49 protein-coding genes (2 of these 49 cut by a window edge) are annotated in these 57671 nt (G+C 70.2%); 29 read left to right on the forward strand and 20 right to left on the reverse strand.

The annotated features are described in order from the left end of the window. Positions 1–1004, reverse strand: partial view of a long-chain-fatty-acid--CoA ligase gene (locus G5B46_RS12885; protein WP_165259176.1) — the 5' end (the start) only. The gene continues 1897 nt to the left of window position 1, outside the view; the window shows 1004 of its 2901 coding nt (coding positions 1–1004); the start codon lies at positions 1002–1004; its stop codon lies beyond the left edge, outside the window. A gap of 262 nt (positions 1005–1266) precedes the next feature. Here G5B46_RS12885 and G5B46_RS12890 point away from each other — a divergent pair, with 262 nt between their 5' ends. After that, the gene (locus G5B46_RS12890) at positions 1267–3021 is read left to right on the forward strand and encodes a response regulator (RefSeq protein ID WP_165259178.1); all 1755 of its coding nucleotides are present in this window, start codon (positions 1267–1269) and stop codon (positions 3019–3021) included. 118 nt (positions 3022–3139) lie between these two features. On the opposite strand, the gene G5B46_RS12895 is transcribed toward G5B46_RS12890, so the two are convergent. Continuing rightward, the gene (locus G5B46_RS12895; RefSeq protein WP_165259180.1) at positions 3140–4639 is read right to left on the reverse strand and encodes a bifunctional aminoglycoside phosphotransferase/ATP-binding protein; all 1500 of its coding nucleotides are present in this window, start codon (positions 4637–4639) and stop codon (positions 3140–3142) included. Positions 4640–4787: 148 nt separating this feature from the next. On the opposite strand from G5B46_RS12895, the gene G5B46_RS12900 reads away from it, so the two are divergent. The 3 genes from G5B46_RS12900 to G5B46_RS12910 all read left to right on the forward strand — a co-directional run bounded on the left by G5B46_RS12900 (position 4788) and on the right by G5B46_RS12910 (position 7149). Continuing rightward, positions 4788–5408: a TetR/AcrR family transcriptional regulator gene (locus G5B46_RS12900; RefSeq protein ID WP_165259182.1), complete on the forward strand. Its 621-nt coding sequence runs from the start codon at positions 4788–4790 to the stop codon at positions 5406–5408. Between the two features lie 106 nt (positions 5409–5514). Then, complete coding sequence (locus G5B46_RS12905; RefSeq protein WP_165259184.1) at positions 5515–6012, forward strand: BTAD domain-containing putative transcriptional regulator; 498 nt, start codon at positions 5515–5517, stop codon at positions 6010–6012. Between the two features lie 24 nt (positions 6013–6036). Next, positions 6037–7149, forward strand: a complete 1113-nt coding sequence (locus G5B46_RS12910) for a lysozyme inhibitor LprI family protein (RefSeq protein ID WP_165259186.1) — start codon at positions 6037–6039, stop codon at positions 7147–7149. A 7-nt stretch (positions 7150–7156) separates the two neighbouring features. Here G5B46_RS12910 and pdxH read toward each other — a convergent pair whose 3' ends face one another. Next, positions 7157–7825: a pyridoxamine 5'-phosphate oxidase gene (pdxH, locus tag G5B46_RS12915; RefSeq protein WP_165259187.1), complete on the reverse strand. Its 669-nt coding sequence runs from the start codon at positions 7823–7825 to the stop codon at positions 7157–7159. A gap of 139 nt (positions 7826–7964) precedes the next feature. Here pdxH and G5B46_RS12920 point away from each other — a divergent pair, with 139 nt between their 5' ends. Continuing rightward, complete coding sequence (locus G5B46_RS12920) at positions 7965–8672, forward strand: DnaJ domain-containing protein (protein WP_165259189.1); 708 nt, start codon at positions 7965–7967, stop codon at positions 8670–8672. 4 nt (positions 8673–8676) lie between these two features. Here G5B46_RS12920 and G5B46_RS12925 read toward each other — a convergent pair whose 3' ends face one another. The 5 genes from G5B46_RS12925 to G5B46_RS24850 all read right to left on the reverse strand — a co-directional run bounded on the left by G5B46_RS12925 (position 8677) and on the right by G5B46_RS24850 (position 11798). Next, positions 8677–9114 carry a hypothetical protein gene (locus G5B46_RS12925; RefSeq protein WP_165259191.1) on the reverse strand — a complete coding sequence of 146 codons (438 nt, stop codon included), beginning with the start codon at positions 9112–9114 and terminating at the stop codon, positions 8677–8679. Then, complete coding sequence (locus tag G5B46_RS12930) at positions 9114–9929, reverse strand: TIGR02587 family membrane protein (protein ID WP_165259192.1); 816 nt, start codon at positions 9927–9929, stop codon at positions 9114–9116. The genes G5B46_RS12925 and G5B46_RS12930 overlap by 1 nt, the downstream gene beginning before the upstream one ends. Positions 9930–9985: 56 nt before the next feature. Then, complete coding sequence (locus G5B46_RS12935; RefSeq protein WP_165259193.1) at positions 9986–10456, reverse strand: hypothetical protein; 471 nt, start codon at positions 10454–10456, stop codon at positions 9986–9988. After that, positions 10457–10810: a DUF6152 family protein gene (locus G5B46_RS12940; RefSeq protein ID WP_165259195.1), complete on the reverse strand. Its 354-nt coding sequence runs from the start codon at positions 10808–10810 to the stop codon at positions 10457–10459. Positions 10811–10883: 73 nt separating this feature from the next. Continuing rightward, a complete protein-coding gene (locus G5B46_RS24850) occupies positions 10884–11798 on the reverse strand; it encodes a DUF2268 domain-containing putative Zn-dependent protease (RefSeq protein WP_165259196.1) in 915 nt (304 codons plus the stop codon). 196 nt (positions 11799–11994) lie between these two features. On the opposite strand from G5B46_RS24850, the gene G5B46_RS12950 reads away from it, so the two are divergent. Continuing rightward, the gene (locus tag G5B46_RS12950) at positions 11995–12411 is read left to right on the forward strand and encodes an organic hydroperoxide resistance protein (RefSeq protein ID WP_165259197.1); all 417 of its coding nucleotides are present in this window, start codon (positions 11995–11997) and stop codon (positions 12409–12411) included. Continuing rightward, a complete protein-coding gene (locus G5B46_RS12955) occupies positions 12408–12857 on the forward strand; it encodes a MarR family transcriptional regulator (RefSeq protein WP_165259199.1) in 450 nt (149 codons plus the stop codon). The genes G5B46_RS12950 and G5B46_RS12955 overlap by 4 nt, the downstream gene beginning before the upstream one ends. 220 nt (positions 12858–13077) lie before the next feature. Here G5B46_RS12955 and G5B46_RS12960 read toward each other — a convergent pair whose 3' ends face one another. After that, positions 13078–13359, reverse strand: coding sequence for a hypothetical protein (locus G5B46_RS12960; RefSeq protein ID WP_165259200.1), 282 nt, complete (start codon positions 13357–13359; stop codon positions 13078–13080). A gap of 608 nt (positions 13360–13967) precedes the next feature. On the opposite strand from G5B46_RS12960, the gene G5B46_RS12965 reads away from it, so the two are divergent. Together G5B46_RS12965 and G5B46_RS12970 are read left to right on the forward strand one after the other, a co-directional pair. Continuing rightward, positions 13968–15608, forward strand: a complete 1641-nt coding sequence (locus tag G5B46_RS12965) for an NAD(P)/FAD-dependent oxidoreductase (RefSeq protein WP_165259201.1) — start codon at positions 13968–13970, stop codon at positions 15606–15608. Positions 15609–15809: 201 nt separating this feature from the next. Further along, complete coding sequence (locus G5B46_RS12970; protein ID WP_165259202.1) at positions 15810–17357, forward strand: ATP-binding protein; 1548 nt, start codon at positions 15810–15812, stop codon at positions 17355–17357. Positions 17358–17404: 47 nt separating this feature from the next. Here the strand turns inward: G5B46_RS12970 and ahpF are convergent, their stop codons facing one another. The 3 genes from ahpF to G5B46_RS12985 form a co-directional block, all read right to left on the reverse strand. Further along, on the reverse strand, positions 17405–18985 hold the full coding sequence (gene ahpF / locus G5B46_RS12975; RefSeq protein ID WP_165259203.1) for an alkyl hydroperoxide reductase subunit F: 1581 nt from the start codon (positions 18983–18985) through the stop codon (positions 17405–17407). A gap of 140 nt (positions 18986–19125) precedes the next feature. After that, positions 19126–19689, reverse strand: coding sequence for an alkyl hydroperoxide reductase subunit C (ahpC, locus tag G5B46_RS12980; protein ID WP_101718084.1), 564 nt, complete (start codon positions 19687–19689; stop codon positions 19126–19128). Between the two features lie 102 nt (positions 19690–19791). After that, positions 19792–19971 (reverse strand): hypothetical protein, encoded by a 180-nt coding sequence (locus G5B46_RS12985; protein ID WP_165259204.1) that lies wholly within the window; start codon positions 19969–19971, stop codon positions 19792–19794. 184 nt (positions 19972–20155) lie between these two features. On the opposite strand from G5B46_RS12985, the gene G5B46_RS12990 reads away from it, so the two are divergent. Further along, positions 20156–20716 (forward strand): hypothetical protein, encoded by a 561-nt coding sequence (locus G5B46_RS12990; RefSeq protein WP_165259205.1) that lies wholly within the window; start codon positions 20156–20158, stop codon positions 20714–20716. 14 nt (positions 20717–20730) lie between these two features. Here the strand turns inward: G5B46_RS12990 and G5B46_RS12995 are convergent, their stop codons facing one another. Then, positions 20731–22677, reverse strand: a complete 1947-nt coding sequence (locus tag G5B46_RS12995) for a sialate O-acetylesterase (RefSeq protein ID WP_346764915.1) — start codon at positions 22675–22677, stop codon at positions 20731–20733. A 198-nt stretch (positions 22678–22875) separates the two neighbouring features. Next, positions 22876–25332 carry a glycoside hydrolase family 3 protein gene (locus G5B46_RS13000; protein WP_165259207.1) on the reverse strand — a complete coding sequence of 819 codons (2457 nt, stop codon included), beginning with the start codon at positions 25330–25332 and terminating at the stop codon, positions 22876–22878. A gap of 137 nt (positions 25333–25469) precedes the next feature. Between G5B46_RS13000 and G5B46_RS13005 the strand changes: the two genes are divergently transcribed. Genes G5B46_RS13005 through G5B46_RS13015 form a run of 3 tightly spaced genes read left to right on the forward strand, consistent with a single transcriptional unit; the run spans position 25470 to position 29870 of the window. After that, a complete protein-coding gene (locus tag G5B46_RS13005) occupies positions 25470–27437 on the forward strand; it encodes a glycoside hydrolase family 97 protein (RefSeq protein ID WP_165259208.1) in 1968 nt (655 codons plus the stop codon). Between the two features lie 14 nt (positions 27438–27451). Further along, a complete protein-coding gene (locus tag G5B46_RS13010) occupies positions 27452–29065 on the forward strand; it encodes an alpha-L-fucosidase (protein WP_165259209.1) in 1614 nt (537 codons plus the stop codon). Between the two features lie 49 nt (positions 29066–29114). Next, the gene (locus G5B46_RS13015) at positions 29115–29870 is read left to right on the forward strand and encodes an SDR family oxidoreductase (RefSeq protein ID WP_165259211.1); all 756 of its coding nucleotides are present in this window, start codon (positions 29115–29117) and stop codon (positions 29868–29870) included. A 185-nt stretch (positions 29871–30055) separates the two neighbouring features. Here the strand turns inward: G5B46_RS13015 and G5B46_RS13020 are convergent, their stop codons facing one another. From G5B46_RS13020 to G5B46_RS13035, 4 genes are all read right to left on the reverse strand, one after another. After that, complete coding sequence (locus G5B46_RS13020; protein WP_205691665.1) at positions 30056–32302, reverse strand: TonB-dependent receptor; 2247 nt, start codon at positions 32300–32302, stop codon at positions 30056–30058. 188 nt (positions 32303–32490) lie between these two features. Further along, positions 32491–33570, reverse strand: coding sequence for a DUF3667 domain-containing protein (locus G5B46_RS24190; RefSeq protein ID WP_346764916.1), 1080 nt, complete (start codon positions 33568–33570; stop codon positions 32491–32493). A gap of 135 nt (positions 33571–33705) precedes the next feature. Then, complete coding sequence (hutC, locus tag G5B46_RS13030) at positions 33706–34413, reverse strand: histidine utilization repressor (RefSeq protein WP_165259214.1); 708 nt, start codon at positions 34411–34413, stop codon at positions 33706–33708. After that, the gene (locus tag G5B46_RS13035) at positions 34410–35759 is read right to left on the reverse strand and encodes a formimidoylglutamate deiminase (RefSeq protein WP_346764923.1); all 1350 of its coding nucleotides are present in this window, start codon (positions 35757–35759) and stop codon (positions 34410–34412) included. Before G5B46_RS13035 ends, hutC begins: the two co-directional genes overlap by 4 nt. Before the next feature lie 220 nt (positions 35760–35979). On the opposite strand from G5B46_RS13035, the gene hutI reads away from it, so the two are divergent. The 14 genes from hutI to G5B46_RS13105 all read left to right on the forward strand — a co-directional run bounded on the left by hutI (position 35980) and on the right by G5B46_RS13105 (position 53607). Continuing rightward, on the forward strand, positions 35980–37188 hold the full coding sequence (gene hutI / locus G5B46_RS13040) for an imidazolonepropionase (RefSeq protein WP_165259217.1): 1209 nt from the start codon (positions 35980–35982) through the stop codon (positions 37186–37188). After that, complete coding sequence (hutH, locus tag G5B46_RS13045; RefSeq protein WP_165259219.1) at positions 37185–38720, forward strand: histidine ammonia-lyase; 1536 nt, start codon at positions 37185–37187, stop codon at positions 38718–38720. Before hutI ends, hutH begins: the two co-directional genes overlap by 4 nt. Beyond that, complete coding sequence (gene hutG / locus G5B46_RS13050) at positions 38717–39547, forward strand: N-formylglutamate deformylase (RefSeq protein ID WP_165259220.1); 831 nt, start codon at positions 38717–38719, stop codon at positions 39545–39547. Before hutH ends, hutG begins: the two co-directional genes overlap by 4 nt. 159 nt (positions 39548–39706) lie before the next feature. Next, positions 39707–41371, forward strand: a complete 1665-nt coding sequence (gene hutU / locus G5B46_RS13055) for a urocanate hydratase (RefSeq protein WP_165259221.1) — start codon at positions 39707–39709, stop codon at positions 41369–41371. Then, positions 41371–41913, forward strand: a complete 543-nt coding sequence (locus G5B46_RS13060; RefSeq protein ID WP_165259222.1) for a HutD family protein — start codon at positions 41371–41373, stop codon at positions 41911–41913. The genes hutU and G5B46_RS13060 overlap by 1 nt, the downstream gene beginning before the upstream one ends. Positions 41914–41953: 40 nt before the next feature. After that, on the forward strand, positions 41954–42454 hold the full coding sequence (locus G5B46_RS13065) for a chemotaxis protein CheW (protein ID WP_165259223.1): 501 nt from the start codon (positions 41954–41956) through the stop codon (positions 42452–42454). After that, positions 42451–43893 (forward strand): CheR family methyltransferase, encoded by a 1443-nt coding sequence (locus tag G5B46_RS13070; protein ID WP_346764917.1) that lies wholly within the window; start codon positions 42451–42453, stop codon positions 43891–43893. Before G5B46_RS13065 ends, G5B46_RS13070 begins: the two co-directional genes overlap by 4 nt. 52 nt (positions 43894–43945) lie before the next feature. After that, the gene (locus tag G5B46_RS13075) at positions 43946–44473 is read left to right on the forward strand and encodes a chemotaxis protein CheW (protein ID WP_165259224.1); all 528 of its coding nucleotides are present in this window, start codon (positions 43946–43948) and stop codon (positions 44471–44473) included. After that, positions 44473–46143 carry a methyl-accepting chemotaxis protein gene (locus G5B46_RS24855; protein WP_165259225.1) on the forward strand — a complete coding sequence of 557 codons (1671 nt, stop codon included), beginning with the start codon at positions 44473–44475 and terminating at the stop codon, positions 46141–46143. Before G5B46_RS13075 ends, G5B46_RS24855 begins: the two co-directional genes overlap by 1 nt. A 7-nt stretch (positions 46144–46150) precedes the next feature. Further along, positions 46151–48241 carry a response regulator gene (locus G5B46_RS13085; protein WP_165259226.1) on the forward strand — a complete coding sequence of 697 codons (2091 nt, stop codon included), beginning with the start codon at positions 46151–46153 and terminating at the stop codon, positions 48239–48241. Next, a complete protein-coding gene (gene cheB, locus G5B46_RS13090; RefSeq protein WP_346764918.1) occupies positions 48238–49311 on the forward strand; it encodes a chemotaxis-specific protein-glutamate methyltransferase CheB in 1074 nt (357 codons plus the stop codon). Before G5B46_RS13085 ends, cheB begins: the two co-directional genes overlap by 4 nt. After that, complete coding sequence (locus G5B46_RS13095; protein WP_165259227.1) at positions 49308–50957, forward strand: response regulator; 1650 nt, start codon at positions 49308–49310, stop codon at positions 50955–50957. Before cheB ends, G5B46_RS13095 begins: the two co-directional genes overlap by 4 nt. Continuing rightward, positions 50954–52768 carry a response regulator gene (locus tag G5B46_RS13100; RefSeq protein WP_165259228.1) on the forward strand — a complete coding sequence of 605 codons (1815 nt, stop codon included), beginning with the start codon at positions 50954–50956 and terminating at the stop codon, positions 52766–52768. The genes G5B46_RS13095 and G5B46_RS13100 overlap by 4 nt, the downstream gene beginning before the upstream one ends. A gap of 176 nt (positions 52769–52944) precedes the next feature. Then, a complete protein-coding gene (locus G5B46_RS13105) occupies positions 52945–53607 on the forward strand; it encodes a M23 family metallopeptidase (RefSeq protein WP_165259229.1) in 663 nt (220 codons plus the stop codon). A gap of 122 nt (positions 53608–53729) precedes the next feature. Here G5B46_RS13105 and G5B46_RS13110 read toward each other — a convergent pair whose 3' ends face one another. Beyond that, positions 53730–54713: an isoaspartyl peptidase/L-asparaginase gene (locus G5B46_RS13110; RefSeq protein WP_165259231.1), complete on the reverse strand. Its 984-nt coding sequence runs from the start codon at positions 54711–54713 to the stop codon at positions 53730–53732. 91 nt (positions 54714–54804) lie between these two features. On the opposite strand from G5B46_RS13110, the gene G5B46_RS13115 reads away from it, so the two are divergent. Continuing rightward, positions 54805–55506: a hypothetical protein gene (locus tag G5B46_RS13115; RefSeq protein WP_165259232.1), complete on the forward strand. Its 702-nt coding sequence runs from the start codon at positions 54805–54807 to the stop codon at positions 55504–55506. A 47-nt stretch (positions 55507–55553) separates the two neighbouring features. Continuing rightward, positions 55554–56255 carry a hypothetical protein gene (locus tag G5B46_RS13120; RefSeq protein WP_165259234.1) on the forward strand — a complete coding sequence of 234 codons (702 nt, stop codon included), beginning with the start codon at positions 55554–55556 and terminating at the stop codon, positions 56253–56255. 55 nt (positions 56256–56310) lie between these two features. Here G5B46_RS13120 and G5B46_RS13125 read toward each other — a convergent pair whose 3' ends face one another. Further along, positions 56311–57671, reverse strand: partial view of a TIM-barrel domain-containing protein gene (locus G5B46_RS13125; protein ID WP_240903461.1) — the 3' portion only. 1486 nt of this gene lie beyond the right edge of the window; the window shows 1361 of its 2847 coding nt (coding positions 1487–2847); its start codon lies beyond the right edge, outside the window — the gene reads right to left on this strand; its stop codon occupies positions 56311–56313.

A 57671-nucleotide genomic window follows, 5' to 3' on the forward strand; every position in this document is an offset into this window, starting at 1 on the left:
CCCCAGGCATGGACCACCTCGACGCCGTACTTCTCGTGGAAGGCGCGGATGATGCTTTCCGGGCAGGCCGCGCCGCCGATCACCACTTTCTTCAGCGTGGTGATCTTCGAGCCGGTGCTCTCAAGGTGCTGCAGCAGCATCTGCCAGACGGTGGGCACGGCGGCCGAGAAGGTGACGCCCTCGGTCTCGAGCAGCTCGTGGATCGAGGCGCCGTCCATCTTGGCGCCCGGCATGACGATCTTGGCGCCGGTGGCCGGGGCCGAGAACGCCACGCCCCAGGCATTGGCGTGGAACATCGGCACCACCGGCAGGATCACGTCGCGCTGCGACAGGCCCATCACGTCGGGCTGCATGGTGATGAAGGTGTGCAGGAAGTTCGAGCGGTGCGAGTACATCACCCCCTTGGGGTCGCCCGTCGTGCCCGAGGTGTAGCAGAGGCCGGCGGCCGTGCCCTCGTCGAAACCGCCCCAGACGCAGTCGGCCGACTGCTCGGCGACCAGGTCCTCGTAGCACAGCAGGCCCTTGAAGTGCGGCGCCTCGCCGGCGAGGTGGAAGTCCTTGGGCATGTGGTCGCGGTCGGTGAAGACCACCACGTGCTCGACATTGGGCAGGCGGGGAACGATCCCCGCGATGATCGGCAGGAACGTCAGGTCGGTGAAGATCACGCGGTCGCCGCCGTGGTCGGCGATCCAGGCGATCTGCTCGGGGAACAGGCGCGGGTTCAGGGTGTGGCACACCGCGCCGATGCCCATGATCCCGTACCAGGTCTCGATGTGGCGGGCGGTGTTCCAGGCCAGGGTGCCGACCCGGTCGCCCGGCTTGATCCCCAGCGCCAGCAGGAGGTTGGAGACGCGCTTGGCCCGATTGTGGATCTCGGCGTAGGTCGTGCGGACGATGGGGCCTTCGACCGACCGGGTGACCACCTCGCGGCCGCCGTGCCACTGGGCGGCGTGATCGATGATCTTGTCGAGCGTCAGAGCGCCATGCTGCATCAGACCTTGCATCGAAACCGCTCTCCCGCGTCCTGCTTATCGTTGTTCAGGAGAGGCTAGCGGCGCCCGCCCGGCGGCGCAACGCATGGCTCGCCCCAGGCGAGCATGGCGAACGCGCCGACTTTGCGCGCGTCTGCACGGAGGCGTAGAGTATCGAGGCTTCCACACGGCCGCGCTGATCGGCCGCATGGCCCGTTCACTCCCAGAACGCCGTTTTGCGGTTAGCTTCAGCGCGACCTGGTTCGCTCCAGGTTGCGGGACGGGGTGCACGGCCATGCGATGGCTCGATGCTCTAGGCGCCGACGAACGGCTCGACGAAGTGGCGAACGACACACGCCGCCTGACGATGTCGCGTCTGGTGTCCGCCGCCCTGGTGGCCATGGTCGTCGGGATCGCTCTGGGTCCAGCCATGGCCGCCGGCTGGTTCGGCGCCCTGGCGGCGGGGGAAGCCCTGGCCTCCCTGGTCATCCGCCGGTTCACCGGCCAAACCACCGACCGCCTGCGGGCGCTGTTCGTGCTGGCCTCGATCCCGATCAACGTGGTGTGGTCGTGGCTGGCCGTGGCGCTGTGGATGTTCCCGCACCAGGACCTGCGGCTGGCCGCCCTGGGCGTGTGCGCCGGCCAGATCATCTTCACCCAGAACTTCCGGCACCAGCCGATCAGCCTGCTGGCGATCACCACCGCCCCGCCGCTGGTTTGCCTTGTCGCCTTCCCGTTCCTGACCAACGCGCCGCACGGCATAGGGTCGCTGACCAACCGCTGGGCGATCCTGATGCTGGTGGCGACCACCATCAACGCCATGCTGCTGAACCGCGCCGCCGCCCGCAAGATGGACGAGCTGACGCGCGGCCTGCGGCTGGAAAAGGAACGCGCCCTGGCCGCCTCGCGGGTCAAGTCGGTGTTCGTGGCCACCATGAGCCACGAGATGCGCACGCCGATGAACGGTCTGCTGGGCCTGGCCCACGCGCTGAAGGCCACCGACCTGGACGAGCGCCAGCGCGACTATGTCGAGCTGATGATCCATTCGGGCGACAGCCTGATGCAGCTGCTCAACGACGTGCTCGACATCGCCCGCCTCGATGCCGGCGACGCCGAGCTGACGCCCTGCGACTTCGACCTGCACGACCTGATCCACGCGGTGGCCGACACCTGGCGCGACATGGCCATGGTCCGCGGGCTGGCCGTGGACGTGCGCATCGATCCGTCCGCGCCCGACCGCCTGCACGCCGATCCCGCCCGGATCCGGCAGGTGCTGAGCGGCCTGCTGTCGAACGCCCTGAAGTTCACGCGCGTGGGCGGGGTGACCATCGAGGTCTCGGGCCAGGGCGCCGCGCCCGACGGGCGCGAGACCGTGGCCGTGCGCATCACCGACACCGGCCCCGGCATCGACCCGGCCTTCGCCGAGCGGATCTTCGAAAGCTTCACCCAGGCCGACGAGAGCGTGTCGCGCGCCTATGGCGGCATGGGGCTGGGCCTGACCATCGCCCGGGCGCTGGCCCGCCGGATGGGCGGCGATCTCAGCCTGGAGCCGGCCGAGCGCGGCGCGCGGTTCCTGTTCCTGATCCAGGCCCCCCGCCCCGAAACCCCGCCCCTGCCCGCGCCGACGTCGGAGGCGGCCGAGGACGATGGCGCGACGCCGCGCGTGCTGATGGCCGAGGACAATCCGATGAACCAGATGGTCGTGCGGCTGATGCTGGAGGCCGCCGGCGTCGACCTGACGGTGGTGGAGGACGGCCGCCAGGCGCTCGACGCGCTGAAGGCCTCGCACTTCGACTGCGTGCTGATGGACATCAACATGCCGGTGATGGACGGGGTGACGGCTCTGTCGGAGATCCGCTCGGGCGCGGCCGGGGCGGCGAACACGCCGGTGATCGCCCTGACCGCCTCGGCCATGGCCGGCGATCGCGAGCGCTTTCTGAAGCTGGGCTTCGACGAACACCTGGGCAAGCCGGTCAAGCCGCTGGACCTGATCTCGGCCATCGCCATGGCGGTGGACCGCACGCCGCCGCCGGCCGCGGCGGTGGGGTAGCGCCTGCGGCGCGCCCCCTCCGGCCCTCCGGGGCCACCTCCCCCAGAGGGGGAGGATCTGCGCCGCTAGATGCTCCCCTTCTGGGGGAGCTGTCGGCGAAGCCGACTGAGGGGGTTTGTCACCCCATCTGCTCGGCCAGGGCCCTGGCCTCGTCCTCGAAGGCGCTGACGGTGTCGACGCGGCGCCAGTCGATGTCGCCGGTGTCGCGGGTCAGCTGGCTTTCCAGCACGGCGACGTCGGCGTCGGAGGCGTCGTTGACGCGGGCGGCGACGCGGCCGCGCAGGACGTCGGCGGGGGCTTCCAGCCAGACGCCCTGGAAGGCCACGTCGAGCTTCCTGGCGAGCGCTTCGGCGCGGGCGCGCTGCTCGGGCTTGATGAACACGGCGTCGACGACGACCGAGCGGCCGGCCTTGAGCACGAGTTCGGCGTCGCGGAACAGCTCGTCATAGACCTTGTCGCTGACTTCGGCGGTATAGGCCTCCTTGGGCAGGCGCTGCAGCGAGGGCACGTTCCACAGGCGCTTGCGGATCTCGTCCGTGCGCAGGACCACCGCGCCCGGCGCCGCGCCCAGGCCCGGCGCGCAGACGCGGGCGAAGGTCGACTTGCCAGAGCCCGACAGGCCGCCGGTGGCCACCAGGCTGACCGGCTTGGGGGCCAGGTGCTCGATGGCCGTGGCCAGGTAGGCGCGGGCGGCCTCGTCGTCGCCGGTATAGGCCCAGACGTGGGTGCGCACGGCGGCGCGGACGCTGAGCATCAGCGGCAGGGCGGCCAGGCCCGTCCACAGGCCTTCTCCGAAGGTGCGGGCGGCCTCGTCGAGATAGGCGTTGAGCACCCGGCCGGCGGCGTCGCGACGACGGCGGAAATCCAGGTCCATCAGCAGGAAGGCCAGGTCGTACTGCACGTCGATGTCCGACAGGGCGTCGTTGAACTCGATGCAGTCGAAGAGGATCGGCTTGCCGTCCTCGATCAGGATGTTCCCCAGGTGCAGGTCGCCATGGCAGTGGCGGGCGAAGCCCTCGGCCGCGCGGGCGTCGAGCTGCGGACCCAGGCGCTTGAGCGCCAGATCGGTCTCCTCGACCAGCCGCTCGACGGCCTGGGCGCCCAGGCGCGGGGCGAGGCCCCGCAGCAGGTTGGCGTTGGAGGCGATGGTGTAGCCGAGCGCCGAGACGCCGCCGCCCTGCGGGCGCAGCGCTGCGCCGGCGTGGAACTGGGCGATGGTGCGGCCCAGCGACTCCTCAAGCGCGTCGTCGATGGCCCAGGGCTGGGAGGCCAGCACCGACTCGCCGTCGAACCGGCGCATCTCCAGCAGGTACTCGACCACCTCGCCGGCCCCGTCGATCTCGATGCCGCCATCGGCGGTCCGGGTCAGCTGGCGCACGGCGCGATAGATGTCGGGCGCGGCGGCGCGGTTGAAGGAAAGCTCGCGCTGCAGCGACCAGCGGCGCAACTCCAGGGTCGAATAGTCCAAGAAACCGAAGTCGACCGGGCGTTTCACCTTGAAGGCGGACTCGCCCACCAGGAACACCCGAGCGCAGGAGGTCTCGATGGTCTGATCGGCCTTTTGGCCAAGCCAAGCCGCCACTTCCTGTTCGCGCGCCGCTTCCGCGTCCTTGATCACGCCGTCCAACCTTCGTCTTCGCCCGCCCGATCGGCGGCGCCCGGGCGTCCCATAGCGCAAAGTTCGGTGCAAGTCCTCGCGGACGCTTGCGCGATCTACTTACGCGATAGTAGCGTTTAACCATCACAGTCTGATGTTGAGGAATCCCATGCTCATCGGCGCCGGACTGAAGCGGTCCGAGCACAAGAAGGCGGAGATCCTGGCCGCGGCTCGCGACATCTTCCTCAAGGAAGGCTACGCGGACGCCGGCATGGAGGCGGTGGCCCGCGCGGCGGGCGTCTCGACCGCCACCTTGTATGCCTACTTCCCCAGCAAGGCCGAGCTGTTCCGAACCGTCGTGGTCGACAGCGTACGGACGATGGCCGAGCCGGTGCGCGAGAGCGCCAAGACCGGCGGCGACGCCCGCGCCCGCCTGACCGCCCTCTCCCGGGCCTATGCCGAGTTCTTCGCCACGCCGGCCACGCGGGCGATGTTCCGGATGGTCACCGCCGAGCGGCGGCGCTTCGAGGGGGTGGCCGACCACTTCCTGGGGGCGGCGCGCGAGTCCCTTGGCGGGGCGGCGATCCAGGTGGTCAAGGAACTGAACGCGAGCGGCGAACTGAAGGTCGAAAAGCCCTCTTGGGCCGCGGGCCAGCTGATGGGCATGCTCGACCACGCCACCCTGGTGCTGGGCCTCTCGGCCGGCGACGAGGTGCAGCCCGACCGGCCGGTGAACAAGATCGCCGAGGACGCGGTGGAGACCTTCCTGGCGCGCTACGGCACGGGGTGAGCGCGCTCGACGATTAAGGTCGAGCGTTGCGCCGGCACAACTTACGCGGATCGTCGGTGGTGCTAGTCTGACGCTCGCCGATCCCGGCATTCCCGCAAGGACGCCCATGCGCCGCGTTGTCCTCGCCGCCCTGCTCGCCGCCGCCGCGAGCGCGCCCGCCGTCACGGCCCTGGCCGGACCGGACGCCGATCTCTTCCGCCAGCGCGAAGCCAGCGGGCCCGACACCCGATATCGCGCCGCCATCGACAGGGGTTACGAGGCCCTCGCCGCCGGACGCCAGGCCGACGCGCTCGCGGCCTTGCGGGCCGCCGACGGCCTGCCGCTGAACGAGGCGGCCAACTACGCCCTGCTGCCGCAGATCGCCTGGCTGCAGGCGCGCGCGGGCCGGCTCGACGAGGCCAGGCGCACCGCGCTCGAAGCGCGGCTGGCGCTGGACCTGGAGTCGGGCGCGGCCCGTTGCACCGACACGACCCTGGACGCAAAGGCCTACGCGGCTGAGGTTCGGACGGCCGCCGCCCGGCGCTATTGCAACGCCTTCGGCGACCCGCGCCCCGACGCGCTGTACAAGCGCAAGCTGGCGGCGGTGGAGGCGCAGCTGCGCTAGGCTCGCGGTCTCTGGGGGAAGACCATGAAGACGACATTTCGCGCCGCCGGCGCCGTGGCGCTGGCCGCGCTGGCCCTGTGCGGGTTCGCGGGCCAGGACGGCTATTTCGGCGATCCGGACGGGCGCAGCTATGGCGATCCGCAGTTCGCCGCCAGCCAGGCCCTGTGCCGCGCGGTGCGCGATCGCGCCCCGCCGCCGGAAGATCTGCCCGACGCGGCGACAGCCAAGGCCCTGGAGGGCTGCTCGTCCGAGGCGCTCTACTATGGGATCGGCATGACCGCCGATCCGGTGCGCGCCCGGCAATGCGCGATCCTGGAGATGAAGAACCAGAACAAGCCGTACGAGGCGTTCGCCGGCGCGGGCATGCTGATGACCATCTACGCCAACGGCCGGGGCGCGAAGAAGGACCTGGACCTGGCCGTCCGCATGGCCTGCGCCGTCTGGGGCGCGCCGGTCGACAACGACAACCTGGTGCAGGCGCTGGACGTGCGTCGGCGGGGCGGGTCGGCGAGCGAGCCCTTCGACTACTGCTCCGATGTGATGATCGGCGCATCGAACGTCTCTGGACCGATGTGCCTGGCGCACGAGGCGCAGGTGGCCGAACCTGTCCGCGCCGCCCGGCTGGCGGTGCTCACGCGCGACTTCTCGCCGGCGGCCCGCCAGGCCTATGAGGCGCTGAACGCGGCCGAAGCGCGGTTCATCCAGGTTCGCCAGGACAACGAGTCCCCGCCGGGCGCGCAGAACCGGGGCGTTCCGCTTCGGATCTCCGAAGACGCCCGCGACGTCCATGTCGAGCAGCTGGAGCAGCTGTCGGGTTCGGCCCGCGTCACGGGCGCGGGCGAACACCGGTCCTATGACCGGACCCTGAACCAGGTCTACCGCGTCGCCCTGGGCGAACTGCCGCCTCGGCAGGAGGCGCAGGCCGGCGACATCACCCGCGAGGGCGTGCGCGAGACCGAGCGGGCCTGGATCGCCTATCGCGACGCCTGGCTGGCCTTCGCCCCGCTCGCCTGGCCCAGGGCCTCGACCGAGGCGCTGGCGGCGCGGCTGACGCGCGATCGCGTCGGCCAACTGGCCTGCATCCTGGCCGACTTCGAGATCGACCCGAGCTACGCCCAGCGCTGCTCGGGGTACTGAGGCCTTCTCAGGGGAACAGGCGGCTGGTCGTCCAGGCGCCGTCGACACGCTCGTAGACCAGGCGTTCGTGCAGGCGGAACGGCCGGTCGCGCCAGAACTCGATGACCTGCGGAACGATGCGGAAACCCGACCAGTGCGGCGGGCGCGGCACCTTGCCGATCAGGCCGTACTTCAGGCCCATCTCGGCCACGCGGCGCTCCAGCGCCAGGCGGTCGGGCAGCGGCCGCGACTGGTCGCTGGCCCAGGCGCCCAGCTGGCTGTGGCGGGCGCGGCTGGCGAAATAGGCGTCGGCCTCGGCCTCGCTGACCGGTTCGACGATCCCGCGCACCCGCACTTGGCGGCGCAGCGACTTCCAGTGGAACAGCAGGGCCGCCTTAGGATTGGCGGCCAGTTCCCGGCCCTTGGCGCTTTCCAGGTTGGTGTAGAAGACGAAGCCGCGGCTATCGACGTCCTTGAGCAGCACCATCCGCGAATCCGGCATGCCGCTTTCGTCGACCGTCGAGACGGTCATAGCGTTGGGGTCGTTGGGCTCGGACTTGCCGGCCTCGGCCAGCCACTCGCCGAACAGGTGGATCGGATCACCCTCGGGCAGCAGCGGCGGCGGGGTGGCCGAGGCCACCTGGGCGACATAGTCGTCCTCGCTGGGCGAGGCAGGGATCAGCGGCGCGTCGGTCATGCCCTGGATATAGGCCCGTGCGCGGCCTGGGGCCATGCTTGACCGGACACGTAAGAGACGGCCGCCGCCGATCGCCGCATCCCGCGCCCGAAGAAGTTAACTTAACGCCCCGTTGACCAAGTCGGCGCAGGGTCGCGGCATGACCGCCGCCTCGGCCCCTTCCCTGTCCCTTTCCGCCGCCCGCGCGATCCTGGGCGTCGCGCCCGGCGCCGACGAGCGCGAGCTGCGCGCGGCCTATCGCGAAGCCGCCAAGCGCGCCCACCCGGACCGTCCCGGCGGCGATGCGGCCCTGTTCCGCGACGTGCTGACCGCCTATCGCCTGCTGCAGGGGATCGAGCCCCCGGCCGGCCTGGGCTTTCCCCCCGCCACCGTGCAGACCCCGGCCATGCCGAGCCAGGCGGTGCTGGAGATCGAGCCGGCCTTCGCCTTTTCCGGCGGCGCGCTGGAAGCCGAGATCGGCGGCCGCCGCCTGCGCCTGACCCTTCCCGCCGGCCTGCGCCACGGCGACACGGTGCGGGTGGGCGAAACCCTGCTGACCGCGCGCATCAAGGCCGATCCGGCCGCCCTGGTGCGCGGCCACGACCTGTGGCTGACGGTGCGCCTCGACGCCAAGGTGCTGGCCGAGGGCGGGCGCGTGGAGTTGGACACCGTCATCGGCCCGCGGACCGTATGGATCTCGACCAAGGCCGCCGAGCGGGGCCTGGTGCGCCTGAACGGCCAGGGCCTGCCGGCCCGCGCCGCCCATACCGCCGGCGACCTCTTCCTGCGCCTGGAGCGCACCGGCGCCGTGCACGAAAGCGCCGCCCGCTCGCAGCTGAAGCGCTTCGCGGCCGCCTGGGCGGCCTGATCGCTCACGACGCGTCGGCGAAGCCCTTGGCGCGCAGCGTCAGGCGGCCCGCGCGCGGGTCGTGCTCGAACACCAGCCCGCCGCTCACCCGCGATCTCTGCGGAATGTAGTCCAGGGTGGCCTGCGCCGTTTCCGGCCCGCCCTGCCCGCTCAGCACGCCCTCGATCGCCACCTGGGCGGCCGAGGATCCGCCGTGGTTGACCGCCTCGACCTGCGCCACGAAGCCATGCGGCGTCGGCGTGACCTCGACCAGCCGCACCTCGATGGCCGGCGGCGAGCGCTCGCCCAGCACCGCGTCCCAGGCGACGAAGCCGATGGCGGTCAGGGCGCAGGCCAGGCCGATCGCCGCCGAGATCCATTCCAGCAGCGGCGGCGCGTTCGGCGACGACGGCTTGGCGGGCGCGGGCTTGCGCCTGGCCGGTGCGCGCTTGGCCGTCGCCATCAGACCACCAGCCGCGCGGTGGCCGCGCCCAGCGCGGCGGGAAAGGCCAGGACGATGGTCATGGTGGCGATCTCGTGCGGGGCGACGCCGTCGGTGCGCCCGAAGGTCCAGAGCAGATAGAGGCTGACGACCAGCGCCACGCCGTAGCCGGGCGCGGTGAAGCCGACGAAGGTGCGCAAAGCCCCGCCCGCCTCGCGCCGCCGGCTCTCGCCGGGAAAGCCCAGCCGGTAGACGAAGACGTGCAGCAGCAGCACCGACAGCGCCATCAGCAGCAGGGCCTGCAAGGGGCCCATCTGGTAGGCGATCAGGATCATCTCCTCCGTCGGGGCGACGGTGAAGGCGAGAAACAGCGCGCCGACCGCCATCAGGAAGATCTCGCCCAGCGTGCCGGCCCGCTCCTTTTCGTGCGTGCTGGGAGCGCCCTCGCCCAGCTGCTTGCCGGCCACCAAGGCGCCGATCGCGCCTGGAACCGCGCAGAGCGCGACCTTGCCGAGATCGGCCTGCAAGGACAGCCCCTGCCGGAAGAGCACGCCGAACACCGCCAGCAGCACCCCGGCCAGCAGGAAGCCGACGCCGAAGGCGGCCAGCGCGTCCAGCACCTCGTCCCTCAGGCGGAAGGTCGGCTCGAACCCGGCGTAGTAGGAAAGCCCCAGCAGCATGGGCAGCGACAGCAGCAGAAAGGCCAGCAGCCGCGTCCGCTCGACCGCCATGCCCAGCGACCACATCTCCATGGTCATCAGCAGCGGAAACGAGAACAGCAGCGCCCCGCCGAACGCGCGGGCCAGGGCCCGACCATAGGCGGCGTTTGCGTCCAAGGCGGCTCCTCCCGTCACCGCCCCTGCAACGGCCAGGCTTGGCGGCGGGTTCCGCTTCAGGCGTAGGCGATCAGGCGTCCCAGAACCCCGACCGCGACCCACAGCCCGAGCGAGGCCAGCGCCATGAGCCGGGCCGCCGGCGGCGCGGCGGCGTCCCAGGCCGACAGGCGAGCGCTCCACAGCAGGCGGAAGGCGACGGCGTTGGCCAGGGCGACGACGATCAGCACGAGCTTGCAGCGGAACACGGCAGAGCCGGCCAGGGCCTCGGCGTCGGCCGCGAACAGGACAAGGCCCGTGGGCGCCATCAGCGCCAGCCCGGCCGCGGCCATCGGCGTCAGCACCCGCGACAGGGCCGCGACCGGCAGCGCCCGAAAGGCGCCCGCCAGCCGCAGGTCGAGCAGGCCAACGCCCCCGACCAGCAGGACAAGGCCCGCCAGGTGCAGCAGGTTGGCCAGCGGATAGGCGTAGGCCGAGCCCCGCGCCCAGGCCCCGAACGCGGAGTCCTGCAGCGCCGAGACCAGCTCCACCTAACGCAGCTCGACCGTCTTGCCGTCGACCGTGACGCGCTCGATGCGCATCTCGGCCACGCCGTCCTTGCGCGGATAACCCTCGAGCGTGACCGCCTTGCCCGAGGTCAGCATCTCGCGCGACAGGCCCCGCGCCTCCATGCGGGCGACCGGGGCCAGCACCACGTCCCAGTCCTTGCCCGCGTGGCGCACCTTGGCCGCGCCGTGGGGATTGCCCCAGCTGACGTCGGTCAGCGGCGCGGTGATCTTGAGGGTCTTGTCGGCGTCGTAGGCGCTCCAGCCGTGGTGGGCCAGGGCGGCGGCGGGAACGACGAGCACGACGGCGGCCACCGAGAGCGGCATGAGCCTGAACATGGGTCTTCACCTCTTCACGTCCCGACGAGCGAAGTGGGACACGAAGCGACGGCGGGGGCAAGCGCCCCCATGGTCACTCCAGCGTCATCCCCGGCGTCCAGCCGCTGGCGGCGAGGAAGGCGCGGGCGTCGGACACGGTGAGGATGTCGCGCAGGGCCGCGCGCTTGTCGCGGGCCCTGGCGTAGTAGGCCTTGGCGATGCGGTAGCCGGTCCAGTAGCCGAGATCGGCGGGCTTCTCGGGCGTGGAGTTGTAGAACCAGGCCGACAGATCGGTCTTGTCGAGGTCGGCGGCGAAGGCGGTCTCGATCTCGCGCTCGCGGCCCTTGGTCAGGGGCTCGAAATAGACGTAGGCGGGCCGGCCGATCAGCAGCTCGGTGACGAACTCGGCGCCGCCTTCGAGCAGGGCCGTCTCCAGCACGGTGGGATTTTCCTTCTCGGTCAGCAGCGGGTTCTGCTGGGCATGGGCGTACTCGTGCAGCAGCACGCCGACGAAGCGGCTCTCGGTGTCGGGGTTCATGAACTCGGTGGCGCACAGGGCCTCGAGCCCGACCTGGACGCCGGTGACCGGACTGCCGATCGCCACCGGCTTGCCGCGGCCGACCGCCACGGTGACCGTGGGCACGCGCGCCTGCGGATAGAGCGCGGTGAACTTGCCCAGAGCCGTATCCACCCGCCCCTTCACCTTGGGCAGCACATCGGCGCAGGCGCGAGCCTTCCGGTACAGTTCAGGCCGTGCGGCGATGGCCTCGGCCAGCCGGGTCGCGGTCGTGCGGCGAGCATCGAAGAAGGTGCGCAGGCCCGGCGAGCCCGCGTCGATATAGCCGGCCTGAAGCTGTTCGGCGCTGGGGCGGCCGCCTGCCTGATCGTAGAGCCGGTAGAACAGGTCGACGTCGGCGGTGTCGAGGCTGGACGCGGCCCCTTTCGTCCAGGCCGGACCAGCCAGAACCATCGCCGCCGCCAGGCCGGTCGTCAGAATCCAGGATCGCACGGCCCCTCCCCCTTTTCTTATCGCGCGGCGAAACTGGCCTGCCGAAGCCGCGAAGATCAAGGGCCAGGCCACCGCGCCCGTCCCAGGCGTGTCAGCATCTTCCAGGCCGCCGCGAAAAAAATCGCGACGCCGCCCTTGAAGTTATATCGCGCACGATTAAATCGCTCTCACCAATTCAGTCGCAGGAGCGAACCCGATGAGCACTCTCTACCAAACCCGCGCCACGGCCACCGGCGGCCGCGAAGGCGGCGTCCGCAGCAACGACGGCCTGCTGGACGTGCGCCTGGCCATGCCCAAGGCCCTGGGCGGCAAGGAAGACGGCACCAATCCCGAGCAGCTGTTCGCGGCCGGCTACGCTGCCTGCTTCCAGAGCGCCATGGCCTTCGTGGCCCGCCAGAAGAAGATCCCGCTGACCAGCTCGACCGTCACCGGCGTCGTGGGCCTCGCCGCGCAAGAGGTCGGCTTCAAGCTGGAAGTGGCGCTGGAAGTCGAAACCCAGGGCCTTTCGCAGGAAGAGGCCGAAGCCCTGGTTGCCACGGCGCACCAGGTCTGCCCCTATTCCAACGCCACCCGCGGCAACATCGATGTCGCCCTCAACGTAAAGGCTGCATGACCTCGGACGCCGACATAGCCCTGGACAAAGCGGTCGAGGTGTTGCGCCTCGACCGCCAGCTCTGCTTTGCGCTCTACAGCGCGGCCAACCGGGTCACGCGCCTGTACCGGCCGCTGCTGGACGCCCTGGGCCTGACCTATCCGCAGTACCTGGCCATGCTGGTGCTGTGGGAGCACAGCCCGCGCACCGTCGGCGAGATGGGCCAGGCGCTGGACCTTGAGTCCAGCACCCTGACCCCCCTGCTGAAACGGCTGGAGGGCGCCGGCCTGATCGTGCGCAGCCGCGATCCCGACGACGAGCGGCGGGTGATCATCTCGCTGACCGACGCCGGTGACGCCATGCGCGAGCAGGCCCTGGGCGTGGCCGAGCAGTTCTTCTGCCGACTCGACACGCCGATGCCCGAACTGGTGGACCTGCGCGAGCGGCTGAAGCGGCTGGCGGTGTAGGGTCTGTACTCAATTGGACGAGGGCAATGAGTTATCTGTTTCAATAACTTATAGTAGTTGTCATCCCGGCCGTAGCGCAGCGGAGCGCCGGGATCTCCCACAGTTCAGAACCTGCCAACGTGGGAGATCCCGGCTCTACGGATCGCTGACGCGCTCCTCCGGCCGGGAAGACACGTTTCTTTGCACGCCAATTGAGGCCAGACCCTAGGCGCGACCGCGCTCAATAAAGGGCGCGGTCGTCTTCCAGGTATCGCGCGACGAACTCGGCGAAGCTGTCGGCGACGAACCGCTCTCCGTCCGACACCAGGAAGACACGTCCGAAGTCGGGCCCCTCCTTGCAGCAGACGCCCCAGGCCGAACACCAGATCAGCGTGTCGGCGAAAAGCAGCGCACTGGCGGCCGACGTTACGGCCACAGCATCATCCGCTTTCGGCGCGCCGCACTCCTCGACCAGGGACCGGATCCGTTCGAGGCCCCACCAGGCGTTGCCGAACTCGTCCATGACCCCGCCGTCGTCGACGGGTCGAGCAGGCGTGGATCAGGTAGTCGCGAAAATCGTCGGGAAGACGCACGCCATAGTGCGCGGCCAGCGATGCGACCTCGGCAGCGCCATGCGCGACGTGGCGGCGATAGCCCTGCCCCCGCTTCGCCCACAGGGCCAGCAGCCGGTCATGGGGCGCGGCTCCGGCGGCGGAACCTGCGGCAGGCGGAGCCCCTTCCCCCACCGGACTCGGCAGCCTGAAACTCACCTGGCCTGATCCGGTGAAGTAGCCATCCTGGGCTCTCGGCGAGACCTCGACGTCGACCTCGCCGTCCCACTCGGCCCTGCGCTGAGAGAGATAGACGGCCCGGCCGTCAAACGCGTGCCCCGGCTCATCGACCACGCCCGCCCAGACGTGCGAGATCGCGGCGTCGAGCCTCACCTTGAAGGGCTTGGGCAGCGGCGGTTCATGGCCGAACTCCCGCGACCGCCAGAGCCCGCTCGGAGAGACGAGAATATCCTGTTGGGACGCCATGCGTTGAAGCTAGGTCGGGGCGGCCCCGCCAGCAACGCCGATGTCGCGGCCGCTCCCCATGGCGCGAAGGGCCGCGACCCGCTAAACCCGCGCCATGCTGCGTCTTTCCGAACTGAAGCTGCCCCTGGACCATCCGCCGGAGGCCATGGCTCCGGCCATTTGCGCGCGCCTTGGCGTCGACCCGGCCGACCTCCTGGAGGTCAAGCTCTGGCGGCGGGCGCACGACGCCCGCAAGAAGTCCGCGATCCTGATGGTCTACACGGTGGACGTGGCCCTGCGCGACGAGGCCGCCGTGCTGGAGCGCTTCAAGGGCGACCACCAGATCCGCCCGACGCCCGACACCGCCTATCGCTTCACCGCCCGCGCGCCGGAAGGCTTCGACGGCCCGCGTCCGGTGGTGATCGGCGCCGGTCCCTGCGGCCTGTTCGCCGGGCTGGTGCTGGCCCAGATGGGCTTCAAGCCGATCATCCTGGACCGCGGCAAGGTGGTGCGCGAACGGACCAAGGACACCTGGGCCCTGTGGCGCAAGAGCGAGCTGAACCCGGAGTCGAACGTGCAGTTCGGCGAAGGGGGCGCTGGCACCTTCTCGGACGGCAAGCTCTACAGCCAGATCAAGGATCCGCGCTTCCTGGGCCGCAAGGTGCTGGAGGAGTTCGTCGCCGCCGGCGCGCCCGAGGAGATCCTGACCGAGGCCCATCCGCACATCGGCACCTTCCGCCTGGTGCACATGGTCGAGAACATCCGCGCCCTGATCGAGGGCCTGGGCGGCGAGTACCGCTGGCAGCACCGCGTGACCGACTTCGAGATCGAGGCGGACGAAGACGGCCAGCGCAAGCTCAAGGGCCTGCATCTTTCGACCGGCGAGTACCTGGAGACCGAGCACGTGGTGCTGGCCGTCGGCCACTCCTCGCGCGACACCTTCCAGACCCTGCACGACCGCGGCGTCCACATCGAGGCCAAGCCGTTCTCGATCGGCGTGCGCATCGAGCACCCGCAGTCGTGGATGGACAAGGCCCGCTTCGGCGCCTGCGCCGGCCACCCGGACCTGGGGGCTGCCGACTACAGCCTGTCGCACCACTGCTCCAACGGCCGCACGGTCTACAGCTTCTGCATGTGCCCGGGCGGCACGGTGGTGGCGGCGACCTCGGAGCCGAACCGGGTGGTGACCAACGGCATGAGCCAGTATTCGCGCAACGAGCGCAACGCCAATTCCGGCTTCGTCGTGGCCATCGATCCCGAGCGCGACTATCCGGGTCACCCGCTGGCCGGCATCGAGTTCCAGCGCAAGTGGGAGTCCCTCGCCTTCACCGCCGGCGGCGGCGACTACAAGGCCCCGGCCCAGAAGGTCGGCGACTTCCTGGCCGGCCGCCCGTCCGAGGCGCTGGGCGAGGTCTCGCCTTCCTACAAGCCGGGCATCAAGATGACAGATCTGGCCGAATGTCTGCCGCCGTTCGTGCTGGAGGCCATGCGCGAGGCCCTGCCGGTGTTCGGCCGCCAGATCGCCGGCTACGACCATCCCGACGTGCTGATGACGGGCGTCGAGACCCGCACCTCCTCGCCGATCCGCATCACGCGCGGCAAGGACCTGCAGAGCCTCAACACCGCCGGCCTGTTCCCGGCCGGCGAAGGCGCGGGCTATGCCGGCGGGATCCTGTCGGCGGGCGTCGACGGCATCAAGATCGCCGAGGCGGTGGCGGCGGCCTATGTGGCCAAGGGTTGGGCGGAGCCGGTCTAGAAGACCCCCTCCGCCTTTCCGGCGCCTCTCAAGGCGCCAAACAGTTCTCCGAATACCGAAACTCAATTCAGCTATCGCCAAAAGAGCATTCCGAAATCAGGACCCATTCGCGCGACTAAATATGCAATGGATTGCGGATATTGGAATTTAACCTTGATGCGCTAGGCTGAACTCTAGTCGGCGTTTCGGGGACTTCGATAAATGGCGGAAGCATCGGCTCGCGACGCCCTGCTGGTGGACGCCAGCACCTTCTTCGAGGTCTCGCTGGACCTGCTGATCATCCGCGATCTGGAAGGCACCGTGCTGAAGGCCAGCCGATCCTGGCAGACCAAGCTGGGTCATCGTCCCGAGGACATGGAAGGCCAGCCCCTGCTGCGGCTCGTCCATCCCGACGACATGCCCGGCACGCGCGACAGCGTCGTCGAGGTCGAGAACCGCAAGGAAGGCGATCCGGTCCGGGGCTTCATCAACCGCTATCGCCACGCCGACGGCCACTACCGCACCCTGGAATGGCGGGCCCAGCGCGCGGGCGACCGCATCTATGGCGTGGCCCGCGACGTCACCGACCGGGTGGCGGCAGAGCGCCAGCTGATCGAGGCCAAGGCGGCGGCCGAGGCGGCCAGCCGGGCCAAGTCCGACTTCCTGGCCAATATCAGCCACGAGATCCGCACGCCGCTGAACGGCGTCATCGGCATTGTCGACGCCCTGTCGCGCACCGCCCTCACGCCCGAACAGGCCGAGATGATCGCCCTGGTCCGCGACTCGGGCGCGACGCTGGAACGGCTGGTGTCGGACTTCCTGGACGTCTCCAAGATCGAGGCCGGCCAGCTGCAGTTGGAGAAGCGGTCGTTCAACCTCGACCAGGCCCTGCGTCCCGGCGTCGAGGTTATGCGCCGGCGCGCGCAGGAGAAGGGCCTGACCTTCGCCATCGAGCGGCCGCCCATCACCGGCGGCCGCCACCTGGGCGACGGCATGCGCCTGAGCCAGGTGATCGGCAACCTGCTGTCGAACGCCATCAAGTTCACCGACCAGGGCGGGATCGTCCTGCGCGTCGCGGCGACCGAGGCCCACGGCGAGACCCACCTGACCTTCGAGATCGAGGACACGGGCATCGGCTTCGACGCCGACCAGGCCGCGGGACTGTTCACCCGCTTCAGCCAGGCCGACGAGTCGATCAGCCGCCGCTTCGGCGGCACGGGCCTTGGGCTTTCGATCTGCCGCTCGCTGGTCGAGATGATGGGCGGCGAGATCTCGGCGACCTCGCGCCCCGGGATCGGCAGCCGCTTCACCTTCTCGCTGAGCCTTCCGCGCCTGCAGGAAGCCGTCGAGGTCAGCGCCGAGCCGCCGCCGCCCGAGCCGATCGCCCTGCCCGACCACCCGCTTCGCGTGCTGCTGGTCGAGGATCATCCCACCAACCAGCGGGTGGCCCAGCTGATCCTGGCGACCCAGGGCGCCGACGTGGTCACCGTGGGCGACGGCTTCGAGGCCGTCGCCGCCTTCGGGGACGGCCGTTTCGACATCGTGCTGATGGACATGCAGATGCCGCGCATGGACGGCCTGACGGCGACGCGCGCCATCCGCGCTCTGGAGGTCGAGCGCGGGGCGGTGCGCACGCCGATCATCATGCTCAGCGCCAACGCCCTGATGAAGCACCGCAACGAGGCCCTGACCGCCGGCGCCGACCTGCACGTGGCCAAGCCGATCACCGCGGCCAACCTGCTGGCGGGCATCCAGGCGGCGGTGGCGTAAAGCGCCTAAATCCCTCTCTCAAAGAGAGAGGGAAAGGGTAGATCCGATCAGGCGGCTTCGGCCTGCTCCGCAGGGAGGCGGATCAGGTAGTCGAAGGCCGACAGCGAGGCCTTGGCGCCCTCGCCCATGGCGATGATGATCTGCTTGTACGGCGTGGTGGTCGCATCGCCGGCCGCGAAGACGCCCGGCATGGTCGTCTCGCCGCGGTAGTCGACTTCGATCTCGCCGCGGTTGGACAGAGCCACGCCCGAGTCCTTCAGCCACTCGGTGTTGGGCACCAGGCCGATCTGCACGAACACGCCTTCCAGATCGACGCGGTGGGCCGTGTCGTGGTTGCGGTCCTTGTAGGACAGGCCGTTGACCTTGGCGCCGTCGCCGTGAATCTCGGTGGTCATGGCCGAGGTGACGATCTTGACGTTCGGCAGGCTGGCGAGCTTGCGCTGCAGAACGGCGTCGGCGCGCAGCTGGCTGTCGTACTCGATCAGGGTGACGTGGGCGACGATGCCGGCCAGGTCGATGGCCGCCTCGACGCCGCTGTTGCCGCCGCCGATCACCGCCACGCGCTTGCCCTTGAACAGCGGACCGTCGCAGTGCGGGCAGTAGGCCACGCCCTTGTTCTTGTACTGCGCCTCGCCGGGCACGTTGACGTTCCGCCAGCGGGCGCCGGTGGACAGGATCACGGTGCGCGACTTCAGGCTGGCGCCGTTCTCGAGCTTGACCTCGATCAGGCCGCCCTCGGTCTTGGGGCCGACCAGGCCGACGGCCTTCTGCAGGTTCATCACGTCGACGTCGTACTGCTTGACGTGCTGTTCCAGCGCCGTGGCCAGCTTGGGGCCTTCGGTGTGCTGCACCGAGATGAAGTTCTCGATGGCCATGGTGTCGAGCACCTGGCCGCCGAAGCGCTCGGCGGCGACCCCGGTGCGAATGCCCTTGCGGGCGGCGTAGACGGCCGCGGCCGCGCCGGCGGGACCGCCGCCGATGACCAGCACCTCGAAGGCGTCCTTGGTCTTGATCTTCTCGGCGGCGCGGGCTTCGGCGCCGGTGTCGAGCTTGGCCAGGATCTGCTCGACCTCCATGCGGCCCTGGCCGAACGGCTGGCCGTTCAGCAGGATGGTCGGCACGGCCATGACCTGGCGCTCTTCAACTTCAGCCTGGAAGAGAGCGCCGTCGATGGCGACGTGGCGGATGCGCGGGTTCAGCGCGCTCATGGTGTTGAGCGCCTGCACGACGTCGGGGCAGTTCTGGCAGGACTGCGAGAAGTAGGTCTCGAAGCTGTAGTCGCCGTCCAGGCCCTTGATGCGCTCGATCACCTCGGCGTCGAGGCGCGGCGGGTGGCCGCCGACGTGCAGCAGCGCCAGCACCAGCGAGGTGAACTCGTGGCCGAGCGGCAGGCCGGCGAAGCGGACATCTGCATCGCCCGCAGCGCGGGTGATGGCGAACGAGGGCTTGCGGGCGTCGTCGCCCGAGAGGTTGAGGCTGACCTTGTCGGACGTCGCGACGACGTCTTCCAGCAGGGCCAGCATGTCCTTGGAGCCCTTGTCCTCGCCCAGCGAGGCGACCAGTTCGATCGGCTGGCGCAGGTTCTGCAGATAGGTGCTCAGTTGGGTCTTCAGACCAGCGTCCAGCATGACGGGCTCCCAGAAAACTAGGGGGAGGAGGAAGTGCGTTCGATTTTCGGGGGAGGATCGAACGCGGCGAACGATCGAGGGGTGCGCCGCCGCTCCAGAAGGAGCGAAGCGGCGGCGCGGGTAGTCAGTACAGGGTCGTCTTAGATCTTGCCGACGAGGTCGAGCGACGGGGCCAGGGTCTTTTCACCCTCTTCCCACTTGGCCGGGCAGACTTCGCCCGGGTGCGAGGCGACGTACTGGGCGGCCTTGATCTTGCGGAGCAGTTCGATGGCGTTGCGGCCGATGCCTTCGGCGGTGACTTCCATGAACTGGATCACGCCTTCCGGGTCGACCAGGAAGGTGCCGCGGTCGGCCAGGCCGACGCCCGGACGCATGATCTCGAAGTTGTTGGTGATCGCGCCCGAGGGGTCGCCGACCATGTGGTACTTGATCTTGCCGATGGCCGGCGAGCTGTCGTGCCAGGCCTTGTGCGAGAAGTGGGTGTCGGTCGACACGGCGTAGATCTCGACGCCCAGGCGGGTGAAGACGTCGTAGTTGTCGGCCAGGTCTTCCAGTTCGGTCGGGCACACGAAGGTGAAGTCGGCCGGGTAGAAGAAGAAGACCGACCACTTGCCCTTGGTGTCGGCGTCGCTGACCGTGACGAACTTGCCGTCCTTGTACGACTGGGCGGTGAAGGATTTGATCGTGGTGTTGATCAGCGACATGGGACGCTCCGTTGGAAAAGGATGCGTCGTAGGTATCGCGATGCAGCAAATAGGTCCAATCGATAAAATCAGTTCCGAAGATAGATCCTGCCTATCCCCGCCTCAGGACGCCTCGCGATCAAGCTGAGCCATGGGAGCAGCTTGTGGAGCATAGGGTTCGGCGGCCGGCAGACAGCGCACCAAGACCTCTACGGTGAGCTCACGGTCGGTGATGATCGGCGGCGCCTCACCGAACACCGCTCGCCAAAGTTCGGCCAGTTCTTCGCAGGTGCGATCAGTCAAGCGGCGGGCCTCCTTTCGAAGAGGGAAAGCCTTATGCCGCAAGGGGTTGCTGGTTAACGAGCTGGGCTGGAGCCCATTTTCGGCGAACGCGCGCTCGCGATCGCGTGGCGCAGGCGTCAACTTCGGGTGGATCGGCGCGAGACGCGCCCCTAGGCTCACGGCCTGGTTGGTGTTTGGGGGACGAATGCGGATCTGGATTCTGGCCGCGGTCGCCGCGGCGGCTCTCGGCGCCTGTGACGGCGGCGCCAAGCCAAAGGCGCCGCTGCCGGCGACGCCGGTGAAGGACGCCCCAGCCGCCGGCGCGAGCACGCCCTCCCCCGAGCTGGGCCCCGAGCCGGGCGCCGAGCCCGACAGCGGCTATCGCTGGAACACGGCCATGCCCGGCCAGAGCGTGCAGTACGGCCTGCCCGAAAGCGACGACCGCCTGCTTCGCATCGATTGCGACGAGCATGGGCGCATCGAGATCGGCGGCCCTGCCGGCGTCGACGGCCAGGAGGGCGAGCGGGTGACCGTCACCTTCGGCGAAGGCGACGCGGCCCGCACCCTGCCGGCGCTGCTGGCCATGGCCGGCGACGGCATGAACTTCTACGCCCAGGTCGCCTCGGACGATCCGGCCCTGCGAACCCTGCTGGCCGGCCGCCCGCTGAAGGTGACGCAAGGCGACGACAGCTGGGAGGTCCCCGGCCTGGGCGCCGCGGCCGAACTGGAGCCGTTCCTTCAGGCCTGCCGGGCGTCGGCCGGATAGGCGAGCGCTCTCCCCTACTTCACCACCAGTTCGAACGGCGTCGCGGGCAGGCGGTTCTGGCCATAGAGGTTCAGCACCGGACTGTCGGCCCAGGCGAAGCGGACCTTCACCGCCGCATAGCCGGCGGGAACGCTCAGGCGGATCTTGTCGCCCTCCACCGCGGCGTCGACGAAGCGGCATGACTCCGGCGCGTCGCACAGTTCGAACCCGGCCGGGCGTCCCGAGCCGTAGACCACCGCCGGCTGGTCGAGCGTGACGACGATGTCGCCGCCGTCGCGCACGGCCGTGACCGGCGCGGGGCCCGAAGCGTTCAGGGCCTCGCCATAGGCCAGCTTGCGGGCCAGACCGCCAAGGCGCAGGCCGACCTGCAGCTTGTCGGCCGGGTGAATGTCGTAGGGCGAGCCCAGGTCGACGGCCGAGGCCAGGCCCGTCGTCGGATCGGCCGCGACCGTGCGACGCTGGACATCGCGCAGTTCGGCCCAGCGCGAGACGCCCGGCTTGTCGACCTGCGGACCGAAGGCGGCCAGTTGCACCATCAGGAACGGCGCGTCGGGCGCGGCGAAGGCCCGCCGCCAGTCGGCGATCAGGGCCGGCATCAGGCGGGCGTATTCCTTGGCCTCGGTGACGTTCGACTCGCCTTGGTACCAGGCGAAGCCCTTGACGCCGTAAGGGACCAGCGGCGCGATCATGCCGTTGTGCAGGGTCGACAGGCCCGACGCGCCCAGCCACGGCGCGTGCGGCGGCAGGCCGGTGTCGGAGAGCCTGGTCGAGACCTTGTAGCGCCAGGTTCCGCCCATCGGGACGAACGAGCCGTCGGCCAGCTTCAGGCCCTTGTCCTTGGCGGGCCCCCAGGCGCCGCCGCCGCCGCCCGTGTCGACGGCGCGGATGGCGACGACGTTGCGGCCGGCCTTCAGGGTTCCGGCCGGCAGGGCGTAGGCGCGCTTGAAGTCCCACCCTTCCTGCGAGCCGACCTGGCGGCCGTTGACGAAGGTGGTGTCCATGTCGTCGATGGGCCCGAGCACCAGGGTCGAGCCCCCCTTGGCTTGGGCAGCGGCCTGGGCCTTGGTCAGGGTGATCTCGGCGCGCAGCCAGATCGTGCCGTCGAAGGTTTCCAGGCCCGGATTGGTCTCCCAGAATTGCTCGGCAGGCATGGTCGCCCAGGCGCGGTCGTCGAAGTCGGGCTTGGCCCAGTCCGCCGCGTGCGGCTCGACCTTGGCGGCCCAGCGGTCGAGCATCGCGCCCCAGCGGGCCATGCCCTTGGCGGGGTCGCTGGCGTAGTCGGCCAGCACCGACAGGCCCTCGTCATAGCCGCCCAGCGCCTTGAGGCCCGGACCGCTGATCCAGTCCTGGATGATCGAGCCGCCCCAGGTGGCGTCGATCAAGCCGATCGGAGCATGGGTGCTCTTGCGGATGTCGCGGCCCATGAAATAGCAGGCGGCCGAGAAGTTGTTGGCGCTGTCGTAGCTGGAGGTCTTCCAGACAGCCTGGGCAGGCAGCGTATCGGTGGGGTTGGGCAGGCTGGTGCGGCCGGTCTGCAGCAGGCGCACGTGCGGGTCAGTGGCCGCCGCGGCCTCGACCTCGCCGTTGAGGGCGCGGCGCAGCGGGTACTCCATATTCGACTGGCCCGAGCACAGCCAGACGTCGCCCATCAGGAGGTCGGAGATCGTCTGGACCTCGGCGCCCGCCTTGACCGTCAAGGTCAGGGGCTGGCCGGTCGCCGGACGGGCCGGCAGTTGCGCGCTCCAGCGGCCGCTCGCATCAGCCGTGGCGGCCACGGACTGGCCGGAGAGATCGATGGAGACGGCGGCGTTCGGCGCGGCGACGCCCCAGACCGCGATCGGGTGGTCCCGCTGGAGCACGGCGTGGTCGGTGAACACCGAGGCCAGCAGCGGGGCCGCAGCGGCGGGCGATACGATAGCCAGGGCGGCGGCCCCGGCGAGCAGGTGACGGGTCAGACGCACGCGAGGTCTCCGCTTGATCACAACTAAAATCGTCATCCCGGGCGAAGGCGCCTGGCGCCGCAGACCCGGGACCCAGGCGACTGGGCTCGGCGGATGGATCCCCCGCCCGGCGGCGGCCGACGCAGTGCGCCGGCCCCTAGGTCCCGGATAAGCCCTTCGGGCTTTCCGGGATGACGCCCTCTATTTCCGCAAAGTCGATCAGTCCGCCTTGGCCGGGCAGGTCGTGCCGGTCGGGTCGGTGGTCAGCTTCACGCCGCTGATCGAGACGGCCAGGCTCCCGGCCGTGGCCAGCGAGAACGGGGCCTCGACCTTGGTCACGTCCGTGCCGGCGGCCTGGAAGCACTTCAGCGGCACCTTCAGGCTGGTCCACTCGCCGACCTTGGCGCCCGACAGCACCGAGGTGACGTCGAGCTTGCCCGCGCCGATGCCCAGCGTCGTCTTGGCCGACGGAGCGGCGTCGACGCGCCAGTTCACCTGCAGGGCGATCTCGGCGTTGGTCTGGAAGGTCAGGTCGAAGGCCTTGTCGCCCGCGATCTCGGCCGCGGCGGGCACGCCGCCGGCAAAGGTCAGCTGGCGGCCGGCTTCCTGCACGTTGCCGGCGTCGACCGGCTTGATGTGCACCGAGGTGGTCGGCAGCAGGCGGAACTCGAACGGCGCCGGGGTCTTGCCGCCGACGAAGTAGTTGCTGTCATTGGCCGCGACGGCGGTGACGCCCGAGACTTCCGACAGCTTGGGCACGGTCCGGCCGGCCTTGTAGGTCAGGCCGTAGCCGTAGGCGAACAGCGGCGCGTAGGCCTTGTCGCCCTTGTTCAGCGAGAACTGCGCGGCGGTCTTGGGCCAGCTGAACGACAGCTTGCCGTTGAAGTCGCGGCGCGGCTTGCCGGCGGCGTCGCCGACCAGCACGTCGGCGATGCCGCCGCCTTCCGAGCCCGGCAGCCAGGCGGCCACGAAGGCGTCCGAGGCGTTGATCTCGGGGTTCACCCACAGCGGACGGCCCGACAGGAACACGGCGACCACCGGCACGCCCTGGGCCTTCAGCTTCTTGAGCAACGCCAGGTCGGTCTTGTCGCCTTGCTGGTACTCGAGCGACTTCAGGTCGCCCACGCCCTCGGCGTAGGGCTGCTCGCCGAACACCACGACGGCGACATCGGGCTTGTCGGTGAAGCTGCCGTCGACGCTGAGCGTCGCGCTGCCGCCCGAGGCCTCGACCGCGTCCTTGAAGCCCGAATAGATCGACTGGGCGTTGGGGAAGTCGCTGTTCTTGTTGTCGGTGCCCTGCCACGACAGGGTCCAGCCGCCCGACTGCTGGCCGATGTCGTCGGCGCCCGAGCCGGCCACCAGCACCTTGGCCGACGACTTGATCGGCAGCACGCCGCCGTTGTTCTTCAGCAGCACCAGCGACTTGGCCACAGCCTCGCGGGCGATGGCGCGGTGGTCGGCGTTGCCGAGCACGCCCTCGCGGCCTTCCCACGGACGGTCGGCGCGGAAGAGGCCAAGCTTGGCCTTCACGCGCAGGATGCGGCGCACGGCGTCGTCGATGCGCGCCATCGGCACTTCGCCCGACTTCGCCTGGGCCAGCAGGTTGTCATAGAGGCCCTTCCAGCTGTCGGGGGCCATGTACATGTCCAGGCCCGCATTGGCGGCCTGGGCGCAGTTGGTCGGCGTGCAGCCCTCGACCTGGCCGTGGCCGTTCCAGTCGCCGACGATGAAGCCGTCGAAGCCCATGCGGCCCTTCAGCACGTCGGTCAGCAGCGACTTGTTGCCGTGCATCTTCTGGCCGTTCCAGCTGTTGAACGAGGCCATGATGGTCATGGTCCCGGCGTTGATGGCCGGAACGTAGCCCTGGGCGTGCAGGCGGATCAGGTCCTGCTCGGAGACCTGCGTGTCGCCCTGGTCCTTGCCGTTGGTGGTGCCGCCGTCGCCCAGGAAGTGCTTGGCGCTGGCCGCCACGTGGCCCTTCTGCAGGGCCTGGCCCTCGCTGACGGCGCCCTGCAGGCCCAGGATCATCTCGCGGGCGTACTGGCGGACGATCGCGGGGTCTTCCGAATAGCCCTCGTAGGTGCGGCCCCAGCGGTCGTCGCGCGGCACGGCCAGGGTCGGACCGAAGGCCCAGTCGAAGCCTGACACCGCTGTCTCCTGGCCCGTGGCGGCGCCGATCTTGCGGATCAGTTCAGGATCGTGGGCGGCGCCCAGGGCGATGTTGTGCGGAAACAGCGTGGCGCCGACGAGGTTGTTGTTGCCGTGCACGGCGTCGATGCCGAACATCAGCGGGATGTTGGTCCCGCCGCGCTGGGCGGCGGCGTCGCGGAAAGCCTTGACGGTGTCGACCCAGGGGCCGACCGGCGAGCGGTCGGGCGCGCCCAGGGGCGGCGAGCTGCCGCCGGCCAGGATCGAACCCAGCGGATAGGTCTTGAGATCCTCGGCCTTGATCGAGGCGGTGTCGGCCTGGATCATCTGGCCGACCTTCTCCTCCAGCGTCATCTTGGCCAGCAGGCCGTCGACGAAGGCTTCGGTGGCCGGGTCGACCAGGCCCTGGCTCTTGGCCGCGGGCCACAGCGCCGGATGGGCGGTGCTCTTGGGACTGTCGGCGGCGAAGGCCGGAGCCGACAGAAGGGTGGTCGCCATCAGGGCGATGGTCAGGGTCCTGGTGTTCATGCTCCCCCGCTCTTCCTTGCTTTGGGCGGTCTGCGAGCCGCCTGGATGTTACCGGTATCGAAAGCTCGACGCCGATGCATACACGGTCTAATTAATACGACAAACACTGAGACAACGAATTTTAGGGAGACGTTGCAATGGGGGTGGTTCGGAACGCGCTGCTGGCGGGCGCTGCATTGACAGCGCTGTATGGCGCAAACGTCTCGGCCGAAACCCGCACCCTTTCCTCCCCCGACGGCGCCGTCTCGATCCAAGTCTCCGACGAGTCGGGACAGGCGCGCTACGCCGTCGCCTACAAGGGCAAGACCCTGATCGCGCCCTCGGGCCTGGGCCTGGAGCTCTCGAAGGGCGGCCGCTTTTCCTATGGCGCCAAGATCGTCGGCGCGGAGAGCGGCAGCGGCGAGGACGCCTACGACCTGCCCGCCGCCAAGGTCAGCCGCGTCGTCCAGAAGCACAACGAACTGGCCGTCGACTTCCAGGAGGAAGGCGGCCGCCGCTTGCGGGTGATCTTCCGCGCCTACGACCAGGGCGCGGCCTTCCGCTATGTGCTGCCCCAGCAGGAGGCGACCGCGGCGACCAACGTCAACGACGAGGTGACCGGCTTTTCCTTCCCCAAGGACTACGGCTGCTTCGGCCTGAACCTCGGCAAGTTCGGCACCAGCCACGAGGGCGAGTTCGACCCGGTCCAGGCCTCGCGGTTCCGCGAGCACAACCTGTTCGACGCGCCGCTGGTCTGCCAGGGCGACAACGCCGCCTTCGCCATCGCCGAGGCCGACCTGAAGGACTGGGCGGGGATGTACCTGACAGGCCGGGGCGATGGTCGGCTGGGCGTGTCGGTCAAGCTGTCGCCGCGGCTCGACGGTTCTGGCACGGCGGTGAAGACCCGCCTGGGCGCCGACGTCGTCTCGCCCTGGCGGGTGATCATGATCGCCCCCAAGGCCGGCCAACTGGTCGAGAACACCCTGCTGACGACGCTGAGCGCGTCCTCCGTCGTCGCCGACACCAGCTGGATCAAGCCGGGCAAGGCCGCCTGGGACTGGTGGAACGGCCCGACGCTGAAGGCCGTGCCGAACGCCGGCATGAACCCGCAGACCATCAAGGCCTATATCGACTTCGCCGCCACCAACGGCCTGGAATACATGCTGATCGACGAAGGCTGGAACGTCGGGGCCGGCGGCGCCTCGGTGGTGCGGCCGGGCGTCGACGTCACCCGCCCCAAGCCCGAACTCGACCTGCCGGGCCTGATCGCCTACGGCGCCGACAGGAAGGTCGGTGTCTGGCTGTGGCTGAACTGGAAGGCCCTGGACGCCCAGATGGACGAGGCCCTGGCCCTCTACGAGCAGTGGGGGATCAAGGGGATCAAGGTCGACTTCATGGACCGCGACGACCAACAGATGGTCGACTTCTACCACCGCCTGCTGAAGAAGGCCGCCCAGCACCACCTGATGGTCGACCTGCACGGCGCCTATCACCCGACGGGCCTGATCCGCACCTATCCGCACTACCTGACCCAGGAAGGCGTGCTGGGGGCCGAGTACAACAAGTGGAGCGCGCGGATCACCGCGAGCCACAATGTCATGCTGGCCTATACGCGCCTCTTGCTAGGGCCGATGGACTACACCCCCGGCGGCTTCCGCAATGTCGAGCCCGCCGCGTTCGAGCCCCGCGACCGCCTGCCCTTCGTGCAGACCACGCGTGGCCAGGCGCTGGCGATGTTCGTGGTCTACGACAGCCCCTTCACCATCGTCGCCGACAGCCCCGACACCTATGCCGAAAGCCCCGCGGGTCTCGATTTCGCCGCCGCCGTGCCGACGGCGTGGGACGAGGTGCGCTACGTGACCGGCGAGATCGGCCAGTCGATCGTCGTCGCCCGCCGCAAGGGCGACGAATGGTGGATCGGCGCGCTGAACAACGAGACCGCGCGGACGGTGAAGGTCCCGCTCGGCTTCCTGGGCAAGGGATCCTGGAAGGCCGACGTCCGCCAGGACGGCGCGACCCCCACCAGTATCGAGGGTTCGGCTCCCTCCGTCTCCGCCGCCTCGACCCTGACCCTGAAACTCGCCGCCAGCGGCGGCGCGGCCGTGCGCCTGACGCCGGTCCAGTAAAAGTGAGCCAGTCCATGCCCTTCACCCGCCGCGCCCTGCTGGGCGCGACCGCCGGCCTCGCCGCCTCGCCCGCCCTCGCCGCGTCACGCGGTCCCTTCAAGGCTTCGTGGGAGTCGCTGGCGGCCGGCTACAAGACGCCGGACTGGTTCCGCGACGCCAAGCTCGGCATCTGGTCGCACTGGGGCCCGCAATGCGTGCCCGAGTTCGGCGACTGGTACGGCCGCCAGATGTACCAGCAGGGCAACCCGTTCTACGAACACCACGTCAAGACCTACGGCCACCCGACGCAGTTCGGCTTCATGGAGTTCATCCCGCGCTGGAAGGCCGACGCCTGGGATCCCGAAGCCCTGATGAAGACCTACGTCGCCGCCGGCGCGAAGTTCTTCATGTCGATGGCCAACCACCACGACAATCTCGACCTGTTCGACAGCCGCCACCACGCCTGGAACTCGACCCGCGTCGGCCCCAAGCGCGACATCGTCGGGACCTGGGAGAAGGTCGCCCGCCGCCACGGCATGAAGTTCGCCGTCTCCAACCACGCCGCCCACGCCTGGCACTGGTGGCAGACCGCCTACGGCTACGACGCCGAGGGCCCGCTGAAGGGCCAGCGGTACGACGCGTTCCGCCTGAAGAAGGCCGACGGCAAGGGCAAGTGGTGGGAGGGCCTGGACCCGCAGGAGCTCTACACCGGCCCCAACATGGTGATCCCCGACGGGATCAATTCCATCGCCGAAGCCAACGCCTGGCACGACAAGCACGACGGCGAGTGGATCGAGACCCCGCCGGCCAACAATCCCGCCTTCGTGCATCAGTGGCTGCTGCGCCAGAACGACCTGGTCGATCGCTACAAGCCCGACATGGTCTATTTCGACAACTACGCCCTGCCCCTGGGCTGGGCCGGGCTGGAGGCGACCGCGCATTTCTACAACCAGGCCGTCCGCCGCACCGGCAGGACCGACGTGGTGGTCACCGGCAAGAAGCTGACCGCCTTCCAGCGCAAGGCCATCGTCGAGGATGTCGAGCGCGGCTTCTCCGACCGGCTGCGCGACGAGCCCTGGCAGACCGACACCTGCATCGGCAACTGGCACTACGACCGCGGGCTCTATGAGCGCGACGGCTACAAGACCGCCAAGGACGTGATCCAGCGCCTGACCGACGTGGTCAGCAAGAACGGCACGCTGATGCTGTCGATCCCCCAGCGCGGCGACGGCTCGATCGACGACAAGGAGGCCAAGGTGTTGGCCGACATGGCCGGCTGGATCGCCGTCAACGGCGAGGCCATCTACTCGACCCGCCCGTGGAAGATCTACGGCGAGGGCCCCACGCGCCTGGTCGAAGGCATGCAGAACGAGGGCGACGCCAAGCCGTTCGAAGCCCGCGACATCCGCTTCACCACCAAGGCCGGCGCCATCTATGCGCTGCCGCTGGTCGAGCCGGGCCGCGAGATGGTCATCGAAAGCCTGGCGACCGGCGCCCCGCATGCCGGCGGCGAGGTGCGCAAGGTCTCGCTGCTGGGCGGCGATCCCCTGCCCTTCACCCGCGACGGCAAGGGCCTGAAGATCGCCCTGCCCGAGCGCCGTCCAAGCTTCGCCTCGGTGGTGAAGATCGAAGGCCCGGGGCTGGCCTAAGCCTTTCAAACGACCGTATGCTCCCTCGAAACCCGAGGGAGCATACGCGATGACCGACCTTTCCGGCCGCACCGTCCTGATCACCGGCGCCTCGTCGGGCATCGGCGCCAACCTGGCCCTGGCCGCCGCCAAGGCCGGCGCGCGGGTGGCGGTGGCGGCGCGGCGGGCCGACCGGCTGGCGGCCCTGGTCGGCGAGATCGAGGCGGCCGGCGGCGCGGCCCTGGCGGTCTCGATGGACGTCGAGGACGAAGCCTCGGTGATCGCCGCCTACGACGCGCTGGAAACCGCCTGGGGCCCGGCCAACTCGGTGATCGCCAACGCCGGGATCAACGTCCGGGCCTCGGCGCTGGATATCGCCATCGAGGACTTCGACAAGATCCTGGGGGTCAACACCCGGGGCGTGTTCCTGACCGCCCGCGAAGGCGCGCGGCGGATGATCAAGGCCGGCGTCGAGGCGCGCGGCCGGGTGGTGCTGGTCGCCTCGATCGGGGCCCACAAGGTGCTGCCGGGCATCACCGCCTACTGCGCGTCCAAGGCCGCCACGGCCCACATGGGCAAGAGCCTGGCCCGCGAGTGGGCCAGCAAGGGCATCAACGTCAACGTGCTGTGCCCCGGCTACATCCGCACCGAGCTCAACGACGCCTGGTTCGACAGCGAAGGCGGGCAGAAGCTCGTCGCCGGCTTCCCGCGCCGGCGACTGATGGACACCGGCGACCTGGAAGCCACCGCGCTGTACCTGGCCTCGGACGCTTCGCGGGCGGTGACGGGGTCGGTGTTCACGGTGGACGACGGGCAGTCGCTGTAGCGCGCCTGCGGCGAGCTCCCCCTCCGGCCCTTCGGCCCACCTCCCCCAGAGGGGGAGGATCTTGGAAGCACAGATGCTCCCCCTCTGGGGGAGCTGTCGCGAAGCGACTGAGGGGGTCTTCTCCCGAACGAAAAACGCCCCCCGAGCCAGGCTCGGAGGGCGCTCTTTCAGGTCAGGCGGTCAGATCAGCGCAGCTTGGCGCTGACCGAGACGCCGACGATGCGGGGCTCGTTGAAGACCGAGGCCATGTAGTTCTCGATCACGCCCTTGAGGTTCTTCTCGTTGGTGATGTTGCGGCCGAACAGGGCCACTTCGTAGGCGCCGCCCGGAGCGGTGTAGCCGAGCTTCAACCCGCCCTCGAAGTTGCCCTCGGAGTAGAACTCGCGGGTCTTGTAGAGGACGTAGTTGGTGTAGCCCTGCACGTTCCAGTCGGTGGCCGCGAACAGCGCGCCGCCGTTGGCCAGCGGGTGCTCGTAGCGGGCGGTGAAGTCGACGTTGTACTCCGGCGCGTTCGGCAGAGGCTGGCCGTCGATCTGGGCGAAGACGTTCGAACCGACCTGGATGGTCGGGTTCTGCACGGTGCAGACCACCACGCCGTTGAGGGCGCAGACCTGGGCGTAGACGCGCTTGTCCTTGATCTCGCTGTGCAGCAGCGAGAGGCCGGCGGTCAGGGTCAGGTTGGCGATCGGGCGCCACTGGGCCTCGGCTTCCATGCCGTAGGCCTCGGCCTTGTCGGCGTTGAACAGGACGCCGTTGCCGTTGCTGTCGTTGCCGTTCAGCTGAATGTCCTCGACCTTGTAGGTGAAGGCCGAAGCGTTCAGGCGCAGGGTGTTGTTCAGCAGCTGGCTCTTGAAGCCGGCTTCCCACGACAGGATCGTCTCGGAGTCCGCGGTGGTGAAGTCGGCGTTGAACACGGCCGAACGGCCCTGGATGGTCGGACCGCGGAAGCCGCGGGCGACGCGGGCGTAGACGCTGACGTCGCCGGTCACCTTGTAGAGCGCCGACAGGTCCCAGCTGGGCTGGCTGTCGGACAGCTTCACGTAGCGGCGGCCGGTATAGGTGACCGCGCCCGTGGCCGTGTCGGCCGACTTCAGCAGGCGGGTCTTCTTGGTGTCGTCGGTCTGGCGGGCGCCGGCCGTGATCGTCAGGTTCGGCGTGACGTCATAGCTGACCTGGCCGAAGACGGCCCACGAGGTGTTGATGTTCTCCAGCGACACCCAGTTGTTGGGGTTGGTGCGGACGAAGAACGCGCGCTGGTAGAAGTTGGTGATGTCGCGGCTGTCGAAATAGAAGCCGCCGACCTGCCACTTCAGCGCGCCGTCGGTGGTGCTGGCCAGGCGGATTTCCTGGCTGATCTGGTCGAGATCCTTCACCGCGCCCTGCGATTGGCCAAAGCCGTTGGGCGCGCCGCCGACCGGGAAGTTGGCGGCCGCGCCGCCGTCGGTGTCGCCGCGGCTGTAGCCGTCGGTGGTCTCATAGGCGCTGATCGAGGTCAGCTTCACGCCGCCCAGGTCGTAGTCGATCTTCAGCGAGGCGCCGGCCGTGTCGTAGGCCTGCGGGTTGTTGGCCGCCTCGTCGTAGGCGACCTGGTCGCGCTCGGCGAAGTCGGTGCTGTTGGAGCCCTTCTTCAGGCCGTTACGGTGGAACAGGGTCGAGGTGCCCTCGTACTGGCGCACGTGGGCCGAGGCCAGGACCGACAGCTCTTCGGTCGGGGTCGCCAGGATCTGCAGGCGCAGGTCGCGCTCGTCGAAGTCGCCCATGGCGTCCTTCTGCGGCGTGACGGTGCCGTCGGCGCTGGTCCCGCGGAAGGTGTTGTCCACCCAGTCGTCGCGGTGCTGGTAGAGGGCCGAGACGCGGAAGGCCAGCTTGTCGGCCACGATCGGCCCGCCGATGCCGCCGTCGAAGGTGGTGGTGTTGTAGCTGCCGTACGAGGCCTGGGCCTGGCCCTGCAGGGTCTGGGTCGGCTTGGCGGTGTCGAACTTGATGATGCCGGCGGTGGTGTTGCGGCCGAACAGCGAGCCCTGCGGGCCGCGCAGCACTTCGACCTGCTGGACGTCGAACACCGGGTTCGACTTCAGCACCACGTGCTCGAGGACGACTTCGTCCTGGATGATCGACACCGGCTGCGAGGCGCCGAGGTAGAAGTCGATGTTGCCAAGACCGCGGATGTAGAAGCGCGGGAAGATCCGGCCCGTGGTGGTTTCGGCGTAGAGGCCGGGCACGCGGCCGGCCAGGGCGAGAATGTCGTCGCCGCCCGCCTGCATGGCCCGCAGCTGGTCGCCGGCGACCACGCCGACCGACACCGGCGTGTCCTGCAGGTTCACCGAGCGGCGCTCGGCGGTGACGATGATCTCTTCGAGGCTGGTGGAGTCGGCCTCTTGGGCGTTGGCGACGGCGGCGCTGGCGAGCGCGCCCAGCGCGCAGGTCAGCATCAACGCCGACCGACCGAAGGTGGTCTTGGACACGAAGTAATCCCCTTTTTACGTATAAGCGGCTGCGGTTGTTGATTATTTCCGCAACACGGCGTTCGGATATCAGGCGCTTGCAAAGCTGTCATGACACCCGTCGCGGACGAACGGGGATAATGTCCGTCCGCGAACAATAAACCGGCAGAACCTCGTTAGATCTGCGACAGACCCAGCCACAGCAGGCCCGCCAGCAGGAACACGAAGGCCAGCTGGGTGGTGAACCAGACGATCGTGGTCTTCAGCAGCGCCCCGAACACGTTGGAGGCGTAGACGCCGCGCAGGGTCATGAACAGGTTCACCGGCGCCCACAGCAGAGCGACCAGGACGCCGGTCTGGCGCACCGGCGCGGGCAGGATCATCACGATCGCCCACAGCAGGAAGATGAACGACAGGTAGTTCATCGACACGATCAGGTGGTCGTACATCATGAACTTGCGGCGATAGACGTAGCAGGCGCCCAGCGACAGGGCGAGGATCGGCAGCAGGAACACCGCCAGACGGTGGCCCCAGCCGAACACCACGGCCACGAAGTAGCCGGGGGTGTCCACGGCCTTATTCAGCTGGGTGTTGAACCACTCCAGCTTGGCCCGCTCGGTCGGCTCGACCTCGCCCACGTCGATGAAGGTGCGCTTGCCGTCGGCCCCGACCCCGTCGGAAAGCAGGCCGCCCTCCTTCATCTGCTGCTGGATGTCGTTGGTGACCTCGCCGGGGATGGCCTTGACGCTGTCGTTGATGCTCGGCGGAGCGGCCTTGCCGTGCTCGCCGCTCTTGGCGGGGCCGTGCGAGGCTGCGGCCGCGTGCTCGCCCCCAGGGCCGGCCTTGTGCTGGGCGTCGTGCATCGCCTTGTGGATCAAGACCTCGGCCGACAGGATGAACAGCAGCAGCGAGACCAGGAACAGGCGGAACGGCGGCACGTGCCGGGCCCGCTTGCCGTCGAGATACTCGCGGCTCAGCGTGCCGGGACGGAAGAACAGCCACGGCAGGGTGCGCCACAGGCGGCCGTCGAAGTGGAACATCCCCTCGATGGCTTCCCAGGTGACATGGAAGATCGACTTGTGATGGTCGGAGGCCTCCTGGCCGCAGGCGTGGCAGAAATGCCCGGCCAGTTCGGTTTCGCAGTTGTCGCACCTGGTTCCAGGCGGCGGCGCGGGATGGGCCGAGCGGCCATCCGACTTGAACCGCGCCAGCCATCCGCCCAGCGCACCGCCGGTGATCGCTTCGACTTCCTTCACGCTACGTCCCCACGCACGCCCCAAGCGCGATTCAGCCCGCGCTCGCGTGGTGATGTACGACAGCTTGGGCGTGCATGCACCTGTCGACTGATCCACCGGCGAGCAAGCCGGCGCGGCGCCTACAAACGCCGCTGCTCAGCGCGCGGGGCCGAACCGGGCGACCAGGTCGTAGGCCTCGCCGGGGAACAGCTGGCGCACGCGCGTGACCGGCTCTCCCGCCCGCCAGGTGCGGCGTTCCACGGCCAGCAGGGCCGCGCCGACGTCCAGGGCCAGCAGTTCGGCGACCGCGGCTTCCGCGCCCACGGCGCTGATGCGGCTTTCCGCTTCTGTCCACGGAACGTGATGCAGCAGCCAGGCGCCCGGCGGCTCGGCGGCGAAGTCGGCGGCGGCGGCCTCGGGCACGGCGGCCAGGCTGATCAGCCGGTCCTCCAGCGCGAAGGGCCGACCGCCGGCCACGTGCAGGCCGCGCAGGACGACCAGGTCGCCCTCGCCCGCCAGGTCGACCTCGTCGCCGTCGTCGGGATCGGCGGGGCGGCGTTCAGCCGCCAGCAGCACGAAGGCGTAGGTTTCGCCCCGGGCGGTGATCTCGGCCTGGATGTCGGGGATGTCGAGGACGGTGGAATGCACCTTGGGCCGGGCCACGAACGAGCCGGCGCGGCGGCGGCGAACGATCAGGCCGGCCTGCGCCAAGGCCGACATCGCCTTGTTCACCGTCATCCGCGAGCAGCCGTACTGGGCCATCAGCTCGCTCTCGGAGGGCGCGCGATGACCCGGCGGCCAGGCGCCCGAGCGGATCAGGCCCTCGATCTCGTCGCGGATGCGCTGGTGCAGCGGAACGGTCACGACAGCAGGCCCCGGAGCACCTGGCGATAGCGCTCGACGATGGCGTCGCGATGCCGGTGGCGGCCGCCGGCGACTACGGGGCGGCCCGCGCGCCAGACGCTGTCGATCGCGCCGTGCCGTCCGGCGAACACCAGGCTGTCGACCAAGGCGTCGCCGCTGCGCCCGACGATGGCCGGGTGCTCGCGATCGAGTGTGACGAAGTCGGCCGGCGCGCCGCGGCGCAGGCCCGGACGGCCCGCGCCCAGGGCCTGGCTCCCGCCCGCCACGGCCGCCCGCCACAGCTCGCCGCCGGTCGAGCGCCTTGGGCCGCCGGCCAGTACGTTGCGAGCGCGCCGGGTCAGGCGCTGGGAGTATTCCAGCACCCGCAGCTCCTCGGCCGCATCGATCAGCACGTTGCTGTCCGAACCGATCCCGAAGGCGCCGCCGGCGGCCTGGTAGTCGTGGGCCGGGAAGACGCCGTCGCCGAGATTGGCCTCGGTGATCGGGCAAAGGCCCGCGACCGCGCCGCTCTTGGCCAGGCGCTCGGTCTCGACCGCGTTCATGTGAGTGGCGTGGACCAGGCACCATTGCTTGCCGACGTCGGCGTGGTTCATCAGCCAGCGCACGGGACGCTGGCCGGTGGCGGCCAGGCAGTCGTCGACTTCCTTGGTCTGCTCGGCGATGTGGATGTGGATCGGCCCGCCGGCGGCCAGAGGCGTGATGGCGGTGAGCTCCTCAGGCGTGACCGCGCGCAGGCTGTGCGGCGCGATGCCGACCACCGCATCTGACAGCCCCGCGACGGCGGCGCGGCTGGCCTCCAGCAGGCGGGCGTATCCGTCGACGTCGGTGACGAAGCGCTTCTGGCCCTCGCCGGGCGCGGCGCCGCCAAAGCCCGAGTGGGCGTAGAACACCGGCAGCAGGGTCAGGCCGATGCCCGTCTCCTGCGCCGCCGCCGCGATCCGCGCGCCCATCTCGGCCGGATCGTCGAAGGCGCCGCCGTCACGGTCGTGGTGCAGGTAGTGGAACTCGCCCACGCGGGTGAAGCCGCTTTCCAGCATCTCGACCTGGCCCATGGCGGCGATGGCCTGCAGGGCGTCGGGATCCAGCCGCTCAACGAAGCGGTACATCAGCTCGCGCCAGGTCCAGAAGCTGTCGCCGCCCTCTCCGCGCATCTCGGTCAGGCCCGCCATGGCCCGCTGGAAGGCGTGGCTGTGCAGGTTGGGCATGCCCGGCAGGGCCGCCCCCAGGCGGGGCTCGTTACCGGCCGCGACGTCGGTGTCGATGCGAGCGATGCGGCCCTCGGAGAGGGTCAGGCGAACGCCTTTCGCCCAACCGTCGGCCAGCAGGGCGCTCTCGCACCAGACCACGACGTCCCTTGGGGTCTCGGGAGCGGGCGCCGGCGCGGGCTCGCCCTGAGCCTCGACCGCAACCTCGTCGGGCAGGTCGGGGGAGACCTCTTCCGGGCCTTCAAGATTCTCGGCGTCGCTCACTGGACAATCCTCGTCGCTCGCGAATATGTCTATACATATTGAACCGCGCCGCAAGGGTCGCGAAGCACGACTCAAGACGTCACGGGAGGCGCTGGCGATGCGGTGCGATCGGGTTTGGATCAAGGCCCGCCTTGCGACCCTCGCCGAAGGCGCGCCCGGACTGGGCGTCGTTGAAGACGGCGTGATCGCCGCCAAGGGCGGCCGGATCCTCTATGCCGGCCCTGCCGCCGAAGCGCCTGCCTTCGAGGCCGCCGAGACGGTCGACTGCGAGGCCCGCTGGATCACGCCCGGCCTGATCGACCCCCACACCCACCTGATCTTCGGCGCCGACCGCGCCCACGAGTTCGAGCTACGGCTGGCCGGCGCCAGCTACGAAGAGATCGCCCGGGCCGGCGGCGGCATCGTCTCGACCATGAAGGCCACCCGAGAGGCGACGGAAGACCAGCTGGTCGCCGCCGCCCTGCCCCGCCTGGACGCCCTGATCGCCGAGGGCCTGACGACCATCGAGGTGAAGTCCGGCTACGGCCTTTCCCTTGAGCATGAACTCAAGAGCCTGCGCGCCGCCCGCGCCCTGGGCCGAGCCCGCCCCGTCTCAGTCAAGACCACCTTCCTCGGCGCCCACGCCTTGCCGCCGGAGTTCAAGGGCGACGCCGACGGCTATATCGACCTGATCTGCCAGCAGATGATCCCCGCCGTGGCGGCGGAAGGCCTGGCCGACGCGGTGGACGGGTTCTGCGAGGGCATCGGCTTTTCGCCCGCCCAGATCCGCCGGGTGTTCGAAACCGCCCGCGCCCATGGCCTGCCGGTGAAGCTGCACGCCGAGCAGTTGTCGAACCTGCATGGCGCGGCCCTGGCCGCCGAGTTCGGGGCGCTGTCGGCCGATCACCTGGAACATCTGGACGAGGCCGGGATCGCCGCCATGGCCGGGGCCGGGACCACGGCCGTGCTGCTGCCCGGCGCCTACTACTTCGTGCGCGAGACCAGGCTGCCGCCGATCGACGCCCTGCGCGCGGCCGGCGTGCCCCTGGCGCTGGCCACAGACTGCAATCCCGGCACCTCGCCTCTGACCAGCCTGCTGCTGACCATGAACATGGCCGCCACCCTGTTTCGCCTGACGGTGGACGAGTGTCTGGCCGGCGTCACGCGCGAAGCCGCCCGGGCCCTCGGACTGCTGGCCGATCGGGGAACCCTGGAGGCCGGCAAGGCCTGCGACCTTTCCATCTGGGACGTCGAGCGTCCCGCCGAACTTGTCTACCGCATGGGCTTCAATCCGCTCCATGCGCGCGTCTGGAGCTCTGTTTCGTGAACACTGAAGTCCTGCACCCCGGCGAGGTCAGCCTCGCCCAGTGGAAGTCGGTCTATCGCGGCGCGGCCGCGCGGCTGGCGGACCATGCCTGGCCGGTGATCGAGGCCAGCGCGGCGGCCGTGACCCGCATCCTGGCCAAGGGCGAGCCGGTCTACGGCATCAATACGGGCTTTGGGAAACTGGCCAGCGTGCGCATCGGCGACGAGGACCTGGCGACCCTGCAACGCAACATCGTGCTGTCGCACGCCGCCGGCACGGGCGAGCCTTCGCCGGTTCCGGTGATCCGCCTGATGATGGCCCTGAAGCTGGCCAGCCTGGCCCAAGGCGCCTCGGGCGTGCGGGTCGAGACCGTCAAGCTGCTGGAGGCAATGCTGACGCTGGGCCTGACGCCGGTGGTGCCGAGCCAGGGCTCGGTCGGCGCCTCGGGCGACCTGGCGCCGCTGTCGCACATGGCCGCGACCATGATCGGCGTCGGCGAGATCGACGTCGGCGGCGTGAGGAAGCCCGCCCTCGAAGCCCTGGCCCGCGCGGGCCTCTCGCCTGTCGAACTGGGCCCCAAGGAGGGCCTGGCCTTGCTGAACGGCACCCAGTTCTCGACCGCCAACGCGCTGGCCGGGCTGTTCGAGGCCGAGGTGCTGTTCCAGTCGGCCCTGGTCACCGGCGCGCTGTCGACCGAGGCTGCCAAGGGCTCGGACACCCCGTTCGATCCGCGCATCCACCAACTGCGCCGCCATGCCGGCCAGATCGAGACCGCCGCGGCCCTGCGCGCCCTGATGGCCTCGTCCGACATCCGCGCCTCGCATCTGAAGGAAGACGAGCGGGTGCAGGACCCCTATTGCCTGCGCTGCCAGCCGCAGGTGATGGGCGCGGCGCTGGACGTGCTTCGCCAGGCCGCCTTCACCCTGGCCACCGAGGCCAACGGCGTCTCCGACAACCCGCTGATCTTCCCGGAAGCGGACGAGGCCCTGTCGGGCGGCAACTTCCACGCCGAGCCGGTGGCCTTCGCCGCCGACATGATCGCCCTGGCCGTCTGCGAGATCGGCTCGATCGCCGAGCGCCGCATCGCCATGCTGGTGGATCCCGCGCTGTCGGGCCTGCCGGCCTTCCTGACGCCCAAGCCGGGCCTCAACTCCGGCTTCATGATCCCGCAGGTCACGGCCGCGGCCCTGGTCTCGGAGAACAAGCAGAAGGCCTATCCGGCCAGCGTCGACTCCATCCCCACCTCGGCCAACCAGGAAGACCACGTGTCGATGGCCGCCCATGGCGCGCGCCGCCTGCTGTCGATGGTCGAGAACGCGACGGCGGTGATCGGCATTGAACTTCTGGCCGCCGCGCAGGGCTGCGACTTCCACGCGCCGCTGACCTCCAGCGCCGCCCTCGAGGCGGTGCGGGGGGCGGTGCGGAGCAAGGTCGCGCATCTGTCGGACGACCGTCACTTCCATCCCGACATGGAAGCGGCCAACATTCTGGTGCGGACCGGCGCGATCATCGACGCGGCGGCCGGCGTTCCCTTGCCCGGAGCGACCACATGAGCAGCGACTGGCTAGAAGTCTGGCGGGGCGACGCGCCGCTGATCGTCAGCATCCCCCACTCGGGATCGTTCATTCCCGAGGACATCGAAAAGCGCCTCGTCTCGCCCTGGCTGGCCCGCAAGGACGCCGACTGGTGGATCGAGCGACTCTACAACTTCGCCGACGACCTGGGGGCCACGACCGTGCGGACGGCCGTGTCGCGCACCGTCATCGACGTCAATCGCGATCCGTCGGGAGCCTCGCTCTATCCGGGGATGGCGACCACCGCCCTGTGCCCCACCGACACCTTCGACGGCGAGCGGCTCTATGCCGAGGGCCAGGAGCCGGACGAGGCCGAGATCGCCGCCCGCCGCGCACGCTGGTTCATCCCCTACCACGAGGCCCTGCGGGCCGAGATCGACCGGCTGCTGGCGATCCACGGCAAGGTGGTGCTGTACGACGCCCACTCGATCCGCTCGCGGGCGCCGCGGCTGTTTCCGGGCGAACTGCCGGTGTTCAACATCGGCACCAACGGCGGGGCAAGCTGCGACCAGGCCCTGACCGCCGCCGTCGAGACCGCCTGCGAAAGCTCGGGCCTGCCGATGGTGACCAACGGCCGCTTCAAGGGCGGCTGGATCACCCGCCACTACGGAAAGCCCGAACGCGGCATCCACGCCGTGCAGATGGAGCTGGCCTGCCGCGGCTATATCGACGACCCCTCGCCCCGCATCACCCCGCAGTCCTGGCCCTCGCCCTACCGCCCGCAGAAGGCCGCGCCGATGCGCAGCGTGCTGGGCGACGTGCTGAAGGCCTGCTTGGACTTTGCTTCGACAGCTCCTCCCCCGTGAAACGGGGGAGGTGGCGCGCTGCGGATACGCAGCGCGACGGAGGGGGCGAGTGACGAAGCTCGGCGCCCCGTCTCGCCCCCTCCACCGCTTCGCGGTCCCCCTCCCCCGCGTCGCGGGGGAGGAGTTCGTTCCCCATTCCCCGCCAGAGACCCGTCATCCATGACCCGCCTCGACAACACCCGCGTCATCCGCCCCGCCACCGGACCTGCGCTCAGCGCCAAGAGCTGGCTCACCGAAGCCCCGCTCAGGATGCTGATGAACAACCTGCATCCCGACGTCGCCGAGCGGCCCGAGGAGCTGGTGGTCTATGGCGGCATCGGCCGCGCGGCCCGCGACTGGGAGAGCTACGACAAGATCGTCGAGACCCTGCGCCGGCTGGAGGACGACCAGACGCTGCTGGTGCAGTCGGGCAAGCCGGTCGGCGTGTTCCGCACCCATGCCGACGCGCCCCGCGTGCTGATCGCCAACTCCAACCTGGTGCCGCGCTGGGCCAACTGGGAGCACTTCAACGAGCTCGATAAGAAGGGCCTGGCCATGTACGGCCAGATGACCGCCGGCTCGTGGATCTATATCGGCGCCCAGGGCATCGTGCAGGGCACCTACGAGACCTTCGTCGAGATGGGCCGCCAGCACTATGCCGGTGATCTCTCTGGAAAGTGGCTGCTGACGGCGGGCCTGGGCGGCATGGGCGGCGCCCAGCCGCTGGCCTCGGTGTTCGCCGGCGCCTCGTGCCTGGCCATCGAGTGCCAGCCCTCGCGCATCGAGATGCGCCTGCGCACCGGCTATCTCGACAAGTCGACTGACAGCCTGGACGAGGCCCTGGCCTGGATCGCGGAGTCGTGCGCCGCCAAGACCCCGATCTCGGTCGGCCTGTTGGGCAACGCCGCCGAACTGCTGCCGGAGATGTTCAAGCGCGGCATTCGTCCCGACCTGCTGACCGACCAGACCAGCGCCCACGATCCGATCAACGGCTACCTGCCCGCCGGCTGGACCCTGGAGCAGTGGATGGACGCCCGCGAGCGCGATCCGGCGTCGGTGAACAAGGCCGCCCGCGCCTCGATGGCGGTGCACGTGCAGGCCATGCTCGACTTCCAGGCCGCCGGCGTGCCCACCGTCGACTACGGCAACAACATCCGCCAGATGGCGCTGGAGGAAGGCGTTGCGAACGCCTTCGACTTCCCCGGTTTCGTGCCGGCCTATATCCGCCCGCTGTTCTGCCGCGGGATCGGACCGTTCCGCTGGGCCGCGCTGTCGGGCGATCCGGAAGACATCGCCAGGACCGACGCCAAGGTCAAGGAGCTGATCCCCGACAACCCCCACCTGCACAACTGGCTCGACATGGCCGGGCAGCGGATCAAGTTCCAGGGCCTGCCGGCGCGTATCTGCTGGGTCGGCCTGGGCGATCGCCACCGCCTGGGGCTGGCCTTCAACGAGATGGTCGCCAAGGGCGAGCTGAAGGCTCCCGTCGTCATCGGTCGCGATCACCTCGACAGCGGCTCGGTCGCCTCGCCCAACCGCGAGACCGAAGCGATGATGGACGGCTCGGACGCCGTGTCGGACTGGCCGCTGCTCAATGCGCTGCTCAACACCGCCTCGGGCGCCACCTGGGTGTCGCTGCACCACGGCGGCGGCGTGGGCATGGGCTTCTCGCAGCACTCGGGCATGGTCATCGTCTGCGACGGCACCGACGCCGCGGCCAAGCGCATCGAGCGGGTGCTGTGGAACGACCCGGCCACCGGCGTCATGCGCCACGCCGACGCCGGCTACGACATCGCCAAGGACTGCGCGCGCGAGCACGGTCTGGACCTGCCGGGCATTCTCTAGTGCGCCTCCTCCCCGCCGCCGAACGCGCTCCTGCCCCGTGGAAGAACGGCGGCGGGACGACCTGGGAGATCGCCGCCCAGCCGCCGGGCGTGGGGCTCGACACCTTCGACTGGCGGCTGAGCATCGCGCAGGTGGCCGCGCCGGGACCGTTCTCGGTGTTTCCCGGCGTCGACCGGGTGCTGACGGTGATCGCCGGCGCGGGCCTGCGGCTGACCATCGAAGGGCTGGGCGAGATCGTGCTCGACGACGCCTCGCCCCCGCTGCCCTTTCCCGGCGACGCGACCGCCGCCGCGACGCTGGACGGTGGTCCGATCCGTGACCTCAACCTGATGGTCCGGCGGGGCGCCTGGCGCGGCTCGGTGCGGCGGATCGACGGCGCGGAGACGATCACCGCCACGGCGCGGGTGAACCTGCTGGTCGCGCTAGCCCCGGCCCGCGCGGGCGACCAGGCGCTCGGCGCCGAGGACGCGCTAATCGTCGATCATGATGCAACCTTGACCGTAGAGGGGCGTTTGCTGCTGATCGGCATCGATCCGGCCTGACCTAGACGTCGGCGGCGTCGGTCCGATTGCGGAGCCCGGAATGACAAGCAGCCTCTATGTGACCTTCCGCGCGGGCGCGCTGGAAGCGGCCCTGCCGCAGGCGGCGGTGGCCGAGATCCTGCCGCTGCCGGAACTGGTCGCCGCCCCGGGCGCGCCGCGCGTGCTGGCCGGCTTCGTCAATCTGGGCGGCGAGGCGATCGCGGCCCTGGCGCTGGACCGCCTGCTGGACGCCGAGGGCGGCGAGCCCGCCCCCGCCCTCTATCGCCACCTGATCCGCCTGCGCCCGCTGGCCGGCGCGCCGGCCGTGACCTTGATGGTCGACCGCGTCGCCGACGCCGCCGCCCACGCGCCCGACACCCAAGCCGTCGAGGAAGCCGACAGCCTGGGCGGCTGCATCGCTGAAACCGCCCTGATCGACGGCCGGCTGGTCCCGGTGCTGTCGCCCGAGCACCTGCTTCTGGCGGAGGAAAAGGCGCGGCTGGACGAGTTCGCCCGCCGGGCCCAGGAGCGCCTGGCCGCCTGGGAAAGCGAGCCGGCGTGAAACCGCCGCGGGCGGCCCCGCGCCCCCAGGTCCCGCGCCTGGCCCTGGCCGCCGACGAACCGTTCCAGCGCCTCAAGCGCGCAGTGATCGCCCGCACCGGCCACCACTACTACGCCGACAAGGACGACGTGCTGTGGGACCGCGTGCAGCGGCGCCTGCTGGCGACCCGTGACCGCGACGTCACCGCCTATCTCAAGCGCCTGGCCAGCGAGCTCGAGGGTGAGGCCGAATGGGCCGCGCTCGAGACCGAGATCACGATCGGCGAGACCTTCTTCTTCCGCTACGCCGAGCAGTTCACGGCCCTGCGCGAGACGATCCTGCCCGACGTCCTGCAGCGCAAGGCGCAGGACAAGCGCATCCGCATCTGGAGCGCGGGCTGCGCCACCGGCGCCGAACCCTATTCGATCGCCATCCTGCTGTCGCAGATGCTGGGCGAGGCGATCGGCGACTGGCGGATCTCGATCCTCGGCGGCGACATCAACGCCGCCTTCCTGGAGACGGCGCGCAAGGGCCAGTTCGGCCGCTGGGCGCTGCGGGCGGTCAGCGACGCCGACCGCGCCCAGTGGTTCACCGAGACGGCCCGCAACACGTGGACCCTGAAGAACCCCTATCGCGGCCTCGTGCGGTTCGAGCGCCAGAACCTGCTCGACCTGCTAGGCCCCGCGCCGCCGCTGGAACTGACCGAATTCGACCTGATCCTGTGCCGCAACGTGCTGATCTACTTCCATCACGAGGTGGTCGAGCAGCTCGTGGGCGCGCTGGGAAGCCGGCTGGCGGCCGACGGCTGGCTGCTGCTGGGCCATGCCGAGCCGAACCCGGCCTTCGGCAAGATCCTGGACGTGGCCCAGCTGCCGGGCACGGTGGCCTACCGCCCAGCCGATCCCGAGCGTGCGGCCGCACCCGGTCCCAGCTTCGAGGCCTTCGCCGCCCCCGAACCGGAGCCTGCCTCCGGCCCGGCCGAAGCGCCCCCGCCGCGCTGGCGGCCGACGCCGATCCCGACGCCCGTCCCCACGGCCGCTCCACCGGAGGCCGCGCCGATCGCCGAACTGGTGGAGGCCGTGCGCCGCCTGGCCGACGCCGGCGACTACCTGGCCGCGGAGGCCGCATGCCGCCAGGCGTTGGCCCTCGCGCCGGAAGACCCCGCCCTGCACCTGCACGACGGCCTGGTGCTGCGGGCCCTTGGCCGCCCGGGGCCGGCCGAGGCGGCTTTCAAGCGCGCGCTGTATCTCGATCGCGGCTTTGCGCTGGCGCACTACCACCTGGGCCTGCTGCTGCTCGACCGTGGACGGGGCAAGGCCGCCGCGCGGTCGCTGAAGACCGCCGCCCAGATCGCGGGAACCGTTCCGGCGGACACGCGTTTGGCCCACGGCGCAGGTCTGGACGCCGGCCAGTTGCGCAAGAGCGTCCGTCTGCTGCTGCAGTCGCTCGTGGGGGTTTAGTAACGACATGACTAGGGCCGACGCCTCAGGCGGCGACGGGTTGGGGGGACTTTTGGACGATGCGCGCGCCCGGGCGATCCTGGCGGCGCGCACCCGTCGGCTGGCCGAGCGCCGGACCGCGCCCGAACCCGAGACCCCGCTGGAAGACGTGCTGCTGTGCCAGGCCGGCGCGGGCCTGCACGCCCTGCCGCTGGCCGCCGTCGAGCGGGTGACCCCGTTCGAGCCCCGCCGCCTGACGCCCGCCGCCGGCCGTCCCGCCCTCCTGGGCCTGGCCAGCGTCGAAGGCCGCCTGCGCCGCGTGCTCGACCTTTCCCGCCTGACCGGCGCCGCGCCGGCCGCGCCCGACGCGCCCGGCTTCCTCGTGGCCCTGCGCGGCGCGGGCAACCTTGCCCTGCGCGTGGACGCCGCGCCCGGCGCCGCCCGGGTCGCCCGCGAGCTCGCCGGCGACGCCTTCGAGGGCGGCGTCCGCGGCCTGGTGGCCGAGGGTCCCGGCGACCTGGCCGGCCGCACCGTCACCCTTCTTCATCTCGACGACCTCGTCGCCGACCACCTTTCCGCCGCCTTGGGGGCAAGAGCCTAGTGACCATCGCCAACCGCATCATCCTCGGCTTCGCGGCCGTCACCGTCCTGCTGCTGGGCGTTGGCCTGTTCGGCCTGTTCCAGATCGGCGTGGTCAAGGACACCACCGAGACCATCGTCACCCGCGACATGGCCGTGGTCCGCCAGGTCGCCCAGATCCGCACCACCGCCAACGAGATGCGCGCGGCCAGCGACGCGGTGATCACCAGCTACCTGTCGCGTTCGGCCGGCGGCGCGGGCGGCAACGAGGAAGACCCCGTCACCCGCTGGCGCCAGCGCGGCGCCGACATGGACACCGCCCTGGAGAAGGCCGCCGCGGCCGCCCGCGACTATCGCCAGAGCGCCCTCTCGGCCGAACGCGCCGACGCCTGGCGCCGCATCGAGGACTACCTGAACCAGACCGCCGCCTCCTCGCGCCAGGGCCGGACCGACACGGAGAACCTGTTCAGCGCCATCCGCCGCAACGACAGCGCCGGCGTGGCCGCGGCCCAGACCGCCCTCGTGCAGCGTCGCGGCGAGTTCGGCCGCGGCATCCAGGGCGCCGAGGACGTGCTGGACGACGCCATCCTGTCGGGCCAACGCCGCATCAACGACGTCTACAAGGTCAGCCAGGTGTCGATCATCATGGCCCTGATCGTCGCCGCCGTGATCTCGGGCGCGATCACCTGGGCCATCCGGGGCTCGATCGTCGGCCCGCTGGGCGCGTTCATGGGCTTCGTCGGCAAGGTGGGCGAAGGCGACCTGACCGGCCGCGCGGCCGCCGCCACCAACGACGAGATCGGCCAGCTGGGCGGCACACTCAACACCATGGTCGACGGCCTGGTCGTGCTGGCCCGCCAGAGCCGCGAGGCCACCGAGAACCTCAACGCCGCCACCGCCGAGATCCGCGCCTCGACCCAGGAACAGGCCGCCAGCGTCGAGGAGCAGCTGGCCGCCGTGCAGGAGACCGCCGCCACGGTCGACGAGATCACCCACTCCGGCGCCCAGATCGGCAAGCGCGCCCAGGAAGTGATCGCTTCGGCCCAGGCGACCGCCCACACCAGCAACGAGGGCCTGCGCGCCGTCGACGAAACCGCCAAGGCCATGGACGCCATCCGCGAGCAGGCCGAGGCCGTGGCCGAGAACATCGTCGCCCTGTCGGAGAAGACCCAGGCGATCGGCGACATCATCGCCACCGTCAACGACATCTCCGAGCGCTCGCATCTGCTGGCCCTGAACGCCGCCATCGAGGCCGCCTCGGCCGGCGAGAACGGCCGCAGCTTCGCGGTCGTGGCCTCGGAGATGAAGATGCTGGCCGACCAGGCCAAGGAAGCCACCACCCAGGTACGCTCGATCCTCGGCGACATCCAGCGCGGCATCAACGCCTCGGTCATGCTGACCGAGGAGGCCGTCAAGCGCGTGGCCGCCGGCAAGGAGCGCACCGACACCACCCAGCGCACGATCACCGAGATCACCGGCCGAGTGCAGGAAAGCGTCCAGACCTTCCAGCAGATCGTCGCCTCGACCAACCAGCAGCAGCTGGGCATCGAGCAGGTGATGGGCGCGCTGCAGAACATCCGCCAGGCCAGCCAGCAGACCGCCGCCGGCACCCGCCAGCTGGACGAGGCCGCCGCCAACCTGTCGGACCTGTCGCGCCAGCTGCTGGCCCTGTCCGAGCGCTATCGGACCTGATCGCGACGTGCCCGACATCCGGCGACAGCTTCTGGCGGCGTTCGACCTTGAGCACCGCGAGCACCTCCAGGCGATCCGCCAGGCCATCGCGGCCGGCGGCGAGGTCGACACGCGCGAGATCTTTCGCCGCGCCCACAGCCTGAAGGGCGCGGCGCGGGCGGTCGACCTGCCGGCCGTCGAGGAGAAGGCGCACGCGCTGGAAAGCCTGTGCGCCGAACTGATGGACGGCTCGCGCGCCCTCGACGCCCAGACCGTCGCCGTGCTGGAGAACCTGCTCGACGCGGTCGAGGACGCCGCCAGCGCCGCCTACGCCCCGCCCGCGCCCAAGCCGGCGGCGGCCATCGCTCCCGTGGCGGACGAGGCGGTGGAGTACGTCCGTATCGACGTCGAGGCGGTCGCGGGCCTGTCGCGCGCCATGCAGACCCTGTCGGGCGACGTGCTCGACCACGGGGCCGTCGACGAGGACCTGCGCCGCCTGGCCGCCGAGGCGCGCAAGCTGGAACGCCGCTGGCGCGACACCCGCGGCGCGGCGACCCGGGCGCGCGAGGTCGAGCAGGGCCTGAAGGACCTATCGCGCGCCCTCAACGAGCTTTCGGTGCGGCGGGTGCGGGCCGGCTGGGCCCTGGACCAGGGTCTTTCCGACCTGCGCGGCCGGGTCGAGGAGATCAGCCAGGCCCCGGCCGAGACCGTGTTCGGCGGCTTCGCCTCGATGGTCCGCGACATCGCCCGCGACGCCGGCGTGCCGGTCGACGTGCGGGTCACGGGCCTGGAGACCCGCGCCGACCGCCGGGTGCTGCAGGCGCTGAAGGACCCGGTGATGCACCTGCTGCGCAACGCCGTCAGTCACGGCCGCGAGACGCCGCAGGCCCGCGCCGCCGCCGGCAAGCCCGAGCGCCTGACGGTGGTCATGGCCGTCTCGGCCGCATCGGGCCGGCTGCGCATCGAGATCGCCGACGACGGCGCCGGACCCGACCTGGCCAGGCTGGAAGCCGCGGCCGTCGAGAAGGGCCTGATGCCCGCCCGCCAGGACGGCGCCCCCGCCCCCACGCCCGAGGAACTGCTGGCTCACGCCTTCGCGCCGGGCGTCTCCACCGCCCAGGGCGTGGATCGCCTGGCCGGACGCGGCATGGGCCTGTCGGTCGTGGCCGAGGCCGCGCGCAAGCTGCGCGGCGACCTGCGCCTGACGGCCGGCCGTCCCTGGGGCGCGCGGGTGGTGCTGTCGACGCCGCTGTCGGCCGCGCGGCAGTCGCTGTTGTTCGTCGACATCCAGGGCCGCCAGGCCGCCCTGCCCTCGCTGGGCGTGCGCCGACTGTTGCGCCTGGACGCCACCGCGCTGGAAACGGTGGAAGGACACCCGGCTGCACGGATCGCCATCGACGGGGACGACGTTATCGTCCCAATGGTTCCGCTTTCCGCTCTCCTGACCGGCGTCGCCGCCGAGGTTCCCGTCCATGCCGGCGCGGTTTCCGCCGTGCTGCTCAGCCATGGCCGCCGCCATGTGGCGCTGGCCGTCGACGCCCTGTGCGACGTGCGCTCGGCCATGGTCGAGGACCTGGACGCCGACGACCTGGACGCCGACCTGATCGCCGGCGCCGTGCAGCTGGACGACCAGGCGCCCGCCCTCGCCCTGGATCCCGACGCCCTGGTGCGCCGCTGGCTGCGCGATCAGCGCCAGCTGGCCGCCGGCGGCCTGGGCTTCGCCGAGACCGCCGACGACGCGGACGAAGCCGCCCGCACCATCCTGGTGGTGGACGACTCCATCACCACCCGCACGCTGGAAAAGAGCATCCTGGAAGCCCAGGGCTATCGCGTGCTGCTGGCCGTCGACGGCCTGGACGCCCTGAACCTGCTGCGCTCGGGCCAGGCGATGGTCGATCTGGTCGTGGCCGATATCGAGATGCCGCGCATGGACGGCTTCTCGCTGCTGCAGGCGGTGAAGGCCGACGCGGCCCTGGCCGCGACGCCGGTGATCCTGATGACCTCGCGCGCCGACGCCGCCGACGTGCGCCGGGGCCTGGACCTGGGCGCCGAGGCCTACATCACCAAGCAGAAGTTCGACCAGCGCGAGCTGCTGGCCGCGATCGGGCAACTGCTGTGAAGGCCTCGGGCAAGCCCGTGCGGGTGATGATCGTCGAGGACTCCACCGTCGTGCGCGTCCTGCTGACCCACATCGTCGAGCGCGACCCACGCCTGACGGTGGCGGCCGCCGTCGCCTCGGCCGAGGAGGCCCTGGCCTGCATCGCCAGCGTCAGGCCCGACGTGATCTCGATGGATATCCGCCTGCCCGGCATGGACGGGCTGGAGGCCACGGCGCGGATCATGTCGGACCATCCGACCCCGATCGTCGTCATCGCCGACGCGGTCGAGGACGCCTCGCTGAAGATCTCGATGAACGCCCTGCGCGCCGGCGCCCTGACGGTGGTGGAAAAGCCCGTGGGTCTGGCCACCGAAGGCTATGAGCAGCTGGCCGACACCATCTGCACCCAGCTTTTCATCATGAGCAGCGTGCCGGTGATCCGCAGACGAGCCATCGGCGGCGGAGCCCGCGCCCCGCGTGAGGCCGCGCCGATCGCCAGCGCCGCCGACTTCCAGGACCTGGGCTATCTGGCGCTGGCCGCCTCGACCGGCGGGCCGCCGGCCCTGGCCCGGGTGCTGGACGCCCTGCCCGCCGACTTCCCCGCCCCGGTCCTGATCGTCCAGCACATGGGCGCGGCCTTCATGGAAGGCTTTGCGAGCTGGCTGGACAGCCTGTCGCCGATCCGCGTGGCGGTGGCCAAGGACGGCGAGCTGGCCCTGCCCGGACGCGCCTATGTCGCCCCTGGCGACCGCCACCTGACCCTGACGCCCGGCGGCGTGCTGCGGCTGTCGGGCGCCGCGCCCGTCAGCGGCCAGAGGCCGTCGGCGACCGTGCTCTTTCAGTCGCTGGCGCGGTCGGTGGGCTCCAGAACCGTGGCCGCCCTGCTGACCGGCATGGGCGAGGACGGTGCCAAGGGCCTGGCCGAACTGCGCGCCGCCGGCGGCTTCACCATCGCCGAGCACGAGAGCAGCGCCGTGGTCTACGGCATGCCCGCCGCCGCCGTGAAGCTGGGCGCGGCCCGCGCCGTGCTCACCCTCGACCTGATCGGCCCGCGCATCGCCCAGCTGGCCCGGCGCAGGGAGGACGCATGAGCGCCTCGGTCCTGGTCGTCGAGGATTCCGAAACCCAGGCCCTGCGCCTGCGCGGCCTGCTGGAAGCCGAGGGCTTCTCGGTGTCGTGCGCCACCAGCGGCGAGGCGGCGCTGGAGCACCTGAACGCCCACCTGCCCGACCTGATCGTCGCCGACTTCCACCTGCCGGGCATGGACGGACGCGAACTGTCGCGCCAGATCCGCCTCAACGGCCGCACCCGGGCCCTGCCGGTGCTGATGCTGACCGGAGCCCGCGAGAGCGACCTCGAACGCCAGGGCCTGGAAAGCGGCGCCGACGCCTATGTGGCCAAGTCGGCCGATCCCAAGGTGGTGATCGTCCGGCTGAAGGCCCTGCTGCGCAGGGCCAGGGCCGAGACCGCCGCCCCCAAGGCCTCAGAGCCGTTCCGTCGGGCCAGGGTTCTGGTCGCCCACCCCAGCGCCACGCTGCGCCTGCGCCTTGGCCACCTGCTGGAGCATGACGGCTACGAGGTGGCGACGCTGGAGCGGCTGGATCCCGACGCTGCGGTGCTCGACGGCGAACTGGACGGCGTCATCGTCGGCGTTCGCGGCGGCGACCGCGACGACCTGGCCGCACTGGCGGCGCTGGACGCCCGTCGCGCGCGGCTGGGCGCGCCGTTCCAACTGCTGGCCTTCGGCGGCGAGGAGACCGACCGCGACCTGCTGACCGACGCGCTGGAGGCCGGGGCCGACGACGTGGTGCCCGCCTCGGCCAACGACGAGGTGGTGCGCGCCCGGGTCCGCGCCCAGCTGCGCCGCAAGCTGATGGCCGACGAGGCCCGCCGCAGCGCCGGCGAGGCCCGCGCCCAGGAACTGGCGCTGGCCCGGGCCGAAGCCCGCGCCGCCGTCGCTGACGACCTGGCCAGCGCCAACCGCCAGCTGAAGGACGCGCAGGGCCAGCTGGTGCAGGCCGCCAAGATGGCCTCGCTGGGCGAGCTGGTCGCCGGCATCGCCCACGAGATCAACAACCCCCTGGCCTTCCTGCTGGGCCACCAGGACACGGTCGAACGGCTGATCGCCGCGGCCGCCGAGGAAAGCCCCTCTCCCGGCCTCGACAAGGCCAAGGCGCGCCTGGCCTCGATGCGGGTGGGCATGAAGCGCATCCAGGACCTCGTGCTGAACCTGCGCAAGTTCTCGCGCCTGGACGAGGGCGACCGCCACGTGCTGGACGCCGCCGACTCCATCGAGACCGTGCTGGCCCTTTTGACCCACAAGCTGGGCGACGGCATCGAGGTGCGCCGCGCCTACGCCGCCCGCAACACCCTGGAGGGCTCGCCCGCCCTGCTGAACCAGGTGGTGATGAACATCGTCGGCAACGCCGCCGACGCGCTGGAGGGGCCGAGCGGCGGTCGCGGCGTCATCGCCATCACCACCCGCGACGAGGGCGGCGACTTCGTCATCGTGGTCGAGGACTCCGGCCCCGGCGTGCCGGCCGACCTGAGCGACCGGATCTTCGAGCCGTTCTTCACCACCAAGCCGGTCGGCGCCGGCACGGGCCTTGGCCTGGCCATCGCCTACAACGTGGTGCGCGCCCACGGCGGCTCGATCGCCGTCGACAAGGGCGACCTGGGCGGCGCGCGCTTCACCATCATCATCCCGCCACCTGCCACCGACGGAGAAGGCCGATGAGCGCCTCCGGGGGCGAGCGTCCGACGATCCTGATCGTCGACGACGAGCCCGACATCCTGGTCGCCCTGGAAGACCTGCTGGAGGACCGCTACCGCGTCCTGACCAGCAACGCCCCCGGCAAGGCCCTGGACATCCTGGCCCAGGAGCCGGCCGTCGCCCTGATCCTGTCGGACCAGCGGATGCCGGGCCTGACCGGCGACCAGTTCCTGGCCGCCGCCCGCTCGATCAGCGACGCCGACTCCATCCTGCTGACCGGCTATGCCGACCTGTCGGCCGTGGTCTCGGCCCTGAACCTCGGCGGCGTCAGCGGCTACATCGCCAAGCCGTGGGAGCCCGAGGCCCTGCGCGCGGCCGTCGCCGCCGGCGTCGAGCGCACCCGCCTGCGCCGCGCCCTGCGCACCGAGCAGGCCCTGCTGCGCGGGCTGATGGACAGCATCCCGGCCGTCATCGCCTTCAAGGATTCGCAAGGCCGGGTGGTTCGCACCAACGCCTCGCAGCAGCATGCCTTCGCCGACGCCCCGCAGGCCGCCGAGGCCCTGGCCGCCGGCCAGCCGGTGCAGGTGGTGGAGGAAGAGGCCACCCTGACGGGGCCGGTCTGGACCGAGCGCCAGTACGTGCCGCTGCGCGACGAGGCCGGGCACCTGCTGGTCATCGAGCGCGACGTCACCGACCAGAAGATGGCCGAGATCCGCCTGCGCCAGGCCGACAAGCTGCAGGCCCTGGGCACCCTGGCCGGCGGGGTGGCGCACGACTTCAACAACCTGCTGACCGCGATCCTGGGCAGCCTGGAGCTGGCCGGCCGACGCCTGCCGGACGCCGAGAAGGTGCGCCGCTATCTCGACAACGCCAGCCTGGCGGCGCGCAAGGGCGCGGCCCTGACCCATCGCCTGCTGGGCTTCAGCCGCCAGCAGGAAAGCCAGCCCAAGGTGGTCGACGTGGCCGACACCCTGATGGGCATGGACGCCATCCTGGTGCGCACCCTGGGCGGCGCGGTGCGCATCGCCTGGGACCTGCCCGCCGACCTGTGGCCCGCGCATGTCGAGCCCGACCAGCTGGAACTGGCCGTGCTGAACCTGTCGGTCAACGCCCGCGACGCCATGCCCGGCGGCGGGGTGATCTCGATCAGCGCCCGCAACCTGGCCATGGCCGGCCCGACCTCGCGCCACGACCTGCCCGACGGCGACTATGTGCTGGTCACCGTGCGCGACACCGGCGAGGGCATTTCGCCCGAACTGATGGCGCGGATCTTCGAGCCGTTCTTCACCACCAAGCCCGTCGGCAAGGGCACCGGCCTTGGCCTGTCGATGGTCTACGGCTTCGCCCAGCGTTCGGGCGGGGCGATCGACATCGAGAGCCAGCCCGGCGAAGGCACGGCGGTGAACCTCTATCTGCCGCGCGGCTCGGGCGACTGCGGGCCGGGGGAAGACTGCCGGGAGGTCGAACAGGCCCTCGACAAGCAGCCTTCGCGCAGCGTGCTGGTCGTCGACGACGATCCCACGGTGCGGGCCGTGACCGTGGCCATGGTGCGCGACCTGGGCCACCGGGTGATCGAGGCCGAGGACGGCGAACAGGCCCTGCGGCGCGTGCGCCAAGCCCGTCCCGACCTGATGATCGCCGACTTCGCCATGCCCGGCATGACCGGCCTGGAACTGGCCCGCGCGGCCAGGGACCTGTCTCCCGGGCTGCGCGTGATCCTGGTCACCGGGCATGCCGACGTGACGCCCGAACGGACGGACCTGTCGATGGTGCGCAAGCCCTTCGAGAACAGGGAACTGGCCGACCGCATCCGTTCAGTCCTGGCCGGCGCGTAAGTCGACACTCAAACAATGTTCGATTGAATCTCAAGCTTCCAGCTTGAGCATAACCAAGCACATGCGCGTCGACCTGACGCAGCAACCCTGCCTTTTCATCGCCTTATCTGAATGGTTAACGACGCCCGTGGCGCGCTGAACGCCCCACGACGCGAAACGATCCATAGGATGGCGAAATGCATTTTCCGGCGCTGAAGAAGCTTCCTCCCCAGGCGCGGATCGCCCTGGGTCTGACGGTGCTCTTCGCGCCGATGGCGGGTCTGGCGATGGAAAGCCCGCATGCGAACCGCTCGGCGCGGCCGGCGGTGCAGACGCTGCTGAACAGGCTGGACGAGACCCCGCCCCAGCCCGTCCGCATGGAAACGGTGTGGAAGGGCGCTGACGTCGACGGCGACGGCGCGGCCGACTTCGCCAACCCCACGGGCGCGGCCCCGCGCGAGCACGACGACTTCGGCGACGGCGCGTTCGGCGCCCGCCGCGACGGCGGCTCCCGCAAGCACGAGGGCGTCGACTACGTCGCCGTCGCCGGCCAGGCGGCCAAGGCCCCGATGTCGGGCTACGTCACCAAGATCGGCTACGCCTACGCCGACGCGCCGGACCTGCGCTTCATCGAGATCACCAATCCGGCCCTCGGCTATGTCGCCCGGGCCTTCTACGTCGATCCCGGCGTCGAGGTCGGCCAGACCATCCGCCTGGGCCAGGTGATCGGCAAGGTGGCCAGCCTGCAGAAGCACTATCCCGGCATCACCGACCACGTGCACCTGGAAGTCATCAAGCCCGGCGGCCGGCGGATCAACGCCGCAGCGCTGATCCAGCCGAAGCTGGTGGCGGCGGCCTAAAACCCCTCTCCCCGAAGGGGGAGGTGGCCGCGAAGCGGTCGGAGGGGGAAGGATTTGCGGAGGCGGAGTTCAACTTCCCCCTCCGTCGCCTTCGGCGACACCTCCCCCTTCAGGGGGAGGGTCTATTTGCTCTCGTCCGCGTAGATCGCCGTGCCGCGGCCCTTGGCGCTGGCCCAGCCGCGGTACATGCCCGAGCTGTTCATGGGGAAGGCGACCTCGCCCTTCCCGTTCATGGTGATCATGCCGCCGTCGCCGCCGATGTCGCCGATGGCCTTGATCGTGGCCTCGCCGGCGGTCTTGAGGTCCTCGCCCTTCCAGGCGATGCGGGCGCAGACCTGGTGGGCGGCGCTGGTGCGGATGAAGTATTCGCCAGAGCCCGTGGCCGAGACCGCGCAGACGCCGTCCTGGGCGTAGGTCCCCGCGCCGATGATGGGGCTGTCGCCGATGCGGCCCCATTTCTTGCCGACCATGCCGCCGGTCGAGGTGGCTGCCGCCAGGTGCCCCTTGGCGTCGATGGCGACCGCGCCGACCGTGCCGTAGAGGTGGGTCGGATCGAGGGCGGCCTTCTGCTTGGCGCGCCAGGCCTCCAGCTGCTTCCAGCGCTCCTCGGTGCGGAAGTAGCTGGGATCCACCTGCTCCAGGCCCTGTTCGACCGAGAACTTGTCGGCGCCCTCGCGGGCCAGCATCACGTGCGGCGACTTCTCCATCACCGCCCGGGCCAGGCTGATCGGATGCTTCGTACGGGTCACGCCCGCCACCGCGCCGGCCTTGAGGGTCGCCCCGTCCATGATCGAGGCATCCAGCTCGTTCTTGCCGTCGGCGGTGAAGACCGCGCCCCGGCCGGCGTTGAACAGCGGATTGTCCTCCAGCACCTTCACGGCGGCCTCGACCGCGTCGAGGCTGGAACCGCCCTTTTCCAGCACCTCCGACCCTGCCTTCAGCGCCGCGTCGAGGCCGGCGCGATAGGCCGCGTCCTTCTCGGGCGTCAGGCTGCCCCGGTTGATCACCCCGGCCCCGCCGTGGATGGCCAGCGACCAGTCGCCGGCGAAGGCCGGCGCGGCGGTCAGCGAGGCCGCGAGCGCGGCGGCGGCGATGAACTTGGACATGCGACTCTCCAGAGGATCTCGGCGCGATAAGAGCATCTTCAGGGCCGTGTTTCACTGGCGCTAAAGGCGAAGCTTGCCCTAGGTTCGCGCCATGTCCGCCAGCGACACGCCCTCGACCATCGACTTTCCTTTCGCCCGCCGCCTGTCGTGGCGGCTGGCCGTCGCCAGCGTGGGCGTCACCATGTGGGCCCTGTTCGCGCCACGCCCCTACGCGCTGGTGATCGGGCTATGCGCCCTGGCGCCGTGGGTCGCCGTGATCCTGATCCGCCTGCGCCCCGAACTTTCGCTGCTCGGCGGCGAGCGAAAGGCCGGCGCCGAGGAACTGGCCATGGCCTGGGCCGCGCCCGCCACGGCCCTGTTCGTACGCAGCCTCGACCACGACTTCCTGAACCCCGCGGCCCTCATCGTCGCCTCGATCCTGCCGGGCGCGGCCCTGTGGACGGCGATGCGGCTCGCCGACCGACGCCGGCAAAGCCGCACGACCATGATCTGCAGCGCCCTGGTCGCCGGATTGTGGGGCTGGGGCGTGCTGGCCTACACCGACGTGGCGTTGAACCGCGGCCGCTTCGAGATCGCCACCGGCCAGATCACCAACATGGCGCTTTCGTCGCGGGAGCAGGGCCTGATGGACGTCGTCGCGGTCATCGACGGCCGCCAGCGGTCGTTCGACGACATGCCCGTATCCGGCGCCGTCTACGCCTCGCACCACATGGGCGGGACGGTCTGCCTGGAAATCCACACGGGCCTGCTGGGCGTGCGTCACGCCTACGCCAGGGCCTGCCCCCTGTTGTGAACTGGTTTCACTGGCGCTTAAGGCGAAGCTTGCCCTAGGGTCGCGCCATGATCGATCATTCCATCCGTCGCATCGGCCCGAAACGGCGCTCGCTGGTGGCGGCCGGCTGGCTGGCCGCGTGGTCGGTGCTGGTGACCGTCTGGCTGATGTTCAAGCCCTGGCCCTATCCGCTGGTCGTCACCCTGGCCGCCTTGACGCCCTGGACGGCGATCTGGCTGGCCAGGCGCGACCTGGGACTGTCTTTGTTCGAAGCCCACGACCGGCCGGGTTCGGGCAATCTCACCATGGTCCTGTTCGCGCCCAGCTTTGCCTTGGGCGCCACGAGCCTGGACCAGCACTTCATCGATTTCGGGGGCCTGCTGGCCGCATCCGCTGTCCTGGGCGCCGTGCTCTGGACCGCGCTGCTGACGGTCGAAGTCCATGGACGGAGCTGGACGGCCATGGCCCTGGCCGCGGGCCTTTCCTTCTTGTGGGGCTGGGGCGTCGTCACCACGGTCGACCTGCTTGTCTCACGCAACGACTTCACGGTCGTCGAGGGCGTGGTCGAGAACGCGATCTGGCCCAGCCGCAGCAGCCCCAGCCTCGACGTGAGCGCTACGGTGAACGGGCGGCGCGAGGCGTTCGACAGCCTGAACGTGACGCGCGGCGTCTATGCCCTGCACCCCGTGGGAACCTCGATCTGCATCGAGATCCACAAGGGCCTGCTGGGCTCGCGCCACGCCTACGCCGTCACCTGCCCGCTGGTCTGAAACGACGAAGGGCCCGGCGTCGCCGCCGGGCCCCGTTTCAGGCATCGATGCGGCCCTACTTGCGGGTCAGCACCACCGGCTGGCCGTCGTACTCGACGGTCAGGTCGGCCGCCGCGTCGAAGTCGGTCGGCTTCCCGCCCTTGCCGATGAAGCGGACCTTGAAGGTGCGCTTGTCGACCATGCCCTTGAAGCCGCCCGAGCGGGCGCCGATGGTCACCCGGCCGCTGGCGTCGTCGTAGGAGATCGGCGTGCGGGCCCAGGCGCCGCGGGCGTAGCCGTTGGACAGGCCGTCGTCTTCGTAGAGCTCGTACTTGCCGTCCTTGCCGGTGAAGATCAGCAGGGTGATCGGCGCATCGGGCTTTTCGCCGACATACTGCTGGACGACCGTGGTCGGCACGATGGCGCCGGCCTTCACGAACAGCGGCATGCGCGAGAGCGGCGCGTCGGCCTTGACGCTCTGGCCGCCCTTGAAGGCCTTGCCGGTCTCGAAGTCGTACCAGGTTCCGGCCGGCAGGTAGACGCTGCGCGAACGGGCCTTGAAGGCGGTGACCGGGGCGACCAGGAAGTCCTGGCCAAACAGGTACTGGTCGTCGACGTTCCTGGCCTTGGCGTCGCCGGGATAGTCCATGACGAGGCCGCGCATCATGCTGCCGTCGCGGTGATAGGTGTCGGCCGCCAGGGTGTAGACGTAGGGCATCAGCCGGTAGCGAAGCTCGTCGTACCAGGCCAGCGACTTGTAGATATCGGAGCCTTCGTCGGCGAGTTCGTAGATCTCGCGGAACGGCAGCTCGCCGTGGCTGCGGAACAGCGGGCTGAAGGCGCCGAACTGGAACCAGCGCAGGTTCAGCTCCTGCCACTCGGCCCAGTGGGCCGGGTCCTTGGTCTCGTAGCGCTTCTCGACCGAGAAGCCGCCGATGTCGGTGGTCCAGTTGGGGATGCCCGACATCGACAGGTTCACGCCGGCCGAGATCTGGTCGCGGAAGTCGTCCCAGCGGGCCACGACGTCGCCGCTCCACACCGCCGAGGCGTTGCGCTGCAAGCCGCCGAAGCCCGAGCGGGTCAGGATGAACGGCCGGACGTCGGGGTTGTCCTTGATCTCGCCCTCGTAGACGCCGCGGGTGTGCTCCAGCGCATAGCTGTTGAAGTACTCCGCGCCGGGGCCGAGCGCCGTCGGGCTCATGCGCAGGGTGCGCTCGGGCACGTCGACGTTGGAGTGCAGGTCGGGCTCGGAGGCGTCCATCCACCAGGCGTCGACGCCATAGACCTTGAGGTCGCGCTTGACCTGCTTCCAGTAGATGTCGCGCGCTTCTTGGCTATAGGGATCGTAGAACGAGTTCAGGTAGCCCGGCCCCACCCAGTCAAGCGCGCCCTGCTCGATGTTGCGCTTGTACATGTGGCCCTTGGCGTCCAGCTCCT

The organism is Caulobacter sp. 602-2, assembly GCF_011043625.1.
GTDB lineage: Bacteria > Pseudomonadota > Alphaproteobacteria > Caulobacterales > Caulobacteraceae > Caulobacter.

Excerpts from the sequence above, each read along its gene's own strand:
- G5B46_RS12890 (WP_165259178.1), top strand. The coding sequence starts at position 1,267 with ATGCGATGGCTCGATGCTCTAGGCGCCGACGAACGGCTCGACGAAGTG.
- G5B46_RS12900 (WP_165259182.1), top strand. The coding sequence starts at position 4,788 with ATGCTCATCGGCGCCGGACTGAAGCGGTCCGAGCACAAGAAGGCGGAG.
- G5B46_RS12905 (WP_165259184.1), top strand. The coding sequence starts at position 5,515 with ATGCGCCGCGTTGTCCTCGCCGCCCTGCTCGCCGCCGCCGCGAGCGCG.
- G5B46_RS12910 (WP_165259186.1), top strand. The coding sequence starts at position 6,037 with ATGAAGACGACATTTCGCGCCGCCGGCGCCGTGGCGCTGGCCGCGCTG.
- pdxH (WP_165259187.1), bottom strand. The coding sequence starts at position 7,825 with ATGACCGACGCGCCGCTGATCCCTGCCTCGCCCAGCGAGGACGACTAT.
- G5B46_RS12920 (WP_165259189.1), top strand. The coding sequence starts at position 7,965 with ATGACCGCCGCCTCGGCCCCTTCCCTGTCCCTTTCCGCCGCCCGCGCG.
- G5B46_RS12925 (WP_165259191.1), bottom strand. The coding sequence starts at position 9,114 with ATGGCGACGGCCAAGCGCGCACCGGCCAGGCGCAAGCCCGCGCCCGCC.
- G5B46_RS12940 (WP_165259195.1), bottom strand. The coding sequence starts at position 10,810 with ATGTTCAGGCTCATGCCGCTCTCGGTGGCCGCCGTCGTGCTCGTCGTT.
- G5B46_RS12950 (WP_165259197.1), top strand. The coding sequence starts at position 11,995 with ATGAGCACTCTCTACCAAACCCGCGCCACGGCCACCGGCGGCCGCGAA.
- G5B46_RS12955 (WP_165259199.1), top strand. The coding sequence starts at position 12,408 with ATGACCTCGGACGCCGACATAGCCCTGGACAAAGCGGTCGAGGTGTTG.
- G5B46_RS12960 (WP_165259200.1), bottom strand. The coding sequence starts at position 13,359 with ATGGACGAGTTCGGCAACGCCTGGTGGGGCCTCGAACGGATCCGGTCC.
- G5B46_RS12965 (WP_165259201.1), top strand. The coding sequence starts at position 13,968 with ATGCTGCGTCTTTCCGAACTGAAGCTGCCCCTGGACCATCCGCCGGAG.
- G5B46_RS12970 (WP_165259202.1), top strand. The coding sequence starts at position 15,810 with ATGGCGGAAGCATCGGCTCGCGACGCCCTGCTGGTGGACGCCAGCACC.
- ahpF (WP_165259203.1), bottom strand. The coding sequence starts at position 18,985 with ATGCTGGACGCTGGTCTGAAGACCCAACTGAGCACCTATCTGCAGAAC.
- ahpC (WP_101718084.1), bottom strand. The coding sequence starts at position 19,689 with ATGTCGCTGATCAACACCACGATCAAATCCTTCACCGCCCAGTCGTAC.
- G5B46_RS12990 (WP_165259205.1), top strand. The coding sequence starts at position 20,156 with ATGCGGATCTGGATTCTGGCCGCGGTCGCCGCGGCGGCTCTCGGCGCC.
- G5B46_RS13000 (WP_165259207.1), bottom strand. The coding sequence starts at position 25,332 with ATGAACACCAGGACCCTGACCATCGCCCTGATGGCGACCACCCTTCTG.
- G5B46_RS13005 (WP_165259208.1), top strand. The coding sequence starts at position 25,470 with ATGGGGGTGGTTCGGAACGCGCTGCTGGCGGGCGCTGCATTGACAGCG.
- G5B46_RS13010 (WP_165259209.1), top strand. The coding sequence starts at position 27,452 with ATGCCCTTCACCCGCCGCGCCCTGCTGGGCGCGACCGCCGGCCTCGCC.
- G5B46_RS13015 (WP_165259211.1), top strand. The coding sequence starts at position 29,115 with ATGACCGACCTTTCCGGCCGCACCGTCCTGATCACCGGCGCCTCGTCG.
- G5B46_RS13020 (WP_205691665.1), bottom strand. The coding sequence starts at position 32,302 with ATGCTGACCTGCGCGCTGGGCGCGCTCGCCAGCGCCGCCGTCGCCAAC.
- hutI (WP_165259217.1), top strand. The coding sequence starts at position 35,980 with ATGCGGTGCGATCGGGTTTGGATCAAGGCCCGCCTTGCGACCCTCGCC.
- hutG (WP_165259220.1), top strand. The coding sequence starts at position 38,717 with ATGAGCAGCGACTGGCTAGAAGTCTGGCGGGGCGACGCGCCGCTGATC.
- hutU (WP_165259221.1), top strand. The coding sequence starts at position 39,707 with ATGACCCGCCTCGACAACACCCGCGTCATCCGCCCCGCCACCGGACCT.
- G5B46_RS13065 (WP_165259223.1), top strand. The coding sequence starts at position 41,954 with ATGACAAGCAGCCTCTATGTGACCTTCCGCGCGGGCGCGCTGGAAGCG.
- G5B46_RS13095 (WP_165259227.1), top strand. The coding sequence starts at position 49,308 with ATGAGCGCCTCGGTCCTGGTCGTCGAGGATTCCGAAACCCAGGCCCTG.
- G5B46_RS13100 (WP_165259228.1), top strand. The coding sequence starts at position 50,954 with ATGAGCGCCTCCGGGGGCGAGCGTCCGACGATCCTGATCGTCGACGAC.
- G5B46_RS13105 (WP_165259229.1), top strand. The coding sequence starts at position 52,945 with ATGCATTTTCCGGCGCTGAAGAAGCTTCCTCCCCAGGCGCGGATCGCC.
- G5B46_RS13110 (WP_165259231.1), bottom strand. The coding sequence starts at position 54,713 with ATGTCCAAGTTCATCGCCGCCGCCGCGCTCGCGGCCTCGCTGACCGCC.
- G5B46_RS13115 (WP_165259232.1), top strand. The coding sequence starts at position 54,805 with ATGTCCGCCAGCGACACGCCCTCGACCATCGACTTTCCTTTCGCCCGC.
- G5B46_RS13120 (WP_165259234.1), top strand. The coding sequence starts at position 55,554 with ATGATCGATCATTCCATCCGTCGCATCGGCCCGAAACGGCGCTCGCTG.